This window comes from Arthrobacter glycogeni, from assembly GCF_054511155.1.
Map to the genome: position 1 here is coordinate 1 of NZ_JBTNDE010000027.1, position 45,640 is coordinate 45,640.

Annotated in this window: 45 protein-coding genes, 3 tRNA genes and 1 pseudogene; 24 read left to right on the forward strand and 25 right to left on the reverse strand. The window is 64.3% G+C overall.

The window, feature by feature from the left end:
- Positions 1-650: 650 nt before the first annotated feature.
- The 4 genes from ACX80O_RS15005 (at position 651) to ACX80O_RS15020 (ending at position 3,194) form a co-directional block, all read left to right on the forward strand.
- Complete coding sequence (locus ACX80O_RS15005; RefSeq protein WP_459333928.1) at positions 651-1,175, forward strand: response regulator; 525 nt, start codon at positions 651-653, stop codon at positions 1,173-1,175.
- Positions 1,160-1,348 (forward strand): response regulator transcription factor, encoded by a 189-nt coding sequence (locus ACX80O_RS15010; RefSeq protein ID WP_459333929.1) that lies wholly within the window; start codon positions 1,160-1,162, stop codon positions 1,346-1,348. The genes ACX80O_RS15005 and ACX80O_RS15010 overlap by 16 nt, the downstream gene beginning before the upstream one ends.
- Positions 1,349-1,444: 96 nt before the next feature.
- Positions 1,445-2,470 carry a 6-phosphofructokinase gene (locus ACX80O_RS15015; RefSeq protein ID WP_459333930.1) on the forward strand — a complete coding sequence of 342 codons (1,026 nt, stop codon included), beginning with the start codon at positions 1,445-1,447 and terminating at the stop codon, positions 2,468-2,470.
- A gap of 10 nt (positions 2,471-2,480) precedes the next feature.
- Positions 2,481-3,194 (forward strand): GNAT family N-acetyltransferase, encoded by a 714-nt coding sequence (locus ACX80O_RS15020; protein ID WP_459333931.1) that lies wholly within the window; start codon positions 2,481-2,483, stop codon positions 3,192-3,194.
- Between the two features lie 18 nt (positions 3,195-3,212).
- On the opposite strand, the gene ACX80O_RS15025 is transcribed toward ACX80O_RS15020, so the two are convergent.
- The 4 genes from ACX80O_RS15025 to ACX80O_RS15040 form a co-directional block, all read right to left on the reverse strand.
- The gene (locus ACX80O_RS15025; RefSeq protein ID WP_459333932.1) at positions 3,213-3,620 is read right to left on the reverse strand and encodes an ankyrin repeat domain-containing protein; all 408 of its coding nucleotides are present in this window, start codon (positions 3,618-3,620) and stop codon (positions 3,213-3,215) included.
- Between the two features lie 2 nt (positions 3,621-3,622).
- On the reverse strand, positions 3,623-4,720 hold the full coding sequence (gene ygfZ / locus ACX80O_RS15030) for a CAF17-like 4Fe-4S cluster assembly/insertion protein YgfZ (protein ID WP_459333933.1): 1,098 nt from the start codon (positions 4,718-4,720) through the stop codon (positions 3,623-3,625).
- Between the two features lie 64 nt (positions 4,721-4,784).
- On the reverse strand, positions 4,785-5,384 hold the full coding sequence (locus tag ACX80O_RS15035; protein WP_459308174.1) for a nitrobindin family protein: 600 nt from the start codon (positions 5,382-5,384) through the stop codon (positions 4,785-4,787).
- Positions 5,385-5,617: 233 nt separating this feature from the next.
- Positions 5,618-6,361, reverse strand: coding sequence for a hypothetical protein (locus ACX80O_RS15040; RefSeq protein WP_459333934.1), 744 nt, complete (start codon positions 6,359-6,361; stop codon positions 5,618-5,620).
- 168 nt (positions 6,362-6,529) lie between these two features.
- Between ACX80O_RS15040 and ACX80O_RS15045 the strand changes: the two genes are divergently transcribed.
- From ACX80O_RS15045 to asd, 7 genes are all read left to right on the forward strand, one after another.
- The gene (locus ACX80O_RS15045) at positions 6,530-7,231 is read left to right on the forward strand and encodes a winged helix-turn-helix transcriptional regulator (protein WP_459308170.1); all 702 of its coding nucleotides are present in this window, start codon (positions 6,530-6,532) and stop codon (positions 7,229-7,231) included.
- 221 nt (positions 7,232-7,452) lie between these two features.
- Entirely contained in the window at positions 7,453-8,514 is a 1,062-nt protein-coding gene (mshD, locus tag ACX80O_RS15050) for a mycothiol synthase (protein ID WP_459333935.1), read from the forward strand.
- Positions 8,515-8,588: 74 nt separating this feature from the next.
- Complete coding sequence (locus ACX80O_RS15055) at positions 8,589-10,811, forward strand: RNA degradosome polyphosphate kinase (protein WP_459308167.1); 2,223 nt, start codon at positions 8,589-8,591, stop codon at positions 10,809-10,811.
- Entirely contained in the window at positions 10,811-11,776 is a 966-nt protein-coding gene (locus ACX80O_RS15060) for an NUDIX hydrolase (protein WP_459333936.1), read from the forward strand. The genes ACX80O_RS15055 and ACX80O_RS15060 overlap by 1 nt, the downstream gene beginning before the upstream one ends.
- Before the next feature lie 414 nt (positions 11,777-12,190).
- Positions 12,191-12,952: a thymidylate synthase gene (locus ACX80O_RS15065; protein ID WP_459308192.1), complete on the forward strand. Its 762-nt coding sequence runs from the start codon at positions 12,191-12,193 to the stop codon at positions 12,950-12,952.
- Positions 12,949-13,512, forward strand: a complete 564-nt coding sequence (locus ACX80O_RS15070; RefSeq protein WP_459308163.1) for a dihydrofolate reductase — start codon at positions 12,949-12,951, stop codon at positions 13,510-13,512. The genes ACX80O_RS15065 and ACX80O_RS15070 overlap by 4 nt, the downstream gene beginning before the upstream one ends.
- 68 nt (positions 13,513-13,580) lie before the next feature.
- Positions 13,581-14,735 (forward strand): aspartate-semialdehyde dehydrogenase, encoded by a 1,155-nt coding sequence (asd, locus tag ACX80O_RS15075; RefSeq protein WP_459333937.1) that lies wholly within the window; start codon positions 13,581-13,583, stop codon positions 14,733-14,735.
- 58 nt (positions 14,736-14,793) lie between these two features.
- Here the strand turns inward: asd and ACX80O_RS15080 are convergent, their stop codons facing one another.
- The 5 genes from ACX80O_RS15080 to ACX80O_RS15100 all read right to left on the reverse strand — a co-directional run bounded on the left by ACX80O_RS15080 (position 14,794) and on the right by ACX80O_RS15100 (position 17,888).
- Positions 14,794-15,867, reverse strand: coding sequence for a UDP-N-acetylmuramate dehydrogenase (locus tag ACX80O_RS15080; RefSeq protein ID WP_459308161.1), 1,074 nt, complete (start codon positions 15,865-15,867; stop codon positions 14,794-14,796).
- Positions 15,864-16,301, reverse strand: a complete 438-nt coding sequence (locus ACX80O_RS15085; RefSeq protein WP_459308160.1) for a MaoC family dehydratase — start codon at positions 16,299-16,301, stop codon at positions 15,864-15,866. Before ACX80O_RS15085 ends, ACX80O_RS15080 begins: the two co-directional genes overlap by 4 nt.
- Complete coding sequence (locus ACX80O_RS15090) at positions 16,301-16,750, reverse strand: FAS1-like dehydratase domain-containing protein (RefSeq protein ID WP_459308159.1); 450 nt, start codon at positions 16,748-16,750, stop codon at positions 16,301-16,303. The genes ACX80O_RS15085 and ACX80O_RS15090 overlap by 1 nt, the downstream gene beginning before the upstream one ends.
- A 52-nt stretch (positions 16,751-16,802) precedes the next feature.
- A complete protein-coding gene (locus tag ACX80O_RS15095; RefSeq protein WP_459308158.1) occupies positions 16,803-17,042 on the reverse strand; it encodes a hypothetical protein in 240 nt (79 codons plus the stop codon).
- 72 nt (positions 17,043-17,114) lie between these two features.
- A complete protein-coding gene (locus ACX80O_RS15100; RefSeq protein ID WP_459308157.1) occupies positions 17,115-17,888 on the reverse strand; it encodes a FadR/GntR family transcriptional regulator in 774 nt (257 codons plus the stop codon).
- Between the two features lie 139 nt (positions 17,889-18,027).
- Here ACX80O_RS15100 and eat point away from each other — a divergent pair, with 139 nt between their 5' ends.
- From eat to ACX80O_RS15125, 5 genes are all read left to right on the forward strand, one after another.
- Positions 18,028-19,455: an ethanolamine permease gene (gene eat / locus ACX80O_RS15105; protein WP_459308156.1), complete on the forward strand. Its 1,428-nt coding sequence runs from the start codon at positions 18,028-18,030 to the stop codon at positions 19,453-19,455.
- 61 nt (positions 19,456-19,516) lie between these two features.
- Positions 19,517-20,893, forward strand: a complete 1,377-nt coding sequence (locus tag ACX80O_RS15110) for a glutamine synthetase family protein (protein WP_459333938.1) — start codon at positions 19,517-19,519, stop codon at positions 20,891-20,893.
- On the forward strand, positions 20,874-21,635 hold the full coding sequence (locus tag ACX80O_RS15115) for a gamma-glutamyl-gamma-aminobutyrate hydrolase family protein (protein WP_459333939.1): 762 nt from the start codon (positions 20,874-20,876) through the stop codon (positions 21,633-21,635). The genes ACX80O_RS15110 and ACX80O_RS15115 overlap by 20 nt, the downstream gene beginning before the upstream one ends.
- A complete protein-coding gene (locus ACX80O_RS15120; RefSeq protein WP_459308153.1) occupies positions 21,616-22,983 on the forward strand; it encodes an aldehyde dehydrogenase family protein in 1,368 nt (455 codons plus the stop codon). The genes ACX80O_RS15115 and ACX80O_RS15120 overlap by 20 nt, the downstream gene beginning before the upstream one ends.
- A gap of 28 nt (positions 22,984-23,011) precedes the next feature.
- Complete coding sequence (locus ACX80O_RS15125) at positions 23,012-23,794, forward strand: 3-oxoacyl-ACP reductase (RefSeq protein ID WP_459308152.1); 783 nt, start codon at positions 23,012-23,014, stop codon at positions 23,792-23,794.
- 9 nt (positions 23,795-23,803) lie between these two features.
- Here the strand turns inward: ACX80O_RS15125 and ACX80O_RS15130 are convergent, their stop codons facing one another.
- The 10 genes and pseudogenes from ACX80O_RS15130 to ACX80O_RS15175 form a co-directional block, all read right to left on the reverse strand.
- Positions 23,804-24,745 carry a DUF2797 domain-containing protein gene (locus ACX80O_RS15130; protein WP_459333940.1) on the reverse strand — a complete coding sequence of 314 codons (942 nt, stop codon included), beginning with the start codon at positions 24,743-24,745 and terminating at the stop codon, positions 23,804-23,806.
- A gap of 114 nt (positions 24,746-24,859) precedes the next feature.
- On the reverse strand, positions 24,860-25,426 hold the full coding sequence (locus ACX80O_RS15135; RefSeq protein WP_459333941.1) for a type 1 glutamine amidotransferase domain-containing protein: 567 nt from the start codon (positions 25,424-25,426) through the stop codon (positions 24,860-24,862).
- Positions 25,427-25,507: 81 nt separating this feature from the next.
- Entirely contained in the window at positions 25,508-26,734 is a 1,227-nt protein-coding gene (locus ACX80O_RS15140) for a MinD/ParA family ATP-binding protein (RefSeq protein ID WP_459333942.1), read from the reverse strand.
- Positions 26,735-26,912: 178 nt separating this feature from the next.
- Positions 26,913-26,986 (reverse strand) — tRNA-Met (locus ACX80O_RS15145).
- A gap of 58 nt (positions 26,987-27,044) precedes the next feature.
- Positions 27,045-27,116, reverse strand: a tRNA-Thr gene (locus tag ACX80O_RS15150).
- A gap of 129 nt (positions 27,117-27,245) precedes the next feature.
- A complete protein-coding gene (locus ACX80O_RS15155) occupies positions 27,246-29,177 on the reverse strand; it encodes a DEAD/DEAH box helicase (protein WP_459333943.1) in 1,932 nt (643 codons plus the stop codon).
- 361 nt (positions 29,178-29,538) lie between these two features.
- Complete coding sequence (locus tag ACX80O_RS15160) at positions 29,539-30,183, reverse strand: MOSC domain-containing protein (RefSeq protein WP_459308147.1); 645 nt, start codon at positions 30,181-30,183, stop codon at positions 29,539-29,541.
- A 20-nt stretch (positions 30,184-30,203) separates the two neighbouring features.
- Positions 30,204-30,875 (reverse strand): response regulator, encoded by a 672-nt coding sequence (locus tag ACX80O_RS15165; RefSeq protein ID WP_459308146.1) that lies wholly within the window; start codon positions 30,873-30,875, stop codon positions 30,204-30,206.
- A gap of 10 nt (positions 30,876-30,885) precedes the next feature.
- Positions 30,886-32,358: a sensor histidine kinase gene (locus ACX80O_RS15170; RefSeq protein ID WP_459308145.1), complete on the reverse strand. Its 1,473-nt coding sequence runs from the start codon at positions 32,356-32,358 to the stop codon at positions 30,886-30,888.
- A 64-nt stretch (positions 32,359-32,422) separates the two neighbouring features.
- Positions 32,423-33,173 (reverse strand): annotated as a pseudogene (locus ACX80O_RS15175) (SDR family NAD(P)-dependent oxidoreductase).
- Between the two features lie 147 nt (positions 33,174-33,320).
- Between ACX80O_RS15175 and ACX80O_RS15180 the strand changes: the two are divergent.
- Both ACX80O_RS15180 and ACX80O_RS15185 read left to right on the forward strand, forming a co-directional pair.
- Entirely contained in the window at positions 33,321-34,496 is a 1,176-nt protein-coding gene (locus ACX80O_RS15180; RefSeq protein WP_459308143.1) for an amidohydrolase, read from the forward strand.
- Positions 34,497-34,515: 19 nt separating this feature from the next.
- Positions 34,516-34,950 (forward strand): hypothetical protein, encoded by a 435-nt coding sequence (locus ACX80O_RS15185; RefSeq protein ID WP_459333944.1) that lies wholly within the window; start codon positions 34,516-34,518, stop codon positions 34,948-34,950.
- A gap of 73 nt (positions 34,951-35,023) precedes the next feature.
- On the opposite strand, the gene ACX80O_RS15190 is transcribed toward ACX80O_RS15185, so the two are convergent.
- Together ACX80O_RS15190 and ACX80O_RS15195 are read right to left on the reverse strand one after the other, a co-directional pair.
- Positions 35,024-36,181 (reverse strand): cystathionine gamma-synthase, encoded by a 1,158-nt coding sequence (locus ACX80O_RS15190; RefSeq protein WP_459333945.1) that lies wholly within the window; start codon positions 36,179-36,181, stop codon positions 35,024-35,026.
- A 33-nt stretch (positions 36,182-36,214) separates the two neighbouring features.
- Positions 36,215-37,591, reverse strand: a complete 1,377-nt coding sequence (locus ACX80O_RS15195) for a cystathionine beta-synthase (protein ID WP_459308140.1) — start codon at positions 37,589-37,591, stop codon at positions 36,215-36,217.
- 248 nt (positions 37,592-37,839) lie between these two features.
- Here ACX80O_RS15195 and ACX80O_RS15200 point away from each other — a divergent pair, with 248 nt between their 5' ends.
- Both ACX80O_RS15200 and ACX80O_RS15205 read left to right on the forward strand, forming a co-directional pair.
- The gene (locus ACX80O_RS15200; protein ID WP_459333946.1) at positions 37,840-38,823 is read left to right on the forward strand and encodes a DNA-3-methyladenine glycosylase family protein; all 984 of its coding nucleotides are present in this window, start codon (positions 37,840-37,842) and stop codon (positions 38,821-38,823) included.
- A 10-nt stretch (positions 38,824-38,833) separates the two neighbouring features.
- Entirely contained in the window at positions 38,834-39,115 is a 282-nt protein-coding gene (locus ACX80O_RS15205) for a putative quinol monooxygenase (RefSeq protein ID WP_459333947.1), read from the forward strand.
- Positions 39,116-39,181: 66 nt separating this feature from the next.
- On the opposite strand, the gene trxA is transcribed toward ACX80O_RS15205, so the two are convergent.
- The 3 genes from trxA to ACX80O_RS15220 form a co-directional block, all read right to left on the reverse strand.
- Positions 39,182-39,616, reverse strand: coding sequence for a thioredoxin (gene trxA, locus ACX80O_RS15210; protein WP_459308137.1), 435 nt, complete (start codon positions 39,614-39,616; stop codon positions 39,182-39,184).
- A gap of 284 nt (positions 39,617-39,900) precedes the next feature.
- A tRNA-Tyr gene (locus ACX80O_RS15215) sits at positions 39,901-39,982 on the reverse strand.
- 117 nt (positions 39,983-40,099) lie between these two features.
- Positions 40,100-40,390 (reverse strand): hypothetical protein, encoded by a 291-nt coding sequence (locus tag ACX80O_RS15220; RefSeq protein WP_459308136.1) that lies wholly within the window; start codon positions 40,388-40,390, stop codon positions 40,100-40,102.
- Positions 40,391-40,552: 162 nt separating this feature from the next.
- Between ACX80O_RS15220 and ACX80O_RS15225 the strand changes: the two genes are divergently transcribed.
- From ACX80O_RS15225 to ACX80O_RS15240, 4 genes are all read left to right on the forward strand, one after another.
- Positions 40,553-41,041 (forward strand): YajQ family cyclic di-GMP-binding protein, encoded by a 489-nt coding sequence (locus tag ACX80O_RS15225; protein ID WP_196842058.1) that lies wholly within the window; start codon positions 40,553-40,555, stop codon positions 41,039-41,041.
- A gap of 192 nt (positions 41,042-41,233) precedes the next feature.
- On the forward strand, positions 41,234-41,644 hold the full coding sequence (locus ACX80O_RS15230) for a YybH family protein (RefSeq protein WP_459333948.1): 411 nt from the start codon (positions 41,234-41,236) through the stop codon (positions 41,642-41,644).
- A gap of 4 nt (positions 41,645-41,648) precedes the next feature.
- Entirely contained in the window at positions 41,649-43,109 is a 1,461-nt protein-coding gene (locus ACX80O_RS15235) for a purine-cytosine permease family protein (protein ID WP_459333949.1), read from the forward strand.
- Positions 43,057-43,755, forward strand: coding sequence for a cyclase family protein (locus tag ACX80O_RS15240; protein WP_459333950.1), 699 nt, complete (start codon positions 43,057-43,059; stop codon positions 43,753-43,755). The genes ACX80O_RS15235 and ACX80O_RS15240 overlap by 53 nt, the downstream gene beginning before the upstream one ends.
- A 432-nt stretch (positions 43,756-44,187) precedes the next feature.
- Here the strand turns inward: ACX80O_RS15240 and ACX80O_RS15245 are convergent, their stop codons facing one another.
- Positions 44,188-44,898: an ankyrin repeat domain-containing protein gene (locus tag ACX80O_RS15245; protein WP_459308132.1), complete on the reverse strand. Its 711-nt coding sequence runs from the start codon at positions 44,896-44,898 to the stop codon at positions 44,188-44,190.
- Positions 44,899-45,640 lie beyond the last annotated feature (742 nt).

The following is a 45,640-nucleotide window of genomic DNA, read 5'->3' on the forward strand; positions in this document are numbered from 1 at the left end:
GAAGCATCAGCAAAGGCATCAGCGGAAGTGTTGGGCGGATCACCTACCGGGGCAGTCCACACCGCGCCGACGCCCAACGGACCCCCAGGACCATACCCACCAGACGCCCCAGTGGAAGTCCCCGCGGACGTGTTCGCGGACCCACCATTGGAGGTCTCATCGGACGCACCCGCAGACGTATCGGTGGGCCCTCTACTGGGGGCGGGACCCGGACCGGATTCGGGAACGAATCCCGTTCCGGTAGAAGAAGCTGTACTGCTTTTCATACCCCCATTCCATCACCCGCCACTGACATTATTAGGGCCCAAACCCGGTGCACAGAAAAACTTTCTGAACTATTTTTCAAGGTCCGGTCACAGCCCACCGGGGGCGTGCACAAAACCCCACAACCCACCCACCGGGGCGTTAGATCGGGCGCCTCACTAGCCCGATAACCCACCACAACTAACCCTTCGGCGGGTTTGGGGGATCGGTCGGCGGGTTGAGGTCTCAGGGGTCTCAGCCATCTCTGGGGGCTCAGGGGTCTCAGCCATCTCCGGAGTCTCAGGGTCTCGACAGTGTCCTGCTGCACCAGGACACCCCAGCTCGATCTACCGGACCTTTCACCCTGGCGGGCCCGAGTGACACGCTGGTGCACCGACCGAGGCAAGGTGAGCCCTACCTACCCCGGGTCGGGCCCCGCGGAGACCTGCCCGGCCGGCGCTGATTCGGTGCGCCTGCTGGTGGTAGATGACCACCCGGTGGTGCGTGCCGGACAGATCAACCTGCTCTCCTCCGACCCCCGCATCGTGGTCGCCGCCGAGGCAGCCAACGGGGAGGAAGCGGTTGCCGCAGCGATCGCCGTCGCTCCCGACGTCGTCCTCATGGGCCTGCGCATGCCGCTTCTGGATGGAGCTGACGCAACCGCCCGCATTCTCTCGACGCAGCCGGGCACCAAAGTGCTGGTATTGACCACCTACGACGGCGACTCCGATATTGTGCGGGCCGTCGAGGCCAGCGCCGTGGGCAATCTGCTCAAAGACACTCCCGGGGACACAATCATCAGCACCATGTTCGCCGCGGCCCGCGGTGAGACGGTCCTCGCACCGCCCATCGAAGCGAAGTTGGTGTCCCGGATGCGAGCACCTGCGCCGCCGGCGCTGTCTCGCGCGAACCGGGGGTGCTGCAGTGCGTAGCCCGGGGGCTGAGCAACCCCGACATTGCCGCGCGGCTCTACATCGCGGAGACCACAGTAAAGACCCATCTGCTGCCCATTTTCGCCAAACTGGACGTCGATGACCAGACACGGGCCGTGGTCGTGGCGATGGGATGCGGAATCCTCGACAGTCGGGCTCCCGGGCCCCGATAGAGGCCTGCCGCTCAATGTGTGTTTAGAATCATAGTTGAGCTCAATGGGGCGCTCTGACCTGTTCACCCTCCCCAATCTGCAAGGACCCGGCTCGCCATGAAAATCGGAATACTCACCAGCGGCGGCGATTGTCCTGGACTCAACGCGGTGATCCGTGGGGCGGTCCTCAACGGCATCAAAACCCACAACCTTGACTTCGTCGGGTTCCGCGACGGCTGGCGTGGAGTGGTGGAGGGTGACATCATCGACCTCCCGCGCAGCGCCGTCCGCGGTATCTCCAAGCAGGGCGGCACCATTCTGGGGACCTCCCGCACCAACCCCTTCGAGGGAAACGGTGGACCCGACGCGATCAAAGCCACCCTTGAACGGCTCGGCATCGACGCGATGATCGTCATCGGCGGTGAAGGCACCCTCGCTGCCGCCAAGCGGCTCACCGACGCCGGCCTGAAAATTGTTGGAGTCCCCAAGACCGTCGATAACGATCTCGACGCCACCGATTACACCTTTGGCTTCGACACCGCGGTGCAGATCGCCACTGAGGCCATTGACCGGCTGCGCACCACCGGTGAGTCCCACAGCCGGTGCATGGTAGCCGAAGTGATGGGACGCCACGTGGGCTGGATCGCCCTGCACGCCGGGATGGCGTCCGGCGCCCATGCCATCCTCATCCCTGAGCAGCAGACCAGCCTGGAGCAGATCGCCGAGTGGGTGACCGAGGCCAATTATCGTGGCCGTGCGCCTCTCGTGGTGGTCGCCGAAGGATTCGTCCCCGATCACCTGGACCAGGCCCACTCCGAGCGCGGCCTCGACACGTTCGGCCGGCCACGGCTCGGCGGGATCGCCGATCAGCTGGCCCCGGAAATCGAATCTCGCACCGGAATCGAAACCCGCGCCACTGTGCTGGGACATATCCAGCGCGGTGGGGTCCCCTCTGCGTTCGACCGCGTCCTCGCGACACGTCTGGGGATGGCCGCAGTCGATTCAGTGGTGGACGGGTTGTGGGGCACGATGGTGTCGCTGAAGGGCACGGAAATCGCCCGGGTGGGCTTTGAGGCCGCCCTGGGCAATTTGAAGGTGGTCCCCCAGCAGCGGTACGACGAGGCAGCCATCCTCTTCGGCTAATGTTGCCTAGATGGAACTCGACCCCGGCACTGCCTCAATCATCCAGCTCGGGTGGTCCCGGCTCCTGCAGCTCGACGACACGGCGTTCGCCGAGGCGGCGGGTGAGCGGATCTACCGCAGGGACGACGACGCCGAGCTGCTGACCTTTGTGCGGTTGTTCGGCGAGGAATCCATCGTGGGCCCGGGGTGGGCGCTCGACGCCGCAGCGGAACTAGACGGCGACGTCCTCGCCCGCCACTCAACTCTCCTGAGGTTGACCCGGGAGCATGGCGGGCGTGGTCTGGGCGAAGCGAACCTGTACTTTTGCGACAGCCTGCCAGCTCTTGAGCCCCGCCACGACGTGGCGGTGAGCGATGACCTGGCCTTCGCCGTCGACCTTGAACGACTGTGCCCTCCTGACGACACCGCCGAGGTGGGCCTGAGCGAACTGGAGCATCGCACCATCCTGGTGGACGACGCGACCGCTCCCCCCACCCCGTTCGCCGGCGCTGGCTACGACATCTGGAGCGGTATCCTGGCTCATCTCGGGGTCCTGACAGCGCCCGAACGTCGGGGCCAGGGGCACGCTACCTTCATCGCGAAGGTAGCCGTCGAAGACGCCATGGCAGCGGGCCTGATACCCCAGTGGCGCGCGCGCACCGACAACACCGCATCCATCAGGACGGCGCTACGAGCGGGCTTCATCGGGTGCGGCAGCCAAACCAGCGTGCTGCTGCCGAGGTAGGCTGCAACCGGCTGAAGCTTAGGCCGGGCCGAACAGGTCGAGGAGCCCCTGGCGCTTGAACATGTGCGCGGTCTGCCGCGCAGAGGGGTGGCCCTGATCGGGGTCGGCCCCCGCGCCCAGGAGCACGTCGGCGACGTCCGGATACCCCTTGAAGGCCACTCCCGCCAGTGGGGTCTGACCCTTGTCGTTGACCGCATTGACGTCAACGCCCCGCCCGGCCAGGTCTGCCACAATACCCGCATGTCCGTGGTACGAGGCGAGCATCAGGAGACTGTCGCCGGCACTGGTGGTCAGCGTCGCCGGGACTCCTGCGTCAAGGTATCGACTCAGGGTTGCCGCGTCGCCGGTGCGTGCCGCGTCGAACAGCCGGTGGGCCAGCGCGATAGCCTGATCGGCTCCGCCATCGGGCGAGCTAGTCTCGGTCACGGTCACCGGCGTCCTTTGAGGAAACCAGTGGCGCGTCCCACCACCTGGCCGGCGTCGGGCGCCACAATGATCTCCTGGGCTGCGGCGTACGCCTCGTCGCCGTCCTGCACCACCAGGTCACCGAGTGGGTCAACCGAGCGTTTGACGACGGCGAGCGCCACTGCCCCCATCTCGTAGTGCTGGGCCACCGACGTCACGGTGCCGACGGTGCGACCGCCAGCGACGACGGCGCTCCCCACCGCGGGGAGGGTATGTTGGCTGCCGTCAAGCTGCAGAAAGACTAGGCGGCGGGGTGGATGCCCCAGATTGTGCACCCGGGCCACGGTTTCCTGGCCCTTGTAGCACCCCTTCGAGAGGTGGACCGCGGTGCGGATCAGATCCAACTCGTGGGGGATGGTCTTCTCATCGGTTTCGGCTCCGGCCCGGGGCCGCCACGCGGCGACGCGCAACGCCTCGGACGCCATCGCTCCGGCCAGGCTCAGCCCCGCCTCGCCGAGCGCGGCGACGGTATCCGCGAGTGCGGTTTGCGGGACCAGATACTCAAACCAGGGGCGTTCCAGTCCGGGGTGGTTTTCTTCGGTCACCACGGAGTAGCCGTAGCCGCCCTCGGCGATGTGAGGCCACGGGTCAACCCATACGAGACGTTCGGATAGCGTGGCAACAGGTTTCACTGCACCCAGGACCGCCCAGGTATCTGACACATCCGCGACCTCGACCCGAAGCATGAACTTCATCCGGTCCAGCCAGGCGGCCATGCCGGGCGCTTCGAACCCTTCAACGATCAGCCAGGTGGTGGTCCCGTCGTCGACCACCCGGGCGTTGTACTCAATCCTGCCCTGCACGCTCAGCAGGAGCGTCTCCGAGCTGCTACCCGGTTGCAAGCCCAACAGGAGCTGGGAGGAGAGGGTGTTCAGCCAGCTCAGGCGGTCCGGCCCGGATACCGTTACGATGCCCCGGTGGGACAGGTCGACGACGGCGGTGCCGCGGGCCAGCGCGCGCTGCTCTCTGAAAGGGTCGCCGTAATGGGAGGCGGTGCCCTGGTCGGGTGCGCCAGCGGCTACCGCGCCGGGCAGGGACAGCAGTGGGCTGAGGTAGGTCATGATGGTATCAACGCGTCCTTGGGCTTGGCGTATTCCTTTGCCCTGCCCGAGAGGGCACGGCAGTTCAGGATTCTTTTTTGAGAATCGCCGATGCATGGGCCTTGAGTGGTTGACCATCGGCGGCCACGTCCCACCGCCAGTAGAGGTCGCCCTCCACCAGGCCATACAACCGCGTGGCGGCTGTGTATTCCTTGGAATTCTGGCCGCGCATCACCAAGTCGGTGCTGAGCTGGATCTGCGGGCCCTTGATCACCCCGTAATACAGTTCAGCGATTCCGCCGGGGTGCACGATAGTGGCGGTAATGTCGAAGCCGTCCTCGGCGTTACGGAGCTGTTCCACCTCGTCGGCGCTCTTCAGCGCGGGAACAATATCGGCTGGTTCGAGACCGGGGCCGCCGTCGGCGTCGTTTAGCTTGCGGTCCAGCGCCCAGAATCCGCTTTCCACCGACAGGGGGCGCAGGCGGGTCCCCAGCTCATCGGTCAGCCAACTCTCGGCCGTGTACTTGAGGTACGGCAGCCCGTTCTGGGTGAAGGTGACACGTTGCTCAAAGTGCTCGGACTCCGATGAGCCTTCGCCGAGCCGGCCGGAGCCCTCCCAGGCTCCCAACAGCCAGGACAACGGGACCAACTCGGGCGTAAGGTCGGTAGGAATCTCAAACGACATGGTGAGGTGGCAGCCTTACTTCTGGCCCTTGTACAGGCGGCTGATCACCAGGGCCGCCACTCCAGCCATCGCCAGTGAAGCGAGCACCAACAGTCCAATGAAGAAGATTTCAAGCGCAAGAATCGACATGCGTCCATCCTAACGCGACGCATCGGCGGCTCTCGACCTCATCGCCGTGACGGAGCGAGGCGGGCGGTCCGGGAGTGAAACAGGCGGGGAGGCGGGCAGGTCAATCAGGCGGTGAGCAGCTTGCTCAGGAAGTAAACGAGCGAGCCAATTACGAGGATCGGCGCGACGCCGATCGACAGTGCCGCCGGCAAGTTCACCGGCGTTTCGCGGGCCAGGAAAAGCCGGCGGGCACACACCACCACGGCTCCGCTGCCCGCTCCGATGATGCCTGCGGCCAGCCCGGAAACGTCGGTGAACAGAATGGCCCCAAGTGGTCCGGCGGTTGCGGCCAGCGCGGTTCCCAGCGGTGCGATGATGCGATCTGGCCAGGGCAGCAGCGACACGGCGAGAGCGATGATGACGCTGATCCCGGTGACCAGCATCATGCCGGAGTTCCCGGCGTTGACTGCCAACCGGTCGGCGGCAACCCAGCCCGAGCCGAGGCAGGCCAGGAATACGCCAACTCCGGCGCCGAGGGTGGACTCGAGGCGGTGGCTCTGGCCGGTACCGCGGAACAGCTGGATGAGGAATATCCCGCCTAGGCCGAGGGCCGTCGCGACAGGCATCCACCGCATGAAGTCGGTGTCAGGGACAGTGAGGGCCGCAGCCGTGGCGGCCAGCGCGCTAAGTCCGATGACTGCAGACTGGCTCTTCCTGGCTGGAACGCCCAGCACATGGGGCCAGCCAATGGCGCACGCCAGGATCAGGACCGCAGCGACGCCCGCCAGGGCACCAAGGGAGACGTAGGAAGCAACCACGACTGAGATGACGGCAACTGCCGCCGCAATGGCTACACTCCATATTCTCACCCGAGCAATACTGCCTTACCGCTCCGGCAAGTGAAAACGGCGTCCCGGGGTGCGGAGCATCACACCCGGTATACTGGACGAAATCTGCAAGGGCTGCGGAGCACCCGACCTACTCCGTCTGCCCGACGCAGTCGCCCGATGATGCGCGTCCGAGTATATGGAGGACACATGCCGCACATCCTGATGTTGACTAATAGCCCCGGCTCGTCGGTGGGTGTGCTGCCCGCGCTTGAGCTGCTCAACCACAAGGTGCATATTCTGCCCGCCGAGCCGACGGCGCTACTGGAAACCGAACCCTGCGATGTGGTGATGGTCGATGCACGCAAGGACATGGTCGGCGCGCGATCGCTGACGCAGCTTCTCAAGGCCACCGGTCTCAGTGCACCCCTGATGCTGGTGCTCACCGAGGGTGGGATGGCCGCCGTCGCCGCTAACTGGTTGGCCGACGACGTCGTCCTCGACTCTGCTGGGCCCGCCGAGGTGGAGGCGCGGCTCCGCCTGGTCATCGCGAGGACCAGTGCTGCAGAGTCAGAGACCAGTAGCGAGATCCGGGCCTCCGGCGTCGTGATCGACGAGGCCAGTTACACCGCCCGGGTGGGCGGAGAACCGTTGAACCTGACCTACAAGGAATTCGAGCTGCTCAAATATCTTGCTCAGCACCCAGGCCGGGTGTTCACCCGTGACCAGTTGCTGCACGAGGTGTGGGGCTACGACTATTACGGGGGGACCCGCACCGTCGACGTTCACGTACGGCGACTCAGGGCCAAACTGGGCGCCGACCATGAGCAGCTGATTGGGACGGTCCGCAATGTGGGGTACCGGTTCACGCTCAGCCGCTCAACTGACGACCGCCCGGCCGTCGACGCCTAAATGTATTGACCTGGGCCGCCGGCTTAACCAGCGAAGCCCCTCCCCCACTGTCGTGGAAAAGGGACTTCGCTGGTAGTACCTGGTGGAGGACATACGGGTCGAACGTATCGCGGGCACCCCACTGGTGCATCCCCCGTGAACGATCACCTACGCTACCGTACTAGCGGCGCCACGCCAAAACCAGCCCCACGGCTGGCGCCCATGAGGGTTAAGCTGGCTGCATGACCACAGCTCATGTCCCTACCTGGCCTATCCTTCATACCGCTGGCGTTCCCGAGCCACGATTCCTGCAGGACATCCTCGGACTCGCCACGGCCGCAGCAGAAGCCGACGGCAATCCGCCGTTATCCGAGCAGACGTTGGTCAATCTGAAGACCGCTGGCGCCCACCCCGAATCCCTACTGATCTTCGCTACCTACGCCGTCGACGAGAAATCGCCAGCGGCAGGCGGGAGAGAACCGGCTGCCGCCGCCAGTGACGCCACCTCCCAGGAGGTCGAAGAGCTCGCCGGGGTGGCGGTGATCAGCCTGCCCCGCGAGGGAACCGACGACGACGACCCCGGGGTGATCGAGCTGGTGGTGCGGCCCACCTATCGCAGCCAGGGGGTCGGGAGCGCACTCGCCGACGCCGTCAAGGCCCACGGTTTGCCAGCGCTGCGTGCCTGGTCCCACGGCAACCATGCGGCTGCCGTCAGCCTGGCGGTCAAGAACGGATTCGTTCCCGTCCGGGAGCTGTGGCGGATGCGCCAGAGTCGGGCCGCCCTGGAAGCCTCCGTGCTCGCCCCAACCGCTAACGCGATCGCCCTTCCCGACGGCGTCGTCCTGCGCGCCTTCGAAGCTGGCGTCGACGAACAGGCCTGGCTTGCCGCGAACCGAGCGGCGTTCGCCCACCATGCCGAGCAGGGCGCGACCACGCTGGAGGACCTTCAGTCGCGGATGGCCGAGGACTGGTTCGATCCGTCGGGGTTCCTGCTGGCGGTGCGGGAAGCCGACGGGAGGTTGCTCGGCTTCCACTGGACCAAGGTGCATCCGCGGTCCGGAGACCATCCCGCGCTCGGCGAGGTCTATGTTGTCGGGGTCACTCCCGAGGCGCAGGGAATGGGACTGGGTAAGGCGCTCACCATTGCTGGGATTGAGCACCTCCATTCGCTGGGTCTGCAGGCGATCATGCTCTATGTCGACGCCGACAATACCGCTGCGGTGGCGCTCTACCGCAAGCTGGGCTTCACCCGCTGGGATGTTGACGTCATGTACGCGCCCCAGGTTGCCGGGGCGAGCTTGTAAGGTGGATCCTGATGCCGTTAAACCCCTTGAGAGAGGGGCGGATAACGGCAACCCACCCGCTGTCAGGAGACATCATGGACCCCGAAACCGCAGCACGCGTTCCGGCTCGGTATGGCTCGTCCGAGGTTGCACCCGCGCGTGCCACCCAGGACCGCATCGACATCCCGGAGTTCGCGCCCAGCCTGCTTCCGGAGGGCGCCATCACGCCCGACCGGTTCCTGGACCGGGAATCGAGTTGGCTCGACTTCAACGCACGGGTTCTTGAGCTCGCCGAAGACCCCGACCTGTACCTGTTGGAGCGCGTCAGCTTCCTCTCCATCTTTGCGTCCAACCTGGACGAGTTCTTTATGGTGCGCGTCGCCGGATTGAAACGACGGATCGCCACCGGGCTGGCTGTCCCGTCGGCCGCTGGGCTGAGCCCCATCGAGCAACTCGAGCAGATCATGGCCGACGGCTACAAGCTGCAGCAGCGGCACGCGGCAGTGTTCGCGGAGAACATCCGGCCTGCATTGGCCGCCGAGAATATCCACCTGACCACCTGGGACGAACTCGACGACGCCGCCCGCGCCGAGCTGAACAAGCTCTTCGCCGAAAAGGTCTTCCCTATCCTGACGCCGCTCGCTGTGGATCCGGCCCACCCCTTCCCCTACATTTCAGGGCTGTCACTGAACCTCGCCGTCGTCGTCCGCAATCCGGTGAGCGAAAAGGAACTCTTTGCCCGCGTCAAGGTGCCCGACCAGCTCCCCCGCCTGATCTCCGTGGACGGCCCGCGCGCAGGTAACGTCACGGGGCGCACGGCGCGGTTCATCCCGCTGGAAGACGTCATTGCCGTGCACCTGGACCAACTGTTTCCGGGCATGGAAGTGCTTGAACACCACACCTTCCGGGTGACCCGCAACGAGGACCTGGAGGTAGAGGAGGACGACGCCGAGAACCTCCTGCAAGCGCTGGAAAAGGAGTTGCTGCGGCGCCGGTTCGGGCCACCGGTCAGGCTGGAGGTCACCACCGACATCAACCCGAGTATCCGTGCCCTGCTGTCCCGCGAGCTCGGGGTGGAGGAGGACGAGGTGTACGGGTTGCCTGCGCCGCTGGACCTCCGGGGGCTGAGCGTGATCGGCCGGATTGACCGCGGCGAACTCCGCTACCCCAAGCACGTCCCGCACACGAGCCGGGATCTCAACGAGAGCGAAACGTCGAAGGCTGCGAACGTGTTCGCGGCCATGCGACGCCGGGACATCCTGCTGCACCACCCGTACGATTCGTTCTCCACCTCGGTCCAGGCGTTCCTGGAGCAGGCAGCGAATGATCCCAAGGTGCAGGCGATCAAGCAGACCCTGTACCGCACGTCGGGGGACTCGCCGATCGTCGATGCGCTGATCGACGCGGCCGAATCCGGCAAGCAGGTGCTGGCCCTGGTCGAGATCAAGGCGCGCTTCGACGAGCAAGCCAACATTTCCTGGGCCCGGAAGCTGGAGCAGGCAGGCGTACACGTGGTGTATGGAATTGTGGGGCTGAAAACCCACTGCAAGCTGTCCCTCGTGGTCCGTCAGGAAATCGACGGGCTCCGCCGCTACTGCCACATCGGTACCGGCAACTATCACCCACGAACCGCCCGCTATTACGAAGATTTCGGGTTGCTGACCGCCAATGAGCAGGTGGGCCAGGATCTATCCCGGCTGTTCAACCAGCTCTCGGGGTATGCGCCGAAGTCCACGTTCAAGCGGCTGCTGGTCGCCCCACGGTCGGTGCGTTCCGGTCTGATAGACCGGATTGAACGCGAGATCGCCAACCAGAAGGCTGGGCTGGCGGCGCGGGTGGTGGTGAAGGTCAACTCGATCGTCGACGAAGCCATTATTGACGCCCTCTACCGTGCCTCGCAGGCTGGCGTGACGGTGGACGTGATCGTCCGAGGTATCTGCTCGGTGCGCCCCGGCGTTCCTGGTCTCAGCGAAAACATCACAGTCCGGTCAGTCCTGGGCCGGTTCCTTGAACACTCGCGGGTCTTCGCGTTCGCCAACGGCGGGGACCCCGCCGTGTTCATCGGGTCCGCGGACATGATGCACCGGAACCTTGACCGCCGGGTGGAGGCCCTCGTGCAACTCAGCGCACCCGAGGACATCAGCTATCTCATGTCCCTGATCGACCGGTACATGGACGAAGGTACTGCGAGCTGGCACCTCGATAAGGCCGGAAGCTGGACCCGGCACCATAAGGACGCCGACGGTGCCCCGCTGAGCGACGTCCAGAGCTGGCTGCTGGCATCCCGCGCACGCAACCGGTCGGCGGTCCGCCACTGATGGAGCCGATCGTCGAAGCGGTGGCCTCACCCCCTGAGGACGCGGCGCCGTCGGTCATCGCTGCCGGCGCTATCTGTTGGCGGAAGGAACAGGGACACCTTGAGGTGCTCCTGATTCACCGTCCGCAGTATTCGGACTGGTCATGGCCCAAAGGCAAGATCGACCCCGGCGAAACCACCCCCGAATGTGCCGTCAGGGAGGTCGAGGAGGAGGTGGGCCTCCGCATTTCCCTGGGCATTCCCCTGGGGTCGACCCGGTACCCGGTGGCCTCGGGGCCGAAGGTGGTCTACTACTGGGCGGCACACACCGAGCGTGCGGTGGTTCGCCCGGATGGCAAGGAGGTAGACGAATTCTCGTGGGTCACACCAACCCGCGCCGTTGAACTATTGACCAACCCCACGGATCAGGAGCCTCTCGGGTCGCTCGTCGCAGCACACGAGGCCGAGCAGCTGGAGACCTGGCCGCTGATCGTGGTCCGCCACGCCAAGGCTAAACCCCGCTCTTCCTGGACCCGGGCCGAAGGGGATCGCCCGTTGGCGGCAACCGGTCGACGCCAGGCCGCAGCGGTGAGCCGTCTGCTCGAAGCCTGGGGCCCGTCGTGGGTGGTGAGTAGCCCCTGGGAGCGCTGCGTCCAGACCATCGCTCCGTACCGCAAGTCCAGGGACATCAAGCTCAAACTTGCTGACTCCATCACCGAGCGAAATGCGGCCCGCAAACCGGACAAGGCCCGGTCGACCGTCGAGAAGCTTTTCGACAGACGCCGGCCCGTTGCGCTGTGCACCCATCGCCCGGTACTCCCGCTCGTCTTCGGCGTGCTCCGCCGTCACCTGCCGGAGTCGCTCTCCACCGTGCTGCCAGTGGATGACCCGTACCTCGCTCCCGGCGAGGTGCTGATCTCCCACGTGAGCACTAAAACCCCCGGGCGCATCGTCGCAGTGGAGCAGTTCAGGGCCTACGACGACTAGCCTGCGGCAGACAGCGCGGGCCGCCTGAATACGTGAAGACCACCTCCTTGAGCTGGTCCGGGCCCACCAGTCGGTCCGACGGTGACGGCGAGGCAGTGCTCCCCTGTCGGCGACCGCCATGTGGAAGTCGACACGCCGACTGCGCAGCTGTGGCGGGTGACCGCCAGGAGGTGTGCAGCTGTGGCGGGTGCGGGGCGGGTTGACCCACCACACGTGCACAGAAGTTCGCGACGACGCCGGTTCGGGGCGCTACAACCCACCACAGCTGCGCCAAACATTCCCGACGACGGCCCACTGGTGACACCGGCACCACGCCGGAGCGATTTTGGGGTCGCGCAGAGCCCTGCCACTAGAGTGGAATGCGTGAGTTCACATCCCAGCCCCACACCGTACGAGGACCTGCTACGCGATGTGATGGCCAACGGGGCGGTCAAGACCGACCGCACCGGCACCGGAACCCGCAGTGTTTTCGGAAGACAGTTGCGCTTCGACCTCGCTGGCTCCTTCCCGCTGGTCACCACCAAACGCGTCCACTTCAAATCCGTTGCGCTGGAGCTGCTCTGGTTCCTCCGCGGCGATTCCAACGTCTCGTGGCTGCAGGAACGCGGCGTCAAAATCTGGAACGAATGGGCCGGCGACGACGGCGAACTCGGCCCCGTCTACGGCGTCCAATGGCGCTCCTGGCCAACCCCCGACGGCGGCCACATCGACCAAATCGCCCAGGTAGTCGAAGCGCTGAAGGTCAGCCCGGATTCCCGCCGGCACCTGGTCTCGGCCTGGAACGTGTCGGAGCTGCACAATATGGCGCTCCCCCCATGCCACGCGTTTTTCCAGTTCTACGTCGCGGATGGGAAGCTGTCCTGCCAGCTGTACCAGCGTTCGGCCGACACCTTCCTCGGCGTCCCGTTCAACATCGCCTCCTACGCGCTACTCACCCTGATGGTCGCCCAACAGGTGGGGCTGGCACCCGGCGAACTGGTCTGGACCGGCGGCGACGTCCACATCTACGACAATCACGTCGAGCAGGTGAAAGAACAACTGACCCGGCAGCCGTACCCCAATCCACAGCTGCTGATCAACCGTAAACCAGAGAGCATCTTCGACTACATGCTGGAGGACTTTGACGTGGTGAATTACCAGCACCATCCCACCATCAAGGCACCGATCGCCGTATGACTTCAACCAACCGCGGCATCATCGACGCCATTGGACGGGAGCCGTTCATCGGCATGATCTGGGCCCAGACGGAGAACGGGGTCATTGGGAAAGACGGGGGCATGCCATGGCGCCTTCCCGAAGACATGGAACATTTCAAACGGACCACCTCCGGCCACCCGGTCATCATGGGTCGGCACACTTGGCAGTCGTTTCCCGCCAAGTACCGCCCCCTCCCGGACCGGACCAACATTGTGGTGAGTCGTCACGCGCTGGAGGCCGGCGACCTGACGGGCGCCGTCGTCGTCGACTCCCTGGAAGACGCTCTTGACGAAGCCCGGCGCAGTCCCGGCGCCGAACAGATCTGGGTGATCGGCGGCGGGCAGATCTACGAGGCCGCCCTGCCGGTGGCCCAGGCCGCAGTCGTCACGATGATCGAGTCCACCACCAAGGGCGATACGTTCGCGCCGACGCTCGGCCCGGACTGGCAACTCGACGGCGTGACCCCCCATAAGGGCTGGCTTTCCGGTGCCAATGGCACGCGCTACCGGATCAGCCTGTGGACGCGGGACCGGGACTAACTGGATCCGTCCGGGAGGCTGTTCGTAACCAATCGGGCCTCCCGGACGTGCTGACCTAGACTGGCAGCATGACTTCTGCAGTAAATGGTTCCTCAATTGCGCCAAGCGTCGGTTTCGTGGGCTGGCGCGGCATGGTTGGCTCCGTCCTGATGCAGCGCATGCAGGATGAGGGCGATTTCCACCTGATCAACCCCGTGTTCTTCTCCACGTCGAATGCCGGGGGTGCGGCGCCGTCGTTCGCTGAAGGCGCCCCTGCACTTCAGGACGCGTACGACGTCGACGCGCTGGCCAAGCTGTCCATCATCGTCACCGCCCAGGGTGGGGACTACACCGCGGAGGTCTACCCGAAGCTACGCGACAGCGGCTGGGACGGTCTGTGGATCGACGCGGCGTCAACGCTACGGATGGAGACCAGCTCCATCATTGTGTTGGATCCGGTGAACCGGGATGTCATCGACGCCGGACTCTCGCGGGGCGTGCGTAACTTCATCGGCGGGAACTGCACGGTGTCCTGCATGCTGATGGGTCTTGGCGGCCTGTTCCGCAACGGCCTCGTCGAGTGGGGAACTTCGATGACGTATCAGGCGGCCTCCGGCGGCGGCGCCCGCCACATGCGTGAGCTACTGAACCAGTTTGGCGCCATCCACGGCGCGGTTGCACCCAACCTTGATGATCCGGCGTCGGCCATCCTCGCCATCGATCAGGCGGTCCTCGCGCAGCAGCGCAACCCGGGCATGGACGCCTCACAGTTTGGTGTGCCACTGGCAGGATCGGCCATCCCCTGGATCGACGCCGATCTGGGCAACGGGATGTCGAAGGAGGAGTGGAAGGCTGGCGCCGAAACCAACAAAATCCTGGGCACCGATGGTACCGACGGCGCGCGGATACCGTTCGACGGGCTGTGCGTCAGGATCGGTGCCATGCGCTCCCATTCCCAGGCGCTGACCCTGAAACTGAACGAAGACGTACCGCTGGCCGAGCTCGAACGGCTCATCGACGCCGACAACGAGTGGGCAACGGTCATCCCCAACACTAAGGAAGCCACGCTGGCCCGCCTTACTCCTGTTGCCGCGACTGGGTCGCTGACCATCCCCGTGGGAAGACTTCGCAAACTCGAAATGGGTCCGCAGTACCTGAGCGCCTTCACCGTGGGAGATCAGCTGCTGTGGGGCGCCGCCGAACCGCTGCGCCGGATGCTCCTGATCGCCACCGGGAACCTCTAACCGGGGTCAGCCGCGGCACCCCGGCACCGTACCCCGAGAGTTGGGACGCGGTCCCTCGCTAGAGCGTGCAGCCGATCAGTAGCGGCTCGGGGTGCAGGCGGATCCCGAACCGGTCCTCGACGCCGTCGGCCACCAGCGCTGCGATCGCCAGGAGATCGGCGGCCGAGGCGCTCCCCCGGTTGGTGACGGCGAGGGTGTGCTTGGTCGACAGCGAGGCCCGGCCTCCCGCCGCAGCAAAGCCGGCGTCCTCCGCTAGCCCAAAACCCTTCCCGAATCCAGCCTGATCGATCAGCCAGGCGGCCGAGAGCTTGACCCGTCCGTCGAGGGCAGTGGGATACCGGGGAGCGTCGTCCGGCAGCGTCGCGGTAGTTGCAGCGTCAACAACTGGATTGGTGAAGAAGGAGCCAGTGCTGAACGTGTCGCGGTCGTGAGGGTCAAGCACCATCCCCTTGGCGGCGCGCAGCTTCAGGACAGCCCGCCGGACATCGTTCGCGTAGGTCCGTTCACCGGTGACTACACCGACCTCCCGAGCCAGCTCCGCGTACCGCACGGGAGCGCTCATCCGACCCAACGCCAGCTGGAACTCGACGGTCAGCACCACGTACCGCGGTGAGCCGTTCAGTGTGGTGCGTCTCAGTATCGAATCCCGGTACCCGAACTTCAGCTCGAAATTCGTAAAGGACTTAACAGAATTGGTTTCGCGATCCCAGGTTCGAACGGTGGCGAGGGTCTGCGAGACATCGCAGCCGTAGGCCCCGACGTTCTGCACCGGGGTGGCACCGGTGGACCCCGGAATGCCCGACAACGCTTCCAGCCCGGAATAGGCGTGCAGCACTGTGTACTCGACGAGGGCGTCCCAGGGCTGGCCCGCCTCCGCCTTCACCATCACCCCACCGCACGTGGCGTCGTCGTCGTTCACCACAAATCCGGTCGACGCCAGCCGCACCACGGTGCCGGCGAAGCCGTCGTCGGCGATGATGAGGTTTGACCCGCCGGCGATAATCAGCAGGGGGTCGCTGGCAGCATCCGCGGACCGGACGGCGTCGATAATCTCTGCCTCGGAGCGCGCCTCGACGTAGGTACGCGCCGGGCCGCCGACGCCGGCCGTTGTGAGCGAGGAGAGAAGCGTCACCAGATGCGCACCACGGCCTGGGCCTTGACCAGCACCTTCTGTCCGGCACACGTCACGGTCAGATCCACCCGGACCGTCGAATTGTCCAGATCCACTGCACCGATCTTGCCCGCCACCTCAATCACAGCACCAGGAGTTCCGGCCGCGGTGGTGTCGTCAACGATGACCGGCCTGGTGAACCGCGTCTGATAGTCGACGACGGCTGCAGGGTCGCCCACCCAGTCGGTGACCAGCTGGACCGCGGCCCCCATGGTGAACATGCCGTGGGCGATGACGCCCGGCAAGCCCACGCCCTGCGCAAAGTCGGAGTTCCAGTGAATCGGGTTGAAGTCGCCCGAGGCTCCGGCATACCTGACGAGGTCCTGGCGGGTGGCCTCAACTGTGGCGGCGCCGATCTCCTGGCCGACACTGAGGTCCGCGATAGCGATGCCCATTACTGTTCCTCTCCGCGCACCAACAACGATGACGTGGTGGTGGCGGTCTTTTCGCCATCGGTGGTCGAGATTTCGGCGCGGGTAGTGATCATCGCGCCGCCGCCCATCGCCCGGACGGTGTCGACATGTAGCTCGGCCACCAGCTCATCGCCGGCCACGATGGCCCGGTGGTGGCTGAACCGCTGGTCGGCGTGCACCACACGGCTGAAGTCGATGCCGGCGTCGGGGTCGTTGATTAGCTGGGCATCGGCCAGTTGGGCGATGATGATGGCGAAGGTGGGTGGAGCCACCAGGTCCCGGTGGCCGAGGTCCTGAGCGGCTTCGACGTCGTAGTGCGACGGGTGGGTGGCCTTCACGGCCCGCGCAAACTCACGGATTTTCTCGCGGCCCACAAGGTACGCGGGGCCGGCAGGATAGCTGCGGCCCTGCAGCTCTGGATTGATGGTCATGGGGCTCCTGACGGATGCGGTCGGAATTCGTTCCCAGCCTAGTGCAGGTGGGTTACTTCTTCTGGGTGTGTGCCTGATGCCTGCGCTTGGCGTCCCGCGCGCGCACCACCATGCCTGCCAGGTGCGTCACCAACCCCGCTGCGAGTACCGGGATTCCAGTAAAGACCGTTGCATTGCTGCCGGCAGCGGCCCCGAGGACAGCGATCAGGATTCCGGCACCGGTCAGCACGAGGGCGGCGATAACCAGCTTCCGGTAGAGGTCAGATCCGGTGTCCCAGGGGGTGTTCAGCATGGGGCTAAGCCTACCGGGCGGTGGCAGCCCAAAGAGGAGGAAACGAATGGTGCGCAGGCGCCGTGACCTGGTTCATTCACCAGGGCGAGGCCCGGATCCGTGTGGGGAGTCCCGCGTGGAGGGTTCAGGAGTGCCGAGAAACCCATGAAGCAGCGAGGCTGTCCCCTGCAGGTGATCCTGGGTGGCCCCGTAGGCTTCCTCGTGGTTACCGCATAAAATAGCATCGACGATTCTCTGGTGCTGCTGGTTTGAATGCTCAAGATTGGGTTCCAGCAGGGGGATGCAGTCCAGGAGATCGCTGACTCTGGCGCGGGCATCAGCCACGGCGGCCGCCAGGCTCGGCGAGCCGCTGACTTCCGCGATGGCCACATGGAACCTTGCATCCTTGGGTCGGTAGGCATTAGCCGATGCCCCTGCTACCTCCGCCAGAGAGTCGAGTAGGTGCTGGCGCTGGGGAGGGGACAACTCTGCCTTGGCCGCCAGGGAAGCCGCAGCTGGCTCCAGCACACCGCGGAGAATCAGCACATCCTCAACCTCTTCGGAGCTGATGCTGGGAAACCCGTCCGGACCGGGGAGCCGGTTCTGCGCGATGTATGTGCCACCGTAACGACCACGCTTTACATCGACATATCCGGCTTTTTGCAGTTCGGCGAGAGCCTCACGCAGAGTCGCACGCGACACTCCGAGCAAATCGGCGAGCTCACGCTCGGCGGGGAGCTTGTCGCCGGCCGCGAGGATTCCCAGTTTGATGTTCCGCAGCAGCATCTCGATAGTTTCCTCGAAGGCATTTCCCTGTCGGACCGGTCGGAGGAACCGGGCGGCGCCCTCAAAAGATTCGGCTTCCATGCCATCATCCTATTCCGGTCTGAAACCGAGCCAATGATTGGACTGACCGGCCATTGACGAATTTCATGAGATAGCTCACACTGAAACGAACCTCATGGACTAATAAAAGACCATTACGGCCTTTGGAGAAGGGAACGTCATGTCATCGAAACAGCCAGACTCCGAGAAAACATACCTCCAGCACCGCCAGCTTAAACGCGGGGCCGCCGGGTGGGTGCTGTTGGCAGGCCTGGGGGTGGCGTACGTTATCTCGGGAGACTTCGCTGGATGGAACCTGGGTCTTGCAGAAGGCGGCTGGGGCGGGCTCCTCATCGCGTTTGTGTTGATGGGGATCATGTACACGTGCATGGTCTTCGGCCTGGCCGAACTATCATCGACATTGCCTGCCGCTGGCGCAGGGTACGGGTTCGCCCGGCGTGCACTGGGACCGTTGGGAGGATTCGCCACCGGAATGGCCGTGCTGATCGAATACGCGGTCGCCCCAGCGGCGATTGCGATCTTCATCGGTGGTTACGTCGAGGCCCTCGGACTCTTCGGTCTGACAAACTCCTGGCCCGTCTATCTGGTGACCTACGCAATGTTCGTCGGAATTCATCTCCGGGGTGTGGGTGAGGCCCTTCGACTGATCTTCGCGATCACGGCTATAGCCGTCGTTGCATTGGTGGCCGCAGTCATTGGCCTGCTTCCCCACGTCAGCGCGGCGAACCTCTTCGACATTGTTCCTGACGGTTCGCCGGCCTCCAGCGCATTCCTTCCGATGGGAATCAGCGGCGTCGTGGGCGCCCTCGTCTACGGGATCTGGTTCTTTCTGGCGATCGAAGGTGTTCCATTAGCTGCCGAGGAAACCGCTGACCCAAAGAAGGACATGCCGCGGGGCATCATCGTCGCCATGCTGATCCTCGTGGTTTTCGGCGCTCTGATGCTTGTTCTGGTGCCGGGTGCAGGCGGATCGGAAGCCATGAGCACCTCCGACAACCCTCTCCCGGAAGCCCTGCGCCTGGTCTACGGCGAAAACTCCGTCCTCGCCGAATTCGTCAACTACGCGGGTCTTGCCGGTCTTGTGGCCAGCTTCTTCTCAATCATCTACGCCTACTCGCGCCAATTGTTCGCCCTTTCCCGCGCCGGGTACCTTCCCCGGTGGCTGTCGCTGACGGGCAACCGACGCACACCCTACTGGGCGCTGATCATCCCCGGCACCGTGGGGTTCATCCTGGCCGCCGCCACGGGTAACGGCGGACTCCTGATCAACATCGCAGTATTCGGCGCTACAGTCTCCTACGTCCTGCTCAACCTGTCCCACATTGTGCTGCGGAAGAAGGAACCGGATCTTCCCCGGGGCTACCGGACGCCTGGAGGTGTGGTGACAACCTCCGTTGCGCTGGCACTCGCCGCCGTCGCCGTCGTCGCCACTTTTGTCGTCGACGTGCTTGCGGCATCAATCACTGCGGGAATCTTTGGCGCGGCCCTGCTGTACTACTGGTTTTACAGCCGTCACCACATTGTGGCCGGTGCTCCCGAAGAGGAATTTGCCCGGCTGGCCGCCGCCGAGGCGGAACTGAAAAGCTGAGAGCGCCCGGTCCGGCTTCACTCCACCCATTCACGAACCAAGTCAAAGCGACGGATAACAGATGACCGATCAGACAGTTAGCACACACGCACAGCTGAGCATCGATGAGCTGAGGAAACGGGTCGCCGCTGGTGACATCGATACCGTGGTGGTTGCCATCACCGATTCCCTGGGCCGACTCCAGGGGAAACGCTGCGGCGCCCGTTCCTTCCTGGAGGATGTCCTGGGTCACGGGGCGGAGGGCTGCAACTACCTGCTCTCTGTTGACGTGGAAATGAACACCGTCGACGGTTACGCGATGTCCTCCTGGGAGAACGGTTACGGGGACATGGTCATGCGACCTGATGTCTCTACGCTCCGGCTCGTCCCCTGGCTGCCGGGCACGGCCATGATCCAATGCGACATCCTCTGGCCGGACGGTCGTCCGGTGAGCCAGTCACCCCGGCAGATCCTCCGGGCACAGATCGAACGGCTCGAGGCGATGGGCTACCGCGCCCATATCGGCACCGAGCTTGAGTTCATCATGTTCGATGACACGTACGAGGAAGCCTGGAAGACGAACTACGAAGGCCTAACCCCCTCCACCCGGTACAACATCGACTATTCCCTCCTCGCCACGGCAAAGCTGGAACCAGTCATCCGAAGTATCCGGACCGGTATGGAAAAGGCCGGTCTCATCGTCGAATCCTCCAAGGGTGAATGCAACTACGGCCAACAGGAAATCACCTTCCGCTATGCGCAGGCCCTGACCGCCTGCGACAACCACGCGTTCTACAAGAACGGGGCCAAAGAGATCGCCGCCCAGCAGGGCAAGAGCATCACCTTCATGGCCAAGTACAACGAACGTGAAGGCAATTCCTGCCACATCCACTTCAGCCTTACCGACCTCGACGGGAAGCCCGCGCTCGCTGGCGACGGCGAGCACGGCTTCAGCCCCATCATGGAACACTTCATCGCAGGCCAGTTGGCCTCCCTGAAGGAGATGGCCTACTTCCTGGCCCCCAATATCAACTCCTACAAACGGTTCGTTGAAGGCAGCTTCGCGCCCACCGCGATAGCATGGGGCCTGGACAACCGCAGTTGTGCGCTGCGGGTGGTCGGACACGGTGCCAGCCTCCGGGTGGAAAACCGCGTGGGCGGCGGCGATGTGAACCCCTACCTCGCTGCCGCTGCACTCATCGCTGCGGCCATCCATGGCATCGAAAACGAGCTCCCGCTTGAAGCCGTCACCCAGGGCAGCGCCTACCAGTCCATGGCAGACCGGATTCCCACAACTCTGCGCGATTCCCGTGAGCTGCTGGCAGCCAGCGAAATTGCCCGGAAATCCTTTGGCGACGAGGTCGTTGACCACTATGTGCACGCCGCCGGGGTCGAACTGAAAGCCTACGACAGTGCCGTCACGGATTGGGAGCGGAGGCGTGTCTTTGAACGCCTCTGAACCCTACCGCCCCCGGATCGGGCTGACCACCTACTATCAGGAGGCCGCGTGGGGAGTGTGGACTGCTGACGCCGCCCTCCTTCCAGGCACCTATGTGGAGGCAGTCGTCGCTGCAGGGGGAACCCCGGTGCTACTCCCACCCGTCGGCTCCGACCCTTCTATCGTCGATCTGCTGGACGGATTGATCATCGCTGGCGGGACCGATGTCGGCCCGGAACACTATGGCGCCGAGCCGCATGCACTGACCCTCGCGCAACCCTCCCGGGACAGCCATGACCTCGCCCTGACGCGCGCGGCACTGGCGGTGGAACTGCCGTTGTTCGCCATCTGCCGTGGTGCCCAGATTCTCAACGTCGCCCTCGGTGGATCGCTCATTCAGCATGTCCCGGACGTGTTGCCCGCCTCCCGATACCAACCCGCGCCCGGCGTCTTTGGAAGTGTCGAGTTCACGACGGCGACCGGAAGTATCAGCGCTGGCCTGCTGGGGCCGCGGGCCACAGCCCCCTGCTATCACCATCAGGCTCTCGACAACGTTGCCGCCGGGCTCCGCGTCACCGCAACAGCGGCCGACGGGACCATCGAAGCCGTCGAAACGACGTCAGGAGGGTGGGTCCTCGGGGTGCAGTTCCATCCCGAACAGGATCCAGGTGACCTCCGGCTGTTTGAAGGATTCATCGAAGCCGCCCGTACCTACTCCAAAACACGAACGGAGGGAACCATCAATGTCGACCACCACATGTGACGTAGTGAACCCGGCCACCGAAGAGATCATCGAGACCGTTTCCCTGGCCAGCCTCCAGGACACTGACCAGGCGATAGCCAAAGCGGCGCGGGCTTTCGAGACCTGGCGACACGTCGCCCCGTCCGACCGCGGAATGCTCTTGCGCCGTTTTGCCGCGGCGGTGGAGGACGATCTGGAAAACCTCGCCCAGCTGGAGGTCCGGAATGCCGGTCACACCATCGGCAATGCCCGGTGGGAGGCAGGAAACGTCCGGGATGTGCTGAACTACTACTCCGCCGCGCCGGAACGCCACCTCGGCCAACAGATTCCAGTGGCCGGCGGAATCAACGTCACCTTCCACGAACCTCTCGGCGTCGTCGGCGTGATCGTGCCCTGGAATTTCCCGATGCCCATCGCAGCCTGGGGTTTTGCTCCCGCACTGGCCGCTGGCAACACTGTTGTCCTGAAGCCCGCGGAGGTGACCCCGCTGACCGCGCTGCGGATCGGACGGCTCGCCCTGGAAGCTGGCCTTCCAGAGGGAGTTCTGCAGATCATCCCGGGTAAGGGCTCGGTGGTGGGGGAGCGATTCGTCACCCACCCGTCCGTGCGGAAGGTGGTGTTCACCGGCTCGACCGCGGTAGGTAAACGGATCATGGCCGGCTGCGCCGAGCAGGTCAAACCGGTCACCCTGGAACTTGGGGGCAAGAGCGCCAACATTATCTTCGGGGACGCCAACCTTGAGGAAGCAGTCGCTGCCGCGCCCGGGGCGGCATTCGACAACGCCGGCCAGGACTGCTGCGCCCGCTCCCGGATCCTCGTTCAGGACACCGTGTACGAAAGGTTCCTCGAGCTTCTGGAACCAGTGGTGAAGTCGCTTAGGGTCGGTGACCCCCGGGACGAGAACTCGTTCATGGGACCGCTCATCTCCGCCGCGCAACGGCACACCGTCTCCGGCTTCCTGCCTTCCGGCAGTTCCATCGCGTTCCAGGGGAACGCACCGGACGGTAAGGGATTCTGGTTTCCACCAACGGTGTTGACCCCTTCCCGGGAGGACAGGGTGATGCGCGAGGAGATTTTCGGACCGATCGTCGCCGTCGTTCCTTTCACCGATGAAACCGATGCGCTCCGTCTTGCAAACGATTCCATCTACGGGCTTTCGGGGTCCATTTGGACCAGGGACATTGGCCGCGCGCTGCGGATGGCGCGCGGCCTGGACTCCGGGAACCTCTCGGTGAATTCCCATTCCTCGGTCCGGTACTCCACACCCTTCGGAGGCTTCAAGCAGTCAGGACTTGGTCGCGAACTCGGACCAGACGCCCTGGACGCCTTCACCGAAACAAAAAACGTCTTCATCGCCACCCACCCGTGACTCCGACATCAGCAAAAGGGAGCCAGAAATGACCCAGCAGACCATCTCCAACCGCCTCGAGGGCCGCAGCGCCGTGATCACCGGCGGCGCCAGCGGCATCGGTTTGGCAACCGCCCGCAGATTCGCCGCCGAAGGGGCGCATGTCGTCATCGCCGATGTGGACCCGACCGCTGGCCTGCGTGCCGCCGAACAAGTCGGCGGCCTCTTCGTCAAAGTTGATGTGACAAACGAAGAGGAAGTCAAAAACCTCTATGAGACCACTAACGAGACCTACGGGCGGGTGGACATCTCCTTCAACAACGCCGGCATCTCCCCCGCCGCCGACGGATCGATCCTGGAGACCGGCATCGATGCCTGGCGCAAGGTGCAGGAGGTGAATCTCACCTCGGTCTTCTACTGCTGCAAATACGCCATCCCCTACATGCAGACCCAGGGCAAAGGCTCGATCATCAACACGGCGTCATTCGTCGCCGTCATGGGCGCCGCAACGTCCCAAATCTCCTACAGTGCATCCAAGGGAGGGGTCCTCGCCATGAGCCGGGAGCTGGGCGTCGAGTTTGCCCGCCAGGGCATCCGCATCAACGCACTGTGCCCGGGTCCGGTCAATACACCCCTCCTGAAGGACCTCTTCGCCAAGGACCCTGAGAAAGCCGCCCGCCGCCTCATCCATGTTCCGTTGGGCCGCTTCGCTGAACCGGAAGAACTCGCCGCTGCCGTAGCGTTCCTCGCCAGCGACGATTCCTCCTTCATCACCGCGTCAACCTTCCTGGTAGATGGGGGCATTTCCGGCGCGTATGTGACACCCGAGTGAGATCAGCCGTCAGAACAGTGCCGCCTGGACCTCGGGAACCACCGAACAATACCGCCCCAACTCGATCCGCCGCCCCTTCAACCGGGAGAGGTCGGCGAGAAGCGGCACATCCGAGCCTCCGATGAAGCTCAGCGCGGTGGGCCCCACCAGTGCCTCCACCCGGAATCCGTGTTCCCCGGCGGCCAGGTTGTGGGGGTACGGCTGCGCTCCCACCGCTGAAAGGACGTGCGACCACGACGACGGCGCCTCCCACCGCTGATCGGCCACCCTGAAACCGGGGAGGTCCAGTCCGTCGGTCAGCAGGTGGCGCACGCTGGCAGCGAACCCGGCATTTATCCCGTCGAGACGTCCCGGAGGAAGCGGCGACACCAAAGCCAACGTTTTCGCGGCGGACCGCACGGCCTGCACCAGCCCCACGTGACGGGTCACCGCGTCCTCAAGGACCCGAACGATCCGGCCGTCGTCGGCACGCGCAACATAGCGCGCGACGACGGCACCCTGTTCCGCCAACCGATGCCATTTGCGCAGATTCGACGCGGTACCGATCTTGGAGGTACCATCCGCGAAGGTCGCAACGTAGAGCCAGTGTTCCTGGGCGAGGTAGCTGAGCAGGCCATCCGGGGCGACTCCGGAGCGGTGCACATCGTGCATGAACCGCAGATCATCGCGCGCAAAACACCTGCCGCACTGGTATCCGCGCTCGGCGGTCGCTTGCTGGGGGCACGCCGTGTGATCCCGGGAATCCGGACCACACACACTGTGAAATCCGAGGCAGTGCCGCTCGCCGTACCCGCTCAGCACCCGAAAACCGAGGTCGACGCCGTCCCGCTGGGCTGATCCCACCACCGGCAACTTCAGCTCCGTCTGGGCGCCATCGGGTGTCGCCAGCTCCAGTGCCGGTCCGTCGCGGTGCCAGCTCACGCCTCTGCAGAGGAACCGTCCGTCGTCCATCCCCCAACTGTAGACACCCGGGCGCGTACGACCCCGAACACGTTGAAGGACCGGCGGTTTCCCGCCGGTCCTTCAATCAGACAGTGATACTGCGGTCAGGCAGTGATACTGCGGTCAGGCAGTCTGGCCCGCGTGCTCGCCCTCGGCAATCTCTTCAATCATCTTGTCATTGAAAGCCGGGAGATCGTCAGGCGTGCGGCTGGTGACAAAGCCCTGGTCGGTGACCACTTCGTCGTCGCTCCAGTTGGCCCCGGCATTGCGGAGGTCGGTCTGCAGCGTGTGATACGAGGTCAGGTCGCGACCGCTGACAACTCCTGCCTCGATGAGCAGCCATGGTGCATGGCAGATCGCGGCGACCGGCTTATGCTGGGCGAAGAACGCACGGGCGAACGCCTGGGCATCCTTGTCGACCCGCAGGTGATCGGCGTTGATGACGCCGCCGGGTAGCACCAGTGCATGAAAGTCGTCAGCGTTGGCGTCAGCCACCGCGAGGTCGATGGTGAAGCTGTCGCCCTTGTCGGTGCCGTTGAAGCCCTGTATGGTGCCGGTGCCCGGCGCCACCAGGACCGGTTCTCCGCCAGCCTGCTTGACTGCGTCCCAGGGGCTGGTGAGTTCAATCTGCTCCACCCCGTCGGTGAGTAGAAACGCGACCTTTTTACCGGAAATGTTATGGGGGGACATGCTTCCTCCTGTGTTCAAAACGTCGATGTCGTACATCCCAACACTATTAACACCCTAAATAATAAGCAAGCTGCGTAACTGCTAAAGTCCCTCGGCGACCGCCGCTGCAGCCGATAGCCAAGCACGTTGCGTCGCCGGCCTCAAGTAGACCCAGCGGATGCGCCCCTTGTGCAGCGCCGGATCGTAGGGAATGGTCACGGCCCGGCGGGCGAGCTGCCCAAACCCATCGGCAATGTCCTGAGCCTGAGCTGCGGTGCCGTTCTTGTCCGACTGGCTGACGACGACGACGGCGTTCCGCGACAGTTCGGCATACCGCCCACCCCGGGATTGCAGTGCTTCCAGGAGCAGGGCGCCTGCCTCGGCGTGTTCCTCGACGGTGGTGGTGGCAATGACCAACTGGTCCGTGTGGTGGATCATCCGCAGCCACCGTTCGGCGGTTTCGTCGTTGCCGGAGTCCACGATGTTCAGCCTGAAGTACTTCGAGGCCACCTCGTGCAGGTCGTCGAAATTGTCGGCGGTGACCTTCTGCTCGGACGCGAGGACGTCCGGCTTGGACCGCAGAACGTCGTACTTGTCTTCGGTCTGGTGATGCACGTAGCGGGCCAGCAGCGCGGACTGGGCCGACGGTGCCAACAGCTGGTCGGTCTGCGGGAGTAGATCCATCACGGTGGCACTGTGGGGTCCCTGTTCGGTACGCCACCCGAGGGTTCCGCGGGTCTCGTTGTTGTCCCAGGCCAGCACTGGTCCCCCGCCATTGCGGGCAAACACCGAGGACAGCATCACTGTGGTGGGCGTCTTGTTGGCGCCACCTTTGCCGTTGACCACCGAGATGGTGCGCGGGCCGGGCCAGTGCTGGCTCACGGCTCGAGTATTGGTGCGTTCCAGGAGTTCGCGCTTGGACGGCGCGATCCGGATACCGAGCTTCGACAGGAAGCCCCTCAACCCGGTCTCTGCAGGAACCCGTGAGGTGTCGGGGGCCAGAAAGGACTTGCGGCCGGACGGCCGCTCCGCCGGCTGGCGGCCCGGTGCCGTTGGCGCTGAGGCTGCGAGCGCTCCAGACCCGGCTGGCGCGGACGTGGACACCGCCGACGCGGACGGCGCCGGGGCAGCTGGTCGAGCGTCCGCGGGTTCAGCGCCGGCGGGTTCAGCGCCGGCAACCTCGGCGGGGGCTAGCCGGTCGGCGAACCGTGGAGCCCCGGAGATCGGTCCGGTGCCCTGGTCGGTCACGTGACCACGGCGTCGGCTGGCACGGGTCGGGAGGTCGGCCGGGTTGTCGGTGGGTCCCCACTCGGAGTTGTTGTCGGTCATGGGTTCCATCCGTTTCGTGCGCCGCGTACAGCCCGGTGTTCAGTGCGGTGTTCAGTGCGAGTGTTCGCCCCATCCTATAAGGATGCTGGTTGTGGGGCACTGGTCCTGCGGTACTAAAGGCTAAAGGCCAAAAAGAAAGCAGGCCAGCGGCTTTTCAGCCTCTGACCTGCTATGTCTGTAGCGGTGCCGGGACTCGATCCCGGGACCTCACGATTATGAGTCGTGCGCTCTAACCAGCTGAGCTACACCGCCACAAATGAGTGTGCCCGCAGCCGGGCCGTCTGGCCTGCTTGCGGGACTCCCACTTGAGAGCCCCCCACCGGAATCGATCCGGTGACCTCGTTCTTACCAAGAACGCGCTCTACCACTGAGCTAGGGGGGCAACAGCAGAAAACTTTACCAGCTTCTGCGACCTACACGAAATCAGCTTCCGACCGCTCGGGCCGGGCCATGATTTCACCGCCAGATCCCCGAAAACCGGGGGATCTGGCGAAATCAATCAGCTACTCAGTTACCACTTGTCGCGACGCTGGGTGGTGCCCGCGCCGGCACCCTTGCCGTGACGTTCCTTACGATCTCCACTGGCGCTGGCGCTGTGTCCGGACGAGCGGAAGCCGCCGTCATGCCCGCGGTCCTTAGTGAAGCCGCCACCCTCGCCTTCGCTCTTCTTGAACGGCTTCTTGAAGCCGTCGCGGTCGCCTGTTGGCTTGCGGCCCTTGTCCAGTTCGAGGTGGATCAGCTCGCCGCCGATACGCGTCTTCGACAGGGCACGCCACTGGTCCTTGGACAGGTCCGCTGGCAGCTCCACCAGGGTGTGGTCGGCGCGGATGTCAATGCCGCCAATCTGCGCTGAGGACAAGCCGCCCTCGTTGGCAATGGCGCCAACGATTGAGCCGGGCATGACCCGCTGGCGACGACCGACAGCAATGCGGTAGGTCGCGTTGCCTTCGGTCAGGCTGCGGGTGGGTCCGCGTGAGCCGAAACCATCCTTGCGGCCTGCTGCGCGTTCCTTCTGGCCCGCTGGAGCAACGGGGATGTCCTTGACCAGGATTGGGTTGCCACCCTGCGCCATGACGGCGAGGGCTGCTGCGATCTCGGAGGCAGGCACGTTGTGCTCGGTTTCGTAGCTGGAGATCAGGTCACGGAAGATTGACACGTCTTCGGTGGCGATGGTCTCGGTGATCCGGTCAGCGAACTTGTTCAGCCGCAACGCGTTGACGGCGTCTGAGGATGGCAGATGCATCTGCTCGACAGGCTGACGGGTTGCCTTTTCAATCGAGCGCAACAGGTACTTCTCCCGCGGCGTAATGAAGAGGATCGCATCGCCTGAACGGCCCGCGCGGCCGGTCCGGCCGATGCGGTGCACGTAGGACTCAGTGTCGTGGGGGATGTCGTAGTTGACGACGAGTGAGATGCGCTCGACGTCGAGCCCGCGGGCGGCGACGTCAGTGGCCACGAGGATGTCGAACTTGCCGTCGCGGAGACCTTCGATCGTCCGCTCGCGCTGCTGCTGGGGGATGTCACCGTTGATTGCTGCAGCCTGGAAGCCCCGTGAACGCAACTTGTCCGCCAGGTCTTCGGTCGCCATCTTGGTGCGCACAAACGCGATGATGCCATCGAAGTCTTCGACCTCAAGGATGCGCGTGAGGGCATCCAGCTTGTGCGGGCCCATCACCTGCAGGAAGCGCTGACGCGTGTTGGTGCCAGTCGAGGTTTTACCCTTGACGGTGATTTCTGCTGGATTGTTCAGGTACTTCGACGCAATGCGGCGAATGGCGCTAGGCATCGTTGCCGAGAACAGCGCCACCTGCTTGTCATCTGGTGTACCGGACAGGATCTGCTCGACGTCGTCGGCGAAGCCCATGCGCAGCATCTCGTCGGCCTCGTCCAGGACCAGGTACTGGAGGTTGGACAGGTCGAGTGAGCCCTTGGAGATGTGGTCAATAACGCGCCCTGGGGTACCCACCACTACCTGCGCACCGCGGCGCAGGCCGGCCAGCTGAGGGCCGTAGGGCGCTCCACCGTAGACCGGCAGGACCGTGAAGTTGTCAATGTGCTTGGCGTAGGAAGCGAAAGCTTCGGCGACCTGCAGCGCCAGTTCGCGGGTCGGTGCGAGCACCAGGATCTGGGTGAACTTGCTGGGACCGTTGAGGTCGGCGAGCTCGGCCATGCGGGACAGGGCGGGAATCGCGAATGCTGCGGTCTTACCGGTACCCGTCTGCGCGAGGCCGACGACGTCGCGCCCTTCCAGCAGCACCGGAATGGTGGCGGACTGGATGGGGGAAGGCTTTTCGTAGCCGACATCGCTCAGGGCCGCGAGGACACGGCCGTCAAGACCGAAGTCGGTGAATTTGATGTCATCAGCTTCGGGAGCTTCAACATTCTGGGGAGCGTCCACGGCGTCGCGAGCTACTAGAGTTTCGGGAGCGTTATCTTCTGGCATGAGGGATTGACCTTCAGGTAGATGCCGGGGAGCTGGAACTAAAGGATGATTCCAGCCCATGAACATAGAAATCCGGCACTGTTTCAATCCCGCGGCAGGACTTCGCGTCATAACTGGCGGCCGCTATCTCAGCGGTCTGTATGACGTTTTCTTCTAGCCGGCGCTCCCTGATGAATCTGCCCGCATGCTTTCTCTGCGAGCCCCAACACAACCTATCCAGCCCAGCGAAATGGGCGGAATTTTAAGGGAATACCGGTGTGGGGGATGTTCCAAGTGTACCGCATGGGGGTGCCGGGCCGCATCCACAACGACGACGAAAACGCGTGAGCCTGCCCACACCCGCGTGAGCCTTGGTGCCCTGCTAGGCCCTTCTCAAGACGGCGGCGACTACAGCGTGGATTTCGGGGCTGAGCGTCACGCCCCGCTCCTCGGCGTTCAGAAGCCGCCGGGCCGCGTCGGCGCCCAGGCCGGCGAACACCTGGTGCCCGGTGATCCCGTGGTCGGGGCGCTTCACCACGGTGACAGTGTCGCCTGCCTGGACTGATCCTTTGGTGATGACCCGCAGGTAGGTTCCTACCCGGTTCTCCTCGGCGAACCGCTTCACCCACCGCGGCTCCTTGACGAACCGGGCGAAGTTCATGCAGGGGGTGCGGGGCGCCGTTACTTCGAGGACGACGTCGTCACCCACCTGCCAGCGTTCGCCGATGACCGCATGGCTGGTATCGATACCGTCCAGCCTGAGGTTTTCCCCGAACATGCCCGGGCCCATCACCCGGCCCAGCTGGGCGTCCCAAAAGTCGGCGTCCTGCTGTGAGTAGGCGTAGATGGCTTTGGATTCGCCGCCGTGGTGCTTGCGGCTCGCCTGCACATCACCCGTGAGGCCCAGCTTATGCACGTTGACGGGTCCATCGACGGGGCGCTTGTCGATAGCAGTCACACCGGTGGAGTCCTTCGTGGGGAGCAACGCGTGGACTCGGCACACAGCGAGCAGGGAACCTGTTGTCATAACCTCTATCCTAGGGAGCCTCACGGTTCAAACCGGTACCCCATCCCGCTTTCGGTAATGAAGTAGCGCGGCCTGGCGGGGTCCGGTTCCAGTTTCTTGCGCAACTGGTTGAGATAGACCCTCAAATACTGCAGCTCCTTGGCGTAGGCCGGCCCCCACACTTCCAGCAGCAGTTGCCGTCCGGAGATCAGCCGGCCCGGGGAGGCCACCAGCAGGTCCACGATCTTCCACTCGGTCGGCGTCAGTCGCACCTCGGCATCACCGCGGATGGCCGTCCGGGCCCCGGTATCGAGGATGAAGTCGGGGGTCCGGATGATTGGCGAGGCCGGCACAACAGCACGGCGGCTGGCCGCGCGCAGCCGGGCCAGCAGTTCGTCGAGGCCGAAAGGCTTGGTGACGTAGTCGTCCGCTCCCGCGTCGAGGGCGTCCACCACATCATCCGATCCGTGCCGCGCGGACAACACGATAATGGGGGTCTGAGTCCATCCCCGCAGGGCCGCGATCACGTCCATCCCGTCCATGTCCGGCAGCCCAAGGTCAAGCACCACGATGTCGGGGCGGTGGTCGGCCGCGGCGGCGAGCGCCGAGGCCCCGTCGACCGCGGTGATCGGTCGGTAGCCGTGTGCGCGCAGGTTGATTTGGAGGGCGCGGAGGAGCAGCGGTTCGTCATCGACAATGAGGACCGTGGTCACTGGATCCCCCTCACGAGCCCACGCCAGTGGCCAGCGGCAGCCGGATCCGCAGGGTCAGCCCGCCGCCCGGTGTTGCTTCGGCGACCAGCTGGCCATTCATCACCTCGGTGAATCCCTTGGCGACAGCAAGGCCCAGTCCGACGCCCGCTCCGGCCGGGGCGTCGCTGGCCCTTTGAAAGGGCAGGAAGATGGTGGCGGCGTCGTCAGCTCCCACTCCCTGCCCATGGTCGACCACGCGCAGCTCCCCCGCCGGCACGCCGTCGGCACCAACGCCTACCGTCCCTTCCACCGACGCGCTGATCACGATGTCCTCCCCGCCGGCATACTTGTCGGCATTTTCGACAATGTTGGCGATGACCCGTTCCAGCATGCCGGGATCGGCGTCGACCGGCGGCAGGTTACCGGGTACCTCCACCCGGACCCGGCGCGCCGGAAGGCCAGCCAACGCAGCAGGAATCACGTCGGCCCAGTGCACGGCACGGAGGTGCGGAGTCACGGCGTCACCGGTTAGCCGGGACATATCGAGCAGGTTGTTGACCAACGCGTCCAACCGGTCGGCGTAGTTCTCGATGGTTTCCAGCAGCTCCTTCTCCTCGTCGGCCGGAAGCTGGACTGCATCGTGCCGGAGGCTACTGACGGCGAGCTTGATACCCGCGAGAGGAGTGCGCAGGTCGTGCGAGACGGCACGCAGGATCGCCGTCCGCATGACGTTGCCTTCGGTGAGCCTGCGGTTCGTCTGGGTGCTGGTGAGGAGTTCCTGGCGTTGCCGCATCGCGGCGAGTTGGGATCCAAAGGCGGTGAGAAGGCGGCGCTCCCGTGTATTCAAGGCCCTGCCGTAGAGGGCCAGCACCAGACCGTCGGCCAGCTCCTCGGTGGTATCGGCCGAAAACAGGGCTAAGTCGGTTTTTTCGCTATTTGAGAAGGCACCCGGGGCCCCGTCGCTGAGTACTAGCGTCGGAGCGGCGCCGCTAGGGACACTCCGGTCGAACAAGGCCACCGCTTCCACCTGGAAGTGGGTGCGGACGTGGGCGAGGAAGCCCTGCAGGGTGTCTTCGGCGGCCAGAACGCCGCGAGCCAGTTCGCCGAGTGTCGCGGCTTCGGCTGACGCCGCCGCGGCCTCACGGGAGCGACGGGCGGCCAGGCCCACCACCAGCGACACCGCCACGGCTACCGCGACAAAAATGATGAGGGTGAACAGATTCTGCGGGTCGGTGATCTCCAATGATCCGACAGGTGCTGTGGAGAAGTAGTTGAGGACCAGGGTTCCCCACAGGGCAGCGAGCAGGGCGGGCCACAGCCCGCCCACCAGGGCTACGGCGATCACACCGGCCAGCTGGACCAACACATCGACGGCGAGGAAATCGCTGCCAATGGTGAACATCGCCCATTCCAGCAGCGGTGGGAGAAGCAAAGCCAGGGCGAACCCGGCGCCCACCCGCACGCGGCCCAGCGTGCCTAACGTACCGAGAGAAGATGACGACATGCCAGCATTCTGTCAGGGATTCGGGCCGGAAGTCGGAGGCGGCGGTCGGAGGCGAGCGTCGGGGCTAAGCCGAGAAGCCGCCGTCGGCCTTCACCAACTGACCATTAATCCACCGGCCGTCCTTGGACAGGAGGAACGCGACAACTCCCGCGACATCCGCTGGGGTGCCGAGCCGGCCTGTGGGCTGACGCTGGGTGAGTGTGTGCCGCACCTCGTCGGACATCCACCCGGTGTCGACCGGCCCCGGGTTGAGGGCGTTGGAGCTGATGTTGCGCTCGCCCAGTTCCCGGGCTGCGGCGAGCACAATCCTGTCCTGCGCACCCTTGGAGGCACCGTAGGGCAGGTTGTTGACTGTGTGGTCGCTGGTCAAAGCGACAATCGCTCCGCCATTGTCGTTGCACTGCAGCGCGAAGGCGTTGATCAGTTGCCAGGAGGCGGACGTTGACGGCGAAATGTCGATCGAAGCTTTTCACCGACGTGGTGAGGAGCCCCGAGTCAACGCCCTCGCAATGCGAAAGCACCAGTCCGCTCAGGGTGCCGAGCTCCATCCGGGCGGCCGCAACGAGTGACCCGGGAGTCTTGGGGTCCTCAAGATCGCCGGGGAGGGCGACCACCCGTGAGCCGAGGGCCTCCAGTTCGGGAATCAGATCCTGCAGTTCGGAGGCCGGGTTGGTCGTGCTGTTGACCCGCTGATCGTAGGGGTGCCAGTAGCTCAGGGCCAGGTCCCACCCGTCGACGGCGAGCCGGCGGGCAATCCCGGCGCCGAGCCCTACCGTCCGACCTACGCCGGTGATGAGTGCTGCTTTCCGTGCCATTGCCTGTTCGTCCTTCCCTGGAGTCGGTTTTCAGTCTAGGCGGCCCGCTGTGGCCTGCGGGCTCGCTGGCGCGCCCGCACGCTGACCCGTCGCGGGGCGAAGACGGTAGGTTGGAGATCACAACACTCTGCCGAAAGGTCACCACCCATGACTGTCACAGCAATCATCAACGCCCATGTTGTTCCCATCGAAGGCGCCCCCTTCGATGGTGCAGTGCTGATGGAGGACGGCAAGATTATTGCGCTCGGAGCAGGCATCGTCATCCCCGACGGCGCCGAGATTCACGACGCCGCTGGCCAGTGGCTGCTGCCCGGCCTCATCGATGCCCACGTACACCTGGGCACCCATGAGGAAGGCGAAGGGTGGGCTGGCGACGACACCAACGAGATGACGGACCCGGTCACCGCCGGCGTCCGCGCGATCGACGCCGTCAACCCGTACGATCCAGGGTTCGACGACGCCCTGGCCGGCGGTATCACCGCTGTGAACGTCAACCCCGGCTCGGGTAACCCTATCGGCGGTCTCGCCGTCGCCATTCACACCCACGGCCGCTACATCGAGGAAATGGTGCTCCGCTCCCCCAGCGGACTGAAATCTGCGCTTGGCGAGAACCCGAAGCGGGTATACGGAGAGAAGAAGCAGACCCCGTCGACCCGCCTGGGCACCGCCATGGTGATCCGCAAGGCCTTCATGGACGCCCAGAACTACCTGGGCAAAGCCGATGAGAATGCCCGCGATCCCAAACTCGAGGCGCTCGCCATGGTGCTGCGCCGGGAAATCCCCTGGCGCCAGCACGCGCATCGTGCCGACGACATCGCGACCGCCATCCGGCTGGCCGATGAGTTCGGCTACGAGCTGGTCCTCGACCACGGCACCGAAGCCCACCTGCTCGCCGATGTCATCGCCGAACGAGGGATCCCGGTGCTCATCGGCCCGCTGTTCACCACCAAATCCAAGGTGGAGCTGCGTGGCCGGTCGATTGCCAACCCCGGCAAGCTGGCCGCTGCTGGCGTCGAAATTTCCATCATCACCGACCACCCAGTGATTCCGATCAACTTCCTGATTCACCAGGCGACCTTCGCCATCAAGGAGGGCCTCGACCGCGACACCGCACTGCGCTCCATCACGATCAACCCGGCCAAGGTGCTCGGTTTGGCCGACCGGATGGGGTCGCTCGAGGTCGGCAAGGACGCCGACGTCGTCCTCTGGAGCGGTGACCCGCTGGACGTCATGCAGCGGGCTCTGACCGTGTGGATTGGCGGCCGTGCCGTGTACAGCTACGACGTTGAAACCCGGGCCGGCGTCGTCGTCCCCCGCGGCTAGCATGGCGCGTACCCCGCGGGTGACCCTACCCCCGCTGCCCTGGACGCTGAGGCTGGGCATTGCTGTGTGGCTGGTAGTGGGAACCCTGTTCCTGGTGGCGTCGGGGTCGTTCCTGGTGTCGGCGCGGCTCCAGGAACAGGACCGGGCAGGTTTGATGGGGCTCGGCGTCGTGATGGGGGTGCTGGCGTTGCTGCAGTTCTTCCTGGTGTTCCGGCTGCGGCGGGGGAAGCGCAGCGCACGGGAACTGCTGACGTCGATGGGGATCATCGTCGGGCTGCCGGTCTTGCTGCGCGGGACCCCGGGGCTGTCTGTCGTCGCCGTCGTAATGTTGGTGGCCATCGTGCCGCTGTGGCTTCCGCCGAGCGGCGCGTGGCTTCAGGCGGTGGATGCGAAACCGGAGAATAAGTACCGACGGCTGATTCGCAGGACCCTCAGCCCCTTCAAAAAGCCCTAGCTACCCCATTGACTGACAACTTAACTAACAACGCGCCCGCAATTCACTGCGGGCGCGTTGTTAGTTTACCGACTTACAGCACGGCGAAGGCCTGGTCCAGATCGGCGATCAGGTCCGCGACGTCCTCAATGCCGACAGACAGCCGGATCAGGTTTTCCGGCACAGCGAGTTCAGTGCCGGCCACCGAAGCGTGGGTCATCGCTGACGGGTAGTTCATCAGCGACTCAATGCCGCCCAGCGATTCCGCGAGGGTGAACACGTGAGTCGACTCGGCCACCTTGCGGGCAGCCGCCTCGCCCGCCTTGAATGACACCGAGATCATGCCGCCGAAGTCTCTCATCTGGGCTGCAGCGAGGTCGTGGCCGGGGTGCTCTGGCAGACCCGGGTAAAAGACCTGTTCCACCTCGGGACGGCCCTGCAGCCAGTCGGCGATCGCCCGGGCGTTTTGGCTGTGCCGGTCCATCCTGACGCCGAGGGTCTTGAGGCCGCGCGTCGTCAGCCAGGCTTCCATCGGTGCCGAGACGGCACCGACAGCGAACTGGATAAAGCCCACCTTCCCGGCGATCTCCTCGTTGCTGGTGATTACTGCACCGCCGCTGGCGTCGGAGTGCCCGCCAATGTACTTGGTGGTGGAGTGGACGACGACGTCGGCCCCCAGCGAGAGCGGCTGCTGCAGGTACGGCGTCGCGAAGGTGTTGTCGACCGCGAGGATGGCACCGGCGTCGTGCGCAATCGCCGCAATGGCTGAAATATCCGAGATCTTCATCATCGGGTTCGACGGCGTCTCGACCCACACCATGCGGGTGTTATCGCCAACAGCGACCCGGACGGCGTCGAGATCCGACATGTCCACTGCTGCGTTGCTGATGCCCCACGGCGAAAGGACCCGGTCGATCAGCCGGTAGGTGCCGCCGTAGACGTCGTTGCCCATGACGATCCGGTCCCCCGGTGCCAGCAGCGCGCGAATCAGGGAATCCTCGGCGGCTAGCCCCGACGAGAAGCTGAACCCGTGGGTTGCGCCCTCCAGAGCGGCGAGCTGCGTCTGCAGCGAATCACGCGTCGGGTTGGTGCCACGCCCGTACTCGTACCCGTTCCGCAGTTGCCCGATCCCATCCTGCGCAAACGTGGTGGTCTGGTAGAGCGGGGGAATGACAGCGCCCGTCGTCGGATCCGGCGTCTGGCCGGCATGGATGGCCCGGGTGTTGAAGCCCTGGTTCTCAGCGTGCGTCATGGTGCTCCTTAGAGGGAAGTCAGAGTGGGGAAGTCAGATACTCATATAGGTCAGCAAATCGTGGCGCGTCAGAATTCCCACGGGCGACCCAACGAACGTGACCATCAGCGTGTCAGAGTCCACCAGCCGTTCCCGCGCGGTGGCCACCGACTCCAGCGACCCGATCAGCTGCAGCTTCTCATTCATGTGCTGAGAGATCTTGTCCGTCAGTTTGGCTTCGCCGTGGAAGAGCTTGTCGGTAAGCAGGCGTTCATCCACCGAACCCAGCACCTCGCCCATCTTCACCGGCGGCTCCTGTGAGAGGACCGGGATGTTGGAGACGCCATACTCGTTCATAATGTGGATGACGTCGCGCACCGTTTCGGTGGGATGCGTGTGGACCAGATCCGGCATGTTGCCGGTCTTGGCGCGCAGGATCTCGCCGACCGTCGCTTCATCTCCGCTTTCCAGGAAACCGTAGGACTTCATCCAGTCGTCGCTGAAAATCTTGCCGAGGTAGCCGCGGCCGCCGTCGGGCAGGAGGACGACGACGACGTCGTCTTTGGTGAGCTCCTTGGCAACCCGCAGCGCGGCCACCACTGCCATCCCGCAGGACCCCCCGACCAGCAGGCCCTCCTCGCGGGCGAGGCGGCGGGTCATGGCGAAGCTCTCCGCGTCGGTGACGGCCATGATCTCGTCGGCGACGGTCTTGTCGTAGGCCTCGGGCCACATGTCCTCGCCGACGCCCTCAACGAAGTAGGGGCGGCCTGTGCCGCCGGAGTAGATGGACCCCTCGGGGTCGGCGCCGATCACGCGCACCGGTCCGCTGGCTCGGTCCGCCGATACATCCTTGAGGTAGCGGCCGGTGCCGCTGATGGTGCCTCCGGTCCCGACGCCGGTGACGAAGTGGGTGATTTTGCCGTCGGTGTCGTTCCAGATTTCGGGTCCGGTGGACTCGTAGTGGCTCCGGGGGCCGTTGGGGTTGGAGAACTGATCCGGCTTGAACGCGCCGGGAATCTCGCGGGTGAGCCGGTCGGAGACGCCGTAGTAGGACTGCGGGCTGTCGGGTGCGACAGCGGTGGGGGTGACCACTACCTCGGCGCCATACGCGGCCAGCACATTCCGCTTGTCTTCGCCCACCTTGTCGGGCACCACGAAGATGCAGCGGTAGCCGCGCTGCTGGGCCACGAGTGCCAGCCCGACGCCGGTGTTGCCCGAGGTCGGCTCGACAATGGTGCCACCGGGCTTAAGCTTGCCCTCGGCCTCGGCGGCGTCGATGATTTTCACAGCAATGCGGTCCTTGACGGAGCCGCCGGGGTTCAGGTATTCCACCTTCGCCAGGACTGTTGCCGCAATTCCTTCGGTCACACTGTTCAGTTTGACCAGCGGGGTGTTGCCGATCAGGTCCACTACGGAGTTCGCATACTTCATACCTACAAAGTTACCGCGAAGTATTCTTCTCCCATGACGGTGTGGACCCGCCGGCCACCCCACCGGCCACGCTCCTTCCTGGTTCTCCGGTGACCGCTACCACCAGCGATCCCGTTTCGGTGGTCAACCAAGACCTCGGTGGCCGATATTCCCCTCCCCGTTCTCCACCTTGCTGACCGATGTCCAGATTGCTCACCAGATCACCGTCAGTTTCTCTGGACGTCAGCCCGGCGTGACACCATTGAGTCATGACCAGTTCCGTTGCCCAGCGCACAGCTCCAGGGTCTCCCGCGCCCGAGTCGCTGGTGTGGGAACCGCAGGGCCCGTACAACCTGGCGGGCACCATCGGATCGTTGCAATGCGGCGCGTTTGATCCGGCGTTCGTTCATCATCAGGGCGGCGCCTGGCTGGCGTTCCGGAACGACCACGGCGCCACCACCCTCCGGCTCGAACAGCGCGGGGCGCTCGGCACTGCGCGCGTCCATGCGCTGGCCTGGGGTCCGGGTGCCCGCGCCGCCATTGACGCGGCCCCCACCCTGCTGGGCGACGCCGACGACTGGAGCCACTTCGATAGCCCGCACTTCCTGGCTGCCCTGCCGGAACTGGCCCGCAAAGGCCGGTACCTCAATCCCGGGTTGCGGTTGCCCTCGACGGGACGGATGCTCGACGCCGTCGTCCGTGTGATTATTGAGCAGAAGGTGACCGGGATCGAGGCCAAACGGGCGTGGCGCTGGCTGCTGACCCGGCACGGCGATGCTGCCCCGGCCGCGCCTGGGGCACCTCCGGGACTCAGGCTGCCGCCCACCGCCGCCCAGTGGCGACGGGTCCCGTCCTGGGATTGGCATCGTGCGGGCGTCGATGCGCACCGGTCGGACACCATCATGAAGGCCGTGGCGATGGCCACCGGATTGGAGCGGCTGGCGGGGGTTCCGTCGTCGGGCAGGGTCACCGCCGCACTGTGTTCGGTGCCGGGGATCGGAGCCTGGACGGCCGCGGAGGTGCTGCAGCGGACCCACGGCTGCCCGGATTCGATTTCCGTGGGCGACTACCATTTGGCTGCCTACGTCGGCGCGGCACTGACCGGCCGGCGGACCGACGACGCCGGGATGCTGGAGTTGTTGGCGCCGTGGTCCGGGAACCGACAGCGGATAGTGCGGATGCTCTACGCCAGCGGCTTCCGAAAGCCTACCTACGGTCCGCGGCTGGCGCCCGAGGATCATCGTCACCGCTAGGCTTAACAGCATGAGCGAACCAGTAGATGTGACCGCCGTATTTCTCCCCAACCCCGGCGAAGTGTTCAGGGTGAAGCTGGCCCTGGATATTGCCGTTGAACAAGTGGTCGCCGAGCCGGGATGTATCAGGTACGAGATCACCGATGTGGCTGAAGACCGCGTCGTCCTGACGGAGCGATGGGAGTCCGAAGAGCTGCTGGCGCAGCATCTGCGAGGTCCTGCGGTGCAGGATCTTGGCGAGTCGCTCAGCGCACTATTGGCCGAGCCGGTTCAGATCACCAAGAGCGCCTGAGACCAAGAAACCCCCACCCCTGTGACAGGGGCGGGGGTTTCTTCATGAGCTCCGTGAGCCCGAAGACTAGCTGGTCTTTTGATTGTCCTGTGCTGGTGCGTCACTTGCGGGTACCTCTGCCGGGGTGCCCGCCTGGGCCGCAGCCTGTTGCTGGGTCACCTGCTCGTGGACCTCTTTCATGTCGAGACCCTTGACGGCGTCGACAAGCTCGCCGAACTGGGTGGCGTTCATCGCGCCGGGCTGCGAGAACACCAGCACCTTTTCGCGGAAGGCCATCAGGGTGGGGATCGAGGTGATCCCGGCTGCGGCGGCAAGGGACTGCTCGGCCTCCGTGTCCACCTTGGCGAAGGTGATGTCGTCGTGCTTTTTCGACACGGCGTCGTACACGGGAGCGAACTGCTTGCACGGGCCACACCATTCGGCCCAGAAATCGACGAACACAATGTCGTTGGTCTCAATGGTCTCGGGGAAGGTTGCCTCGGTTACTTCAATAGTTGCCATGCTTTAACGCTAACGAAGATGCGCGCGGTTGTCTCCCCGTGTTCGCTCTCGATGAAGAATGACGGACCGCAGTGCTGCACGTACCGGGTCCGATACCGAGGCCGCCGTCCCGATGGTTTCACGTTCTATCGTTTCCCTGTTCTGCTAGAACAGTTTTGCCAAAACAGCAGTCAACGATCTATGAAATCCGCGGTGCTCGCAAGTGAACCTCTGGGCAAAAAAGTAGCCCGTCCAGATCTTGGCGAAGATCTGAACGGGCTACTTTCCCGGTGCACCGGCGTTTGTGGCAGATACTGGATTCGAACCAGTGAAGGCGTTGCCAGCTGATTTACAGTCAGCCCCCTTTGGCCGCTCGGGTAATCTGCCAAACGTCCTCATAAAATGAGGTTCACCCACGGTAACCGCGGGCAAGATAACTTTACAGAAAATCATCCAAAGAATCGAATCGCGTTGCGACCGGTCTCATCCAGTCCCGGGTTGGCCCTACAGCCCGGCGTAGACGCGACGCTCAATCTGCGTATAGAACGCGTCAGCCTGGCTAGCGGTCACAGAGCCGAACGCGACGGCGTCGTCCAGTTCTGATCTGACTCCCGCCAGCCGCTCGGCGCTGCCTGGCCTCTCGTAGGTGACCTCGACCATCGACGACGGCCCGGACGCCACTGCTGGCATCGCAGACAGCCCCGCAATAGACACCGCCGATGAGGCCGCGAGGAATGTGCCCGCGACCGCGTGCCGGACTCGAACTTGGTACCGTACGCGCGGTTTGTGGCTCATGGTTTTTCCTCCAGATCGATCACTGAAATCCACACTTCCACCAGCGATTGTGAGAAGGCACCGGACTTCCTGTTGATCGGCTGTGAATCGTCCCACGCGCCGATCCATGGAGAACCGATTAGGCTGGGACCAGATCCTTCTCACTACCCCAAAGGAGACATTGTGGCGAGCGAATCCACTTTTGATGTTGTCAGCAAAGTAGACAAGCAGGAGGTTGCCAACGCCCTGCACCAGGCGCAGAAGGAGATCGTCCAGCGCTACGACTTCAAAGGTATCGGCGCAGAGGTCGACTTCAGCGGCGAAATGATCCTAATGAAGGCCAACTCAGAGGAGCGCGTCCTGGCGGTCCTCGACGTACTGCAGTCCAAGATGATCAAGCGGGGCATCTCCCTGAAGTCGCTCGACACCGGTGAGCCCTACGCCTCGGGCAAGGAGTTCCGCCTGGAGACCACCATCAAAGAGGGCATCGCCCAGGATGTGGCCAAGAAGATCAACAAGCTGATCCGAGACGAGGCTCCCAAGGGTGTCAAGTCCACTATCCAGGGCGACGAACTGCGGGTCAGCTCCAAGTCCCGCGATGATCTGCAGGCCACCATGTCGCTGCTCAAGGGCTTCGATGAGGCGGACCTGCAGTTTGTGAACATGCGCTAGGTACCCGCACCTCACCCGAAAAGGTGGCGTTCCCGCACCGGGAACGTCACCTTTTCGGGTCTAACGGGACTGGTTTGGATAAATCCTTTGACATTTGTTAGCTATGTCACTCACACTTTGAAAACAAAAGTTGTCTGGCAGGCTACGTGGGCGGCGGATCGCCGTCGACCTCTCGAAGAAGGACCGCACTCAATGACCGAGCATTCTGGCCTGACCGAAGAGGACGTCGAAAAAGCCGCTGGGCGCATCGTCGCAGCGTTTTCACGGACTGACACAGAAACCTATTTCGCGTCGTTCACCCCCGGCGCCACCTTCGTGTTCCATACCGAGGACCGGCGACTCGAACGGCGGGCCGATTATGAGGCGCTCTGGCAGTCATGGCTCGCGGAGGGCTGGCGGGTCACCAAGTGCCTGAGCAGCAACCAGTCGATCCAACTGCTGGGCGACACCGCCGTCTTCTGCCATGACGTGAAGACCACCGTCAACACCGGCGAGACCACCCTTGAACGGGAAACCATTGTCTTCCACCGGGACGACGCCGGCTCTGTCCACGCCGTCCACGAGCACCTTTCGCCCCTCCCCGACTCCCCCGAATCCAGGTAGCGCCATGTCAACATCACAAAGTACCGGACGCTCGTCCGGCTCGGCATTCTCCCGGTTGTCCGATCATCTGGAAAAGAATTCCGAAGGCTTCGGCCCCATCAGAGGCAGCCTCGGCGCTGGGCGAATGGGCATGATCTGGTTGGCCGCCAACCTCGTGGTCACCACGCTGCTCACCGGAACACTCTTCGTTCCCGGCGTGTCCTGGCCCCTCGCCGTCGGGCTGATCATCCTCGGAACGGTGATCGGTGGCGCCGTCCTCGTCCTGGTGGGCAATATGGGCACCCGCACCGGGCTGCCCACCATGTCGCTGACCAAGGGCTCCTTCGGGCTCCGCGGTTCGTTCCTTCCGGTCGCCGCCAACGTGGTGATCCTGATGGGATGGAGCTGGGTTCAGGCCATGCTGGCCGGAGTCACAGTCAACTTCCTGGTGGAGCAGGCTACTGGCTTCTCCAGTCCGATCCTGTTCTCGGTCCTGTGCCAGCTGCTGGTGGTGTGTCTGGCGATCTTCGGCCACGCTGGCATCGCCCGGGTCGAACCGTGGCTCGCCCTCGTGATCCTCGCGTTCATGGCGTACATTTTCGTCACCGCGTTCACCACATTCGCGCCGTCGGACTTTGCCGCGCTGCCCGCCGATCCCGAACTCGACTGGTCCGGAGTGGCAGTGCTCGACGTCGTCATAGCCACCGCAATCTCCTGGACAGTCCTGTCCGCGGAGTTCAATCGCCTTGCGAAGTCTCAGTCCGCCGGGATGATCGGTTCGGGCATCGGGTACACGCTGTCAACGGTCCTGGCGATGGTGCTCGGCGCGACCTCTGTCGCGTATCTGGTGCTCGACGGCGGCGAGGCAGTGGCGTTCGATCCCACCGCCATCGTGGCAGCCTTCGGAACTCCGCTGGCCGTGGTGATCTTCCTGTCCGTCATGGCGACCAACACCATGGTGGTGTACGGGATGGTGTCCTCGGTCGTGAATATGGTGCCGTCCAGCAAGGTGAAATTTCTCCCCACGGCCCTGGTCCTTGGCGCGATTTCCGTTCTCGGGTCCACCTGGCTGGCGCTGCTGGATCAGTTCACGTCATTCCTCGTCATTATTGGTTCGCTGTTCATCCCCGTGTTCGCGGTCATGCTGGTGGACTACTACATTGTCCGCAAGCGTCACTACACCAAGGACATCCTGCGCGGCTCCGGCGGCGACTACTGGTACTTCAAGGGCGTCAACATCGCTGCCGTGGCTGTCTGGGTGATCGGGGCCAGCGCGTCGCTGATCTTCACCTATTCGGTACCGAGCCCGATTGGCGCGACCATCCCCACCTTCATCATCTCCGCGGGCCTCTACCTGGGGTGGGCGCTTGTTACCAAGCGAATCGTGTCAGGGACACCTGATCATTCGCATCTCAGCAACTCTGCTGCCCCTCATGGTTCTGCTGTTTCCACGGGCGCGGATTCTGGGCGCCGTGCGGCTCGTTGATCTTTCGCATCCCATTGTCACGGGGATGCAGGTCTTCCCGGGCGACCCCGAGGTAACGATCACCGTTACTGCCGAGATTGTTGCGGATGGGTTCCAGGTGGCCGAGGTGCATGCCGGCACCCACACCGGAACCCATCTGGACGCGCCACTGCACACCATCGAGGGTGGCGCGTCGGTGGATCAGATCGACCTCAGCCGGCTGGTCGGTGTGGCCCGGATTGTTCGGCTTCCGCAGGTTGAACCTGGTCATGTCTTTGTCTGGTCCGACGTCGAAGCGCAGCTTTCCGATCTGGGCTCGGTGGCGATGGTGTTGTTCCAAACGGGTTGGTCCGCGCACTTTGGCACGGAATTGTATCTGCGACACCCAGCATTCGACGCCGAAGTCGCCGTTGGCTTGTTGGATCGCGGCATCTCGGTGGTTGGCATGGACACCCTCAACCCGGATCTCACTGATCTATCCGGCGCCGAGGTCGATCTCCCTTTTCATCGAACTCTCTTGGGCGCTGACGGCGTGATCGTTGAGAACCTGACCAATCTGGCGTCGGTGGATTTTATTGACCCGTGGGTGTCGGTGCTGCCACTGCCGTATCAGGGGATGGACGGTTCTCCCGTCCGCGCTGTGGCGATGGAGCTCCCTGCCCGGTAAGCCCTTTCCCTTGCCCAGCATCTCCCCCTCTCTTCCACAAGCACCAACCCCTTCCCTCGCTTCCTTCCTTCCTTCCTTCCGCGCATCAACCCCTTCCCCGAAGAGCTACATCTGGCGAGTCCAGAACCCTTTGAGCCGCCAGATGTCGCTCCTCGGCGGGGATTAGGTAGTTGAATTGCCGAGAATTGTCTAGTTCCCGGCAGCCGCTCAGCCCGCGCGTCGGCGTAGCGCGGCGCCATGGATACCATCTGCTCCATCACGAGCTTAATCGCGGCACTCTGTTTGTTTGCGGATAGCCATTCTTCACGGGCAGCCGTTTGATGGACGAGCGTACCTTCGCCCGGACGTCGTCGCGCTCTGTCCGGTCGGCCACGCAGCGGCTCTTGTCGATAGTGGCGACTCTTCTTCTACTGTTGTGGTGGCGTCCGCGGTCTACTGTTCCGTCGCGTCGCGCAGAATGGCAGCGATCTCTTGGAAGCCTCGGAACGTGGCGTGCTGCAAGGGCGTCAGACCATCGCTCTGGGCGGGGAGCCTCACGTCGGCGCCGCCTTCGAGGAGCAGCTGCACGGTCTCCACGTACCGGGGCGAGCCATCGCCCAGGATGATCGCCTCGTGTAGTGCAGTCCAGCCCGGGTTGTTGACGTGGTTAACGTCCACGTCGGTCTCCAGCAGCCTTCGCACCACATCGGCGTGGCCGCGCTCCGCGGCACGGATCAGGGCGGTGCCGTTATAGCTGTCGCGTGCGTGGACGTCCGCACCGTTGCGCAGTGTCAGGTCCAGTAGCTCGAGGTAGCCTTCACTCGCGGCGATAAGGAAAGCACTCTGTTCGGTCTCGTCCTCGTAGTTGACGTCAGCGCCGGCGGCGATGAGCCGTCGAGCTTGGGCGACATTGTCGTCCCAAGCCACACCGATCAGGTTCTGGTTCAGCGCGATCAGTTCGCCGGGGGTGAACGACTCAGACGTAGCCGATCGCCTGCTCGGCGAGACACCTGGAACAGACTCAACAGCTCGCGGCGATGTGCTCGGCGAACGCTCGGACCCGGAAAGCGTCTGTTGCGTCGGACCGGTCACCTCGCCGTTGCCTGTGCAGCCGGTCATCAGCACCAATACGGCCAGAACACCGCCCGGCCAAAGGGCCCTCAACGGGAGGCCTGCCGCAGGGCCGCCGAGGTCTCACACCAGAACGTCATCGGGACCATCCCCATGCCTCCCAGCATACCCGAGCCATGAATCGGACAACCAGGCGCCAGGCAGGGATCAGCACGGGCGTCACGGACGTTCGCCAGGTCCGGTTGCCGATCCCCAGGTCAGACAAGTCGCCGTCGCGACCACACCGGCCGTTATCTATTGGATTCGACACCTGAGCTGCCGACTTTCCGAGCTGGTGCTGAACTGCCGCGATCCCGAGACACTGTTCCGATGCCGTCTGCCTAATCTTTGATCGGATCACGAAAATAGTTCAAAATTTTTTTCTCGGGACCTTCTCTCGAACCTTATTTTGTCAGAGCTCGATGATGGAATGGGGGTATGAAAAGCAGTACAGCTTCTGCTACCGGATCGGGGTTCCGTCCCGGGTCCGGTCCGGATTCCGGCTCCGCGGGCGGGCCCGCGGATATGTCCGCGGGGGCTTCCACGGGCGGTCCCGCGGGGGCTTTCGGTGGAGCTTCGGGTGGGGCTTCGGGTGGGTATGGTCTGGGTGGTCCGTTGAGTGTGGCCGCCGTGTGGACGGCACCTGTGATGAAGGCGCCGGAGCCCCGGCCGAAAAGGGATCTCCCTGATTCTCAGACTGACTTTCTGAATTTCTTCCGGGTGGGGTCTGATCCGGATGTGCGGGTGCGTTCCAGTGATGGCCCGCCGGCGTTGACGGGTCGGCTCGGGTTGGTCG

Bases quoted from the DNA above. Each gene is read 5' to 3' on its own strand.
- ACX80O_RS15045 (WP_459308170.1), top strand. From the start codon at position 6,530: ATGCCGCACATCCTGATGTTGACTAATAGCCCCGGCTCGTCGGTGGGT.
- ACX80O_RS15090 (WP_459308159.1), bottom strand. From the start codon at position 16,750: ATGACCATCAATCCAGAGCTGCAGGGCCGCAGCTATCCTGCCGGCCCC.
- ACX80O_RS15020 (WP_459333931.1), top strand. From the start codon at position 2,481: ATGGAACTCGACCCCGGCACTGCCTCAATCATCCAGCTCGGGTGGTCC.
- ACX80O_RS15160 (WP_459308147.1), bottom strand. From the start codon at position 30,183: ATGACAACAGGTTCCCTGCTCGCTGTGTGCCGAGTCCACGCGTTGCTC.
- ACX80O_RS15200 (WP_459333946.1), top strand. From the start codon at position 37,840: ATGACCAGTTCCGTTGCCCAGCGCACAGCTCCAGGGTCTCCCGCGCCC.
- ACX80O_RS15195 (WP_459308140.1), bottom strand. From the start codon at position 37,591: ATGAAGTATGCGAACTCCGTAGTGGACCTGATCGGCAACACCCCGCTG.
- ACX80O_RS15140 (WP_459333942.1), bottom strand. From the start codon at position 26,734: ATGACCGACAACAACTCCGAGTGGGGACCCACCGACAACCCGGCCGAC.
- ygfZ (WP_459333933.1), bottom strand. From the start codon at position 4,720: ATGACCTACCTCAGCCCACTGCTGTCCCTGCCCGGCGCGGTAGCCGCT.
- ACX80O_RS15100 (WP_459308157.1), bottom strand. From the start codon at position 17,888: ATGGAAGCCGAATCTTTTGAGGGCGCCGCCCGGTTCCTCCGACCGGTC.
- trxA (WP_459308137.1), bottom strand. From the start codon at position 39,616: ATGGCAACTATTGAAGTAACCGAGGCAACCTTCCCCGAGACCATTGAG.
- ACX80O_RS15220 (WP_459308136.1), bottom strand. From the start codon at position 40,390: ATGAGCCACAAACCGCGCGTACGGTACCAAGTTCGAGTCCGGCACGCG.
- eat (WP_459308156.1), top strand. From the start codon at position 18,028: ATGTCATCGAAACAGCCAGACTCCGAGAAAACATACCTCCAGCACCGC.
- ACX80O_RS15235 (WP_459333949.1), top strand. From the start codon at position 41,649: ATGTCAACATCACAAAGTACCGGACGCTCGTCCGGCTCGGCATTCTCC.
- ACX80O_RS15060 (WP_459333936.1), top strand. From the start codon at position 10,811: ATGGAGCCGATCGTCGAAGCGGTGGCCTCACCCCCTGAGGACGCGGCG.
- ACX80O_RS15055 (WP_459308167.1), top strand. From the start codon at position 8,589: ATGGACCCCGAAACCGCAGCACGCGTTCCGGCTCGGTATGGCTCGTCC.
- ACX80O_RS15110 (WP_459333938.1), top strand. From the start codon at position 19,517: ATGACCGATCAGACAGTTAGCACACACGCACAGCTGAGCATCGATGAG.
- ACX80O_RS15190 (WP_459333945.1), bottom strand. From the start codon at position 36,181: ATGACGCACGCTGAGAACCAGGGCTTCAACACCCGGGCCATCCATGCC.
- ACX80O_RS15015 (WP_459333930.1), top strand. From the start codon at position 1,445: ATGAAAATCGGAATACTCACCAGCGGCGGCGATTGTCCTGGACTCAAC.
- ACX80O_RS15205 (WP_459333947.1), top strand. From the start codon at position 38,834: ATGAGCGAACCAGTAGATGTGACCGCCGTATTTCTCCCCAACCCCGGC.
- ACX80O_RS15065 (WP_459308192.1), top strand. From the start codon at position 12,191: ATGGCCAACGGGGCGGTCAAGACCGACCGCACCGGCACCGGAACCCGC.
- ACX80O_RS15155 (WP_459333943.1), bottom strand. From the start codon at position 29,177: ATGCCAGAAGATAACGCTCCCGAAACTCTAGTAGCTCGCGACGCCGTG.
- ACX80O_RS15095 (WP_459308158.1), bottom strand. From the start codon at position 17,042: ATGCTGAACACCCCCTGGGACACCGGATCTGACCTCTACCGGAAGCTG.
- ACX80O_RS15070 (WP_459308163.1), top strand. From the start codon at position 12,949: ATGACTTCAACCAACCGCGGCATCATCGACGCCATTGGACGGGAGCCG.
- ACX80O_RS15130 (WP_459333940.1), bottom strand. From the start codon at position 24,745: ATGGACGACGGACGGTTCCTCTGCAGAGGCGTGAGCTGGCACCGCGAC.
- mshD (WP_459333935.1), top strand. From the start codon at position 7,453: ATGACCACAGCTCATGTCCCTACCTGGCCTATCCTTCATACCGCTGGC.
- ACX80O_RS15170 (WP_459308145.1), bottom strand. From the start codon at position 32,358: ATGTCGTCATCTTCTCTCGGTACGTTAGGCACGCTGGGCCGCGTGCGG.
- ACX80O_RS15135 (WP_459333941.1), bottom strand. From the start codon at position 25,426: ATGTCCCCCCATAACATTTCCGGTAAAAAGGTCGCGTTTCTACTCACC.
- ACX80O_RS15120 (WP_459308153.1), top strand. From the start codon at position 21,616: ATGTCGACCACCACATGTGACGTAGTGAACCCGGCCACCGAAGAGATC.
- ACX80O_RS15240 (WP_459333950.1), top strand. From the start codon at position 43,057: ATGGTTCTGCTGTTTCCACGGGCGCGGATTCTGGGCGCCGTGCGGCTC.
- ACX80O_RS15085 (WP_459308160.1), bottom strand. From the start codon at position 16,301: ATGGGCATCGCTATCGCGGACCTCAGTGTCGGCCAGGAGATCGGCGCC.
- ACX80O_RS15125 (WP_459308152.1), top strand. From the start codon at position 23,012: ATGACCCAGCAGACCATCTCCAACCGCCTCGAGGGCCGCAGCGCCGTG.
- ACX80O_RS15035 (WP_459308174.1), bottom strand. From the start codon at position 5,384: ATGTCGTTTGAGATTCCTACCGACCTTACGCCCGAGTTGGTCCCGTTG.
- ACX80O_RS15230 (WP_459333948.1), top strand. From the start codon at position 41,234: ATGACCGAGCATTCTGGCCTGACCGAAGAGGACGTCGAAAAAGCCGCT.
- asd (WP_459333937.1), top strand. From the start codon at position 13,581: ATGACTTCTGCAGTAAATGGTTCCTCAATTGCGCCAAGCGTCGGTTTC.
- ACX80O_RS15180 (WP_459308143.1), top strand. From the start codon at position 33,321: ATGACTGTCACAGCAATCATCAACGCCCATGTTGTTCCCATCGAAGGC.